Below are 57063 nucleotides of genomic sequence, written 5' to 3' on the forward strand. Positions count from 1 at the left end.
CGGGGGTTGGGCGCTGCTTGGGGAGGCTGCGGTGGACTGACCCTTGGCAGGTGCGGCTACTTTTTTCATGACCCGCCTCGCGGTACGCGACACCGACGGTTGTTGGGAGTTCCGACCACCCGCAACCGGGTACTCCTCAAGTTTAGCCCCGCCGTGGACGCCGGGCAAGGAGGCGCGCAGGAGGCGCGCGGTTGCGGGTGCGAACACCTCTGGCGCAGGGAATGCTTGCCGCACCGTTGTCGTTGTCGTTGTCGTAATCGTAATCGGAAAAGCGATGAAATTTGGCGTGCGAGAGAATCTGGGGCGCTACGATAACTCGACAACGACAACGACAACGACAACGACAACGACAACGACAACGACAACGACTGTGTTGTGTCTATTCCTGACTCGTTAACAAGCACTGCGCCTGGATCAGGTCCTGGGCGATTGGACCCTCGGTTCCTCCTGAGGAAAAACGCTCGCCCACTGGATCACGAGGCCCGGCAGGGTGGCGACTGGGGTCTCGCCCAGGGCCGGGCGGACATCGGGTTTACCGTAGCGCCCGTCCGCCAGGCGGTAGATGAAGAGCACCTGATCCGTCGGGTGCACCAGCCAGTATTCGCCGACCCCGTGCCGCTCGTAGAGGTCGCGCTTAGGCCGCTGGTCCTTCGCGGCGGTGCGGGGTGAAAGGACCTCGATGATCCAGTCCGGCGCACCGCGGCAACCCTTGTCATCGAGCTTGCGCGGGTCGCAGATGACCGCCAGATCCGGCTGGACGACATTCTTGATCGCGTCGTCCGGCTCGTCGGCCTCGGGCAGACGCACGTCGAAAGGGGCCACATAGGGGCGGCACGGTTGACCGAGCAGGAAGTTGGCGACTTGGCGGCCGAGTTCCAACACCACGTCCTGATGAACCCGGGCCGGCGCCGGGCACATGTCGTAAGCCTGCCCGTCGATCAGTTCCCACCGCTCGCCGTCCGGCCAGCCGCGGTAATCGGCATAGGTGAATGATTCGGTAGCCTGGTTCACTTGGACGGCCGTGCCGGTTGCCATGGTTGACTCCTCTGTAGCGGCCCCCTTGTGGGGGAGGGTTGGGGTGGGGGGTTGCAAGGCTAGCCGCTGCCGCGATCGGCCTTGGTCATCATTGCGGCCATCCCGCCGGCGCCTTTCGTCGCGGCCGGGGGCCGCTCCTACCCCGCGTAGGAGCGGCCCCCCGGCCGCGACGGGCCGGTGCGAGTGCCGGCGTCATTGAACAGGAGAACAGCACGCCTTCAGGAGTTCCTCCATGGCGGCGGCAGGCAGCGGCCGGCTGTACAGATAACCCTGCATCTCATCGCAGTGGCGCTCGCGCAGGAAGGCCAATTGTCCATCGGTCTCCACGCCCTCGGCGATGACCTTGAGATTCAGCGCGTGGGCCAGCCCGATGATGGCGGTGACGATCTTGTCGTCATCGTCGTCGGGTATATCCCGGATGAACGACTGATCGATCTTCAGCTTGTCGATGGCGAAACGCTTGAGATAGGCAAGTGACGAATAGCCGGTGCCGAAGTCGTCGATGGCGAGCGTCGTGCCGATCTCTTTCAAGGCCCGCAGACTCGCGATGGTATACTCGGCATCCTGCATGATCAGGCTCTCGGTCAGTTCCAGTTCCAGCCACCGTGCGGCCAGCCCGCTTGCCTGCAAGGCGCCGCGGACGGTTTCCGGCAGATTGCTCTGCCGGAACTGGAGCGCGGACAGATTGACCGCGACCACCGCCGGCGGGAGCCCTTGGCGCTGCCATTGCGCATTTTGCCGGCAGGCCTCGTGCAGTACCCATTCGCCGATCGCAACGATCAAGCCGGTCTCCTCCGCCAGCGGGATAAAGGCCCCCGGCGCGATCGGCCCCAATTGCGCGCTGTTCCAGCGCAGCAGGGCCTCCATGCCGATGATGCGCCCGCTGCCGATGGCCACTTGCGGTTGATAATGCAGCACGAATTCATTGAGCGACAAGGCACGGCGCAGCGCGCTTTCGATCTCCCGTTCGCGTGCCATACTGACATTCATACTCTCGCAGAAGAAGGCGAAGCGGTCACGCCCGGCCTTTTTGGCGCTGTACATGGCGGCATCGGCATTCTTCAGCAGGGTTTCGTAATCCACCCCATCGCCGGGATACAGACTGATGCCGATGCTGGAGGTGACGGTCAGGGTATGCCCCGCCACCTGCAGCGGTTCGTCCAGCACGGCGATCAGCCGGCGCGCTGCGGCATGGACGTCAGGGGGCTCGATGACCTCGTGCAGGACGCAGACGAATTCGTCGCCGCCTAGCCGCGCCAGGCAATCCACCTCACGCATGGTTGCCCGCAGGCGTTGCGCCACGGTCTCCAGGATCACGTCGCCCGCGGCATGGCCCAGCGAATCATTGACGACCTTGAAGCGGTCCAGATCGATGAACAGCAGGGCCAACTGTTCCTTGTTCCGTGCGGCCAGCGCGATCAATTGTTCCACCCGTTGTTCGAGCAGGCGGCGATTGGCCAACCGGGTCAAGGGGTCGTAATGGGCAAGGAACTCGATCTGCTGCATCGCCGCCTTGATCTCCGAGATATCGGAAAAGATGGCGATATAGTTGAGCACCTGACCCTGGGTGTCGCGTACCACGGTAATCGACAGCCATTCCGGGTACGCCTCGCCATTCTTGCGGCGGTTCCAGATCTCGCCTTGCCAGTGTCCGGTGCCCAGCAGACAGTCCCATAATTGCTGATAGAACGCCTGATCATGCCGATCGGACTTCAGCAGTCTTGGGTTTTTGCCGATCACCTCGTTCTGACTGTAACCGGTGAGCTTGGAGAAGGCGCGATTGACGGACAGGATGAGGTTATCCGGATCGGTGATGACGATTGCCTCGCCGCTGCTCTCGAACACCCGTGCGGCCAACTGCAAGGCGTGCTCCGCACGTTCGGACAGGTCGCGCGCCACCGCCCGGGTCTCGACTGCCCGCCCGTCGGCCGCGGCGACCGAGATCGCACTATGGGAGGGTCGGAACAGCAGCGGGTAGCGCTCATCCACCTCGCGCAGCGCCGCCTCCGCGCGGATCAGGCGTGCACACTTGCGCAGTGCCGCGGCGAGGATGTCCAGATTCAGCGGCTTGGTGACGTATTTGTCGACGCCAAGGTCGATCGCCTTTTGAAAGTAGCTGGTCTCCTCGAAGGCGGTGGTAATGATGATCGGGATCGTCGGGCTCATCGCGCGGATGCGTTCGGCCATTTCAAACCCATTCATTACCGGCATCCGGATGTCGGTGATCACCAGATCCGGCTGGTATTGGGTAAAGGCGTCGAGCCCCGCCTGACCATTCGCCGCCAGGTGTACCGTCGCCACCCGCCGACGCAGAAACACGGCCAGTTCCTCACGGATCTCGTCCTCGTCTTCCACATACAGGACCGACAGGCTCCGCAGCTGGGCCTGATCGTCTTGCTCGCCATGACTATTCATTACTGATCCTGCGGCGCCAGCGGCGTCGTTACGGTGAATTGCGCCCCGGCCTCCAGATTGCACGCGGAAAGCCGTCCGCCCATCCGCTTCTCGATGATCATTTTGGACATGTACAGGCCGATCCCCGTGCCATCCGGTTTGGTGGAAAAATAGGGTTCGCACAGCCGCGCCAGCGCCGCTTCGGTAATCCCGCCGCCATTATCGGTGACCCTGACCCGCGCCTGATCGCCGTCGCGATCCACCCGCACGAGGATCTGTCCGCCGTTGGGGGGGCGGGCGAGGATGGCGTCCTTGGCATTGCTGAGCAGGTTCATGATCACCTGTGAATATTCGTTCAGGCGGCCGGTGATGCGCGCCGCCTCGCGGACGTCCGTCACGACGGCGATGCCGTGCGTCTTGAGGCTCGCTGCCATCAGGGCCAGGGCTGCGCCGACGGGTTGGCTCACGTCGAAGGTCTCGGGTGGCGTGTCGGGGCGGAAGAAGTCGCGGAAATCGCTGATGGTGGTCGACATCTTGTCGATCAGACGGTGGGCATCGGCGATCTTTTGCGCCAGGTACTGCGGCGTCAACTCCTGATGTTGTTCGGCATCCTGGAGGTTGCCCAGCACCAGGGCCAGGGCGCTTAAGGGTTGGCGCCATTGATGGGCGATGTTGCCGAGCATCTCGCCCATTGCCGCGAGGCGCGCTTGATGCAGGAGCTGATGATCCTGTTCGCGCACCCGCGCCAGTTGCTCGTTCAACTCCTGGGTCCGGATCTGCACCAGGGCTTCGAGTTGATGGCGATGTTGGTCGAGTTCCAGCTCAGCTTCTTTGCGCCCGGTGATGTCCTGGAAAGTCCCGGAGACCGCAATGATTCGGCCGCCCTCCCGGACGGCCCGACCCAGCGTGTGGACCCACCGGCGATGGCCCTTGGCGGTGAGGATCTCCAGTTGCAGGTCATAGGGCTCACCCAGGTCGATGGCACGCCGCACCGCCTCGATGATGATCGGGCGCGACTCGGGGGTATAGAAGGCGATGCCTTGCTCCACCGTTGGCAGACAGGCCTGGTCCAGTTCGTGGATGTCGTAGATGGTCTCTGTCCAAGTCTGCTGACCTGTTTCCACGTTGAATTCCCAACCGCCAACCCGGGCCATTCGGCCCATTTCGCTCAACAAGTCGCGGTTCTTTTGCAGCCATTCCTGGCTCTCCTTCAGGGCGCGCTCGGCCCGCACGCGCTTGGTCACGTCGAAGAAGGTCACCACGATCTGCTCGAGCTGCCCCTGGTCGTCGCGCAGCGGATGGGCCGCGCATTGCACCCAGGTCGGATCATCGCGGTCGGCCCGCAGTATCCCCAGGATCAGATTCTGCAGCGGCGCGCCGGACGCCGCGACGCGCGCGACCGGGTATTCCTCCGGCGGCACCGGGGTGCCGTCTTCCCGGATGAAACGCCAGGCTGGAGCGACCGCCGCGAGTCCTTGCATCTGCTGGGCATCCAGACCGAGGAGTTGCGATGCCATGGGATTGGAAAAGCGGACGCGGGTGTCGGGTGTGTGTACCACCACCGCGGCGCTCAGGTTGTCCACCAGGCCCCGGTAATCGCGCTCGCGCTCGCGCAGGGCGGCTTGGGTCTCCAGGCGTTCGATGGCATCGGCCGCGGTATCGGCGACCGTCCGCAGCGTGTCGACCACCCAGGCCGCGTCCGATCGGCGGCGCGTATCCGCCAGCGCCAGGGTTCCCAACATCCGGGTCCCGAGCGCCATCGGCACGCACACGAAGGTGACGACACCGAGCGCCCGCAAGGCCGCGAAGGCATACTCGGGCCGCGTGTCGGCGGCGGTCTCGACCAGCGCCTCGCCGCTGGTGGCGACCTGGCCGGACAGCGTCTCCCCGATCGGACCGCGCAAGCGGCCGTCGGCCGCGGCGGGGATGCCCAGGGCGCCGACAAAGACCATGTCACCGCGCACCGCGTCATAGGTCTCCACGGCGACAATCGGGTAGCCGAGCCGGGTCGACAGGAGCGCCGGGAGCGCCTGGCGGAACCCGTGGGCCGAAACAGACGAAACCGCCAAGCACGCCACGGCGCTGACCGTGTCGCGCACCAGCGTGCCCCGCACCCGCTCCGTGATGTCGGTCATGGCCCCTTGGTAGGCGACGATGGCGCCGGCGGTGTCCCGCACGGCGCTCACGTCGGCTGAGATCCAGACCGGCTGTCCGTCCCGCCGCCGGGCCTCGATCTCGAAGCCCAGGGCCCGCCCGCGCTCGGCAAGCAATCCGGCGAGGATCTGCCGCTCCCGGGGGTTGGCATAGACCTGGGCGGCGATGTCGGTGATCTCTGCAATCAACTGTTGCGGGCTTGCGTAGCCGAGGATGCGGGCGAAGGCGGCATTGACCTCCAGGTAGCGCCCCTGGGGGGTCGACCGATAAAGCCCCACCGGGGATGACTCGAACAGGGCCCGATAGCGGCCTTCCGCCTCGCCCGGTTCCTGTTGCGCCTGGCGGCGGGCGGCCCGCTCCGCGGCCAGTCGCCGCGCGTGCAGGCGCGCCCGCAAGAACGCGCCGACCAGCGCGGCGAGCAGCACGCTGATCACGATCTTCTGCGCGATCTCGGCCCCGATTGTGGCGAGCTGCTGCCGGTTCTCGGACTCGACCTGCGCGTGGGTATGCACGCTGCCCAGTGTGGTCAGTGCCAATCCAACGGCCAGCGTGACCCAGACGGGCCAGGACGGGCGCAAGCGGGCGAGGAGATCGCGCACGGTACGAGCCTGGTTCAACCGATGGTGCCCCCTGCGATTGAGGTGGAGTCAAGACGATCGCCGCTGAGTCATTGTAATCCTAACGGGCGCGCGACTGACGCGACTGCCGTTCTGGGAAGGCGATCGTCAGGGGTTTCCCGGTTGACGGCGATTGCCTGATGCGCGCAAACGGGTCCTCCAGGAGCTGCGGCCGGGCTTGTACGTGGACGCTCAGTGCCCCGGGGATCTCGGCTCAAGCCCAGCGGGTCCCCCGGTCTGGCAGGTGCCCGTGGTCGGGATCTCCGATTTCCGAACAGGCTGGGGCTTTTGGGTCTATCCTTATAAAGATGCCGACGGCACGAACAATTTCTGAAATGGGCCGACAGGTATCACGGTTGTCGATCAGCATTCTTGATCGAGAGCCAGTGGGTCATCAGTAAAATAAAAAAAGGGTTGTGACGCCAAGTCGGCTTCCCGTGAGGCCGGTATTCGCGGACGTGGTCGCGCACAGACTGGTGGCAGGGTGCCAGAGGCGTGGCGGCCACGGGGCGGTGCCGGAGGTTCGGTCCTTGCGGTGCGGTCCAGTCAAACTCACAACGAGGAGGATGATCCATGCAAACCCTAGACGGCTACCGCACCATCCATTCGCACCTGCGCGAGATGGTCGATGACCTGAGCGGGCTCCTCACCGAGGAACACCTGCGCATCAGCTCCAACGCCAGGACCGCGTATGAGCAGTTATGCGACCTGGGTGAGGAGGTGAGCAGGCACCTGACCGAAGAGGATCGCAACGTCTTCCCCGCCCTGCTGATGCATGAGGACCCCAAGGTCAAGTCCATTGCCTGGGGATTCATCAGCGGGGAGGGGTTCATGCGCAAGACCTTCGAGGATTACTACCGGCGCTGGCTGAAGCACTGCGATTTCAACTTCGCCGGTGAATTTCTGGCCGAAACCCGGGACATGTTCACCCTGGTCGCGCAACGCCTTGAACGAGAGGAGCGGGTCCTCCTGCCCAAGATGGTCGAGATCGGCATGCTGCGCGAGGCGCGTCAGTCATTCGTGTCGGGTGCCGTGAGGGCCCATTGAAGGCGCATTGCCGGCGAAGCGTGACTAAAGCTGATTGAGCGCATCCAGCAATTCCCCCGGCTCGGCATCGTCGAGCCGGGCGAAGAGGTGGGCAGTCCGGGCCTCCAGGGCCTGGAGGTCGGTGTCGAGGATGATCTCCTTGATGCCGAGCAGTGCCCCCGGCTGCATGCTGAAGTGGCGCAGTCCCAGGCCGAGCAGGAGCCGGGTGAAGCGCGGGTCCCCGGCCATCTCGCCGCACATGGCGACCGGGGTGTCGAGGTCGCGGCCGGCGGCGATGGTGGTGCGGATCAGTAGCAGGATGGCCGGGTGGGTGGGGTCGAACAGGTAGCTGACGCCGTCGTCGAGGCGGTCGATGGCCAGCGTGTACTGGATCAGGTCGTTGGTGCCGATGGACAGGAAGTCCATGCGGCGGGCCAGGGAGCGGGCCGCCAGGGCGGCGGCGGGAACCTCGACCATGGCCCCGATGGGTAAGCGTGGGTCGAAGGCCAGCCCCTCGCCGGTCAGGTCCTCCTTGAGTTGGGCGATGATGGCGAGCACCGCCTCCACCTCCTGCACGTTGGTGACCATGGGCAGCATCAGCCGGATCGGCCCCAGGGCGCTGGCGCGCAGGATCGCGCGCAATTGGGGCCGGAAGAGGGCGGGCTCCTTCAGGCAGAGGCGGATACCGCGTAGGCCGAGCGCCGGGTTGCCGGCTCCGGGGCCGGGCGTTCCAAGTGCCTCGCTGCGCTTGTCGAGACCCAGATCCAGGGTGCGGATGGTCAGGGGCAGCCCCGCCAAGGCCGCGACGATGGTGGTGTAGGTCGCGAGGTGTTCCTCTTCGTCCGGGAGCTCATCCCGGTTCATGTAGAGGAACTCGGTGCGGTAGAGCCCGACCCCAACCGCGCCGTTGAGGCGTGCGGTTGCGGCGTCCTCGGGCAACTCCAGGTTGGCGAGCAGGCCGATGGCGGTGCCGTCGCGGGTCACCGCCGGCCGGTCGACCAGGGTGCGCAGGTGTTGCCGCCGCAGGGCGATGGCGCCGAGTCGTTCGCGGTAATAGGCGAGGGTCCCGGGGTCCGGGTCGGCCAGCACGGTGCCGGTCTCCCCATCGACGATCAGGGGCTCGCCGGGGCGCACATAGCGCGTGACGTTGTGGACCCCGACGACCGCGGGTACCGACAGGCTGCGGGCCAGGATCGCGGTGTGGGACACGGGGCCGCCGAACTCGGTGACGAAGGCGGCGGCGCCGCGATGACGCAGGACGATGGCGTCGGCCGGCATCAGGTCGCGGGCGACCACGACACAACCCTCCAGGTCCCGGGCGCCGGGGTCGAAGGGCAACTGGGCGCCTTGCAGGAAGGTCATGATCTGGTGGACGACGTGCTCGACATCGTCACGGCGGGTGCGCAGATAGGGGTCGTCCATGGCATCGAAGACGCCGACCAGGGTGTCGCGCTGCTGCTGCAGCGCCCATTCGGCGCAGTAGAGTTGGTCACGGATGATCTTGCGCACCTCATCGACCAGGGCCACGTCCTCCAGCATCAGCAGGTGGGCATCGATGAACTCTGCGATATTGAGCGGGGTGGCGCGCGGGACCTGGGCGCGGATGGTCTTGAGCGCCCGCCGGGCCGCGGCGACTGCGCAATTGAGCCGATCCAGTTCGCCCGCCACCTGCGCCGGCGTGATCGGGGTCTGGGGCACACTGGTGAGTCCATGGCCGGTGAGGTAAGCAGGTCCGATGGCGACCGACTGGCTCGCCGCGACCCCGATCCCTTGGAAGGCAATGGTCACTCGTCCTCTCCAAAGCGGCTGCCGATCAGGTCCTCGATCGCCGCCATCGCGTCCGCCTCGTCGTCGCCGCTGGCCTCCACGATGATCCAGGTGCCGCGGCTCGCCGCGAGCATCATGATGCCCATGATGCTTTTGCAGTTTACCCGCTGGCCGCGTCGCTCGACTTCGATGAAGCTCCCGAAGCGGGTGGCGCAGTTGACCAGCTTGGCCGCCGCCCGGGCGTGCAGCCCGAGTTTGTTGATGATCTCAAGGTCCCGGCGCAGCATCGGCGTCAATCCTCCGCGCCCGGTCCAGGGCAGATGCGGACGCCGTCGCGGCCCCCGGCCAGGGCCTTCTCGGTCACGACGTCCAACTCCAGCGCGGCATAGTTGAGGGCGCGCACGACCATGGGCAGATTGACCCCGGCCAGCACCCGCAGGTGCCGCCGCCGCGCGAGCAGCGCGCCGGCGACACGCGCCGGGGTGGCGCCGTAGATATCGGTGAGGACCAGGACCCCGTCGCCGGCATCGAGCCGCCCGGCCATTTGTTCGGCCTGCGCCAGCATCAGGTCGCAGGGGGCGTCGTTCTCGACCTCGAGGGCTTCCACCCGCGTCGGGCAGGTGCCGAAGATCCCGGCGGCGACCCGTAACAGGTCGGCACCCAGGGGGTGGTGGGTGATCAGCAGCAGTCCGACGCTCACGGCAGTTCCCGGTGCCGGACCATGACCTTGTGTCCGCTGCGCTCGAAGTGCCCGCGCAGGGCCTCCACCAGATAGACGGAGCGGTGTTGGCCGCCGGTGCAGCCGATGGCGATGGTCAGGTAAAAGCGGCCATCGGTCTCGAACAGCGGGATCCAGCGGTCGAAATAGGCGGCGATGTCGTTGCGCATGGCGATCACGTCCGGGCTTGACTCGAGGAACTCCACGACCGGGCGCGCGAGCCCGGTCAAGGGCTTGAGCTCCGATTGCCAATGGGGGTTGGGCAGGCAGCGCACGTCGAACAGGAAGTCGGTGTCCTGGGGCAGACCGTGCTTGAAGCCGAAGGATTGCAGGAGAATCGAGGCCTTGGGTGAGGCATCGCCGGCGAGGCGCACCCGGACCAGATCGCGTAATTCATGGACGTTGGTCAGGGTGGTATCGATGCGGATATCGGCGACCTGGCGAATCGGCTCCAACAACTGCCGCTCCAGTTTGATCGCCTCGGCGAGCGGTCGCTCCTGGCGTGTCAGCGGGTGGCGGCGGCGCGTCTCGCTGAAGCGGCGAATCAGGGTATCGGTGTGGGCATCAAGGAATACCACCTGGCACTCGACGCCGCGGGCCTGGGCGGCAAGGATCAGGTCAGGCAGGTTTTTCAGCTCCTCGGGGTTGCTGCGCGCGTCCACGCCGACGGCGGTGTTGCTGAAGACCTCGTCGACGGCGTCCTTGAGCCCCAGGGCCAGGTCCTTGAGCAGGAACAGCGGCAGGTTGTCGATGCTGTAGAACCCCAGGTCCTCCAGGGTGCGCAAGGCGACACTCTTGCCGGAGCCGGAGAGGCCGCTGACGATGACGAGTCTCATGGTGAGGTCCACGGGTTGGTGGGTATGGTGGGATGCCTGGTCAGGCCCCGCCGTCGGTGGGCCCCGGGCGGGGCCCACCGGGCGACGGCGCGGTGGCGACCGGTGTGCCGCCCGAACGCACCTCGGGTGGGTCGGGGCGGTCATTGCTCAGCGCGCGCGCCTGACGGTCGATGAAGTCGACCCCGGCATCATAGCCGCGAATGCGCAGGATCTGGTGGCGTACCGCGGCCTCCACAATGATGGACAGGTTGCGCCCCGGGGCCACGGGCATGGTGATCCGGGGCACGGCCACCCCCAGGATGGTGCTGGCGGACAGGCTCCCCGCAAGCCGGTCGATGCGGTCGAGTTGAGTCTGATCAAGCGGTTTCAAGTCGATGATCAAATTCAGTGTCTTGCGTCGGACCACGGCCCCCTCGCCGAACATGGCCCGGATATTGAGAATCCCAAGGCCGGGCACTGGTTCAGTTTAATTCCTGTTTACAAGACATTGAAATATATGTAATATATCTAGTTCGGCGCGGGTTTCCGTCACTTTTTGAATAAGTGAGAACTTCTTGAACGGACAATGGACATGCCCTCATTGCAATTCACAGAATTGTCGGCATCACAAGACGTATCAAACCGGTCATAACGGTACGCGTTTGCTGTGGCGATGTCAAAGTTGCAATAGGCTCTTTTCCGAGACCAAAGCCACCCTTATCGAGGGGCTCAGGAAACCGACCAGCTTCATCATTCAAGTGCTCAAAACGCGCACTGAGGGGATCGGCTTGAACGCCGCCTGCCGGGCCTTCGCGATTGCGAAGAATACGTTGCTCCTATGGGAGCGTCGCCTGGCCGATTGCAAGGATGTGCTGGTCATATATGCCCTGACGCACACCTTTATTGAGCAACTGATCGAAGGTGATGAGCTTTATACGAAAGTGAATAGGAATGTCCCCCCGGAGGATTGTGAAGGCTGGACGATCGTACTGATGGAAAGGGCAAGTCGATTTATCTGGGCGCTTCAGTGCGGGAAAAAGGATCGCAGCCTATTTTCATATGCCATACAAATACTTAGAGATGTCATCCTGCGTACTGGCGATGTCACTCTAGTCACCGACGGGGAACGTCGGTATGGCAATCTCCTGTTTGAAATTTGCCACGAAGTATTGCGAACCGGAAAACGCGGCCGCCCACCGAAAGTGCTTCGTCGCGGTGTGAAGGTGCGCCTTAAGAATAAAGGGAAAGGAACTGATAGAACGGGGCACTCGCGTCCCAAATACGAAACCCCTCATCCGGAGCATCCAGAAACCGATCAAGATGTGACGCCAGCCGATATTCATGCTAATCATTTGGAAGCATCGAACGCTTCATTTCGGCGAAAGAATTCTGCTTATCGCCGCCGAACGAATACGTACGCGAAGAGCATTTCTGGTTTGCAAAGAACATTGGATATGTTGTGGATTGTCCATAACTTTATTCGCAGCCACTTCACGACAAAACAGGTTCCTGCGGTGGCTCTGGGGATTCTCCAGCAGGGACTCTCGTGGGATGAGGTCCTTAGAGTTCGACAGCCCAGGTTATAAAAATACTACAAAAACATAAGGATAAGGAAGAACCAAACTGAACCAGTGCCAGGCCGCGGACCTCCAGGAAATCGAGCAGGGCATCCGGGCAGGTGCCTTCCAGTTTCTCCGGTGCGACGCGGGCGAACTGGGGTGCGTCGTCGGCGATCAGGCGGTGTCCGCGGCTGATCAGATCGAGCGCCAACTCGCTCTTGCCGACCGCCGGGTCCCCGGCCAGCAGCACGCCCATCCCCAAGACCTCAATGAAGACGCCGTGGATGGTCTTGCGTTCCGCCAAGGCGTGGGTCAGATAGTAGCGCAGTTGATTGATCAACTCTTCGTCCGAGACGGGGGACCCGATCAGGGGGGTGCCGGTGCGTTCGGCCCAGTCCCAGAACAGTGGTTCGGGCTCGATCCCGTCGCAGAAGATCACCGCGGTGGGCCGGTCGGTGAAGAGCTTTTCGATGGTCTCGGCGAAGGCGGTGGCGCCGAGACCGGCCAGGTACACGAGTTCCGCGCGACCGATAACCTGCAGCCGGTTCGGGTGGATGCAGTTGAGCGACCCGACCAGGGCCTGGCCGGACAGGGTCGGGTCGTCCCCGCGCAGCGGGCGGCGGGTGCCGGGCTCAGGGGTGAGCCAGCGCAGCCGGGTGCGGGGCCCGGTGTGCCGGATGAGTGACTGGAGGCTGTCGGCCATGATGGGGCGCCGTGCGCTAGGCGACGCCGAAGACGCGCAGGACGGCGGCGGCGGACCCCGCCTGCCGCAACTGCTGGCGCACCGCGGGATCGTTGAAGCGGCCGGCCAACTCGGCCAGGAGTTGCAGGTGCTCCTCGGTGGCGGTCTCGGGCACCAGCAGCGCAAAGGCCAGATCGACAGGCTCCCCGTCGGCCGCGTCGTAATCGACCCCGCGGGCGAGGGAGACGAAGGCGCCCAGGGACTGGGTGGCCTCCTTGACGCGGGCGTGGGGCAGGGCGATGCCGTGCCCGAGCCCGGTACTGCCGAGCCGCTCGCGCTCCAGGAGACGCTCGAAGATCAGGTCCGGTTTCAACTGCGGATGGTCCGTGGCCAGGAGGCGGGCCAGGGTCTCGAGCAGACGCTTTTTGCTCGCGATCTCAAGACCGCGGCCAATGCGGTGTTCGTTGATGAAGTCGGGCGGTAACATCGGCTACCGCTCCTGGCCGCGGACGCAATGCCGGACGGCGCGGCAGGTACCGCGGCGCGGGTCGCGCAAGTGGGTGCGGGTCATGTCGGCTGACTCCTCTTGGTCGTGCGGGACGCACGCGCCCGTCACACTGGTTCGGATGGCCCCGGGTCGCAACGAAAGACACCTCGAACGGGTGTCCGAGGTGTCCGTGCGTGCCGGCCCGGGTGCGACCCTGTGGTTTATCGGGGTTCGCCCTTACTCGGTCTCGCCGGGCTTGGTGCCGGTGACGGCCACCGGGCGGTGGCTGGCCTTCTTCTCCTTGTGGCGCAGGATCTGGCGGTCCAGCTTGTCGATCAGGGTGTCGATGGCGGCATACATGTCCTCATGGACCGAGTCGGCGAACAGCTTACCGCCGTTCACATGCAGGGTGGCCTCGGCGCGCTGGGCCAATTTCTCCACCGTCAGGATGACGTGGGCGTTGATGACGTGGTCGAAATGGCGAGCCAGGCGCTCGAACTTGTTATCGACGTACCCCTTGAGGGCCTCGGTCACGTCGATATGGTGACCCGTCAGGTTGATATGCATGGTCTGGTCTTCTCCTCTGGTTTCAAACCGCCTGTCAAGCCAGGCGTTTGCGTTCGTTCGAGGGTGGGATGCCCATCGCCTCGCGGTATTTCGCGACGGTGCGTCGCGCAACATTGATGCCCTGATCGGCCAACTCGTCGGCGATCCGACTATCGCTCAAGGGCTTGCGGGCCGATTCATTGGTGATCATCTTGCGGATCAGGGCGCGGATGGCCGTGGATGAACACTCGCCCCCGGCCGCCGTGTTCACGTGGGACGAGAAAAAAAACTTGAACTCGAAGGTCCCGCGCGGGGTGTGCATGTATTTCTGGGTGGTGACCCGCGAGATGGTGGACTCGTGCAGGTCCAGCGCCTCGGAGACGTCGCGCAGGATCAGCGGCTTCATGGCCTCCTCACCGCGTTCGAGAAATTCCTGCTGCAATTCCACGATCTTGGCGGCGACGCGCAGGACCGTGTCGTTGCGGCTGACCAGGCTCTTGATGAACCAGCGGGCCTCTTGCAGGTGACTTTTCAAGGCAATGCTGTCCGCACTCTGGTCGCTGCGCCGGATGAGCCGCGCATAGTCGGCGTTCACTCTTAGTTTAGGCGTAGTTTCCGGATTCAGCTCGACCTGCCACACACCTTCCACACGCCGCACGAAGATGTCGGGTACAACGTACTCCGACGCGGTCTCCGCGATCAAGGTGCCGGGGCGGGGATTCAGGTGCCGGATCACCTCCAGGGCGGCGTGGATCGCCGCTTCCGGGGCGCCCAGCAGGCGTGCCAGGGCCGCCACGTCGTTGCGGGGCAGAAAGTCGAACCCGTCCGCGCAGATCGCGATGGCCAGCGCCTGCGGCGTGGTCTGGCCGGGGGCCGTCGGCGCGCCCTGGGGTAACTGGCGCAGTTGCAGCAACAGACACTCGCGCAGATCGCGGGCGCCGACCCCCGCCGGGTCGAATGACTGGACCCGGTGGATGATGGTGGTGACCTCCTCGGGGGCGATCGTCGGGTCGCCCAGGGTGCTCAGCAGTTCCTCGCAGTCCGTGCGCAGGTAGCCGTTGCCGTCGATGGCGTCGATCACCGCGAGCGCGATCACCTCGTCGCGCGCACTGAGCCGGGCCAGATTGAGCTGCCAGATCAGGTGGTCATGCAGGGTCTCCGGGCGGCTCTGCTGGGAGAAGGGGTCGAAGTCGTTGTCGTCGCTGCCCTGGCTGCCGCTCGGGAGATAGTTTTCGTAGACATCGTCCCAGTGGGTGTCCACCGGGAGCTCGTCCGGCATCTCGCTGGACTCGCCCTGAACCTCGCGTTCGATCGTCTGTTCCTGGACGGTGGCCGTCGGCTCCGGCGTGGCGTCCTGAACCAGGCGGGCGTCGGCGGCGTCGGCGGCCTGGAAGCGGTCGGCCTCATCGCCCTCCTCGAGCATGAAATTGCTGTCCAGGACCTCTTGGATCTCCTGTTGGAGCTCCAGGTTGGATAGCTGAAGGAGCTTGATCGCCTGCTGCAACTGGGGCGTCATCGACAGATGCTGACCAAGTCGAAGCTGGATGGACTGCTTCATCGCGGGGGCTGCGTGTGGGGTGGACCGATCGAGTCTAGCAAGTTGAGTGCCTGTTTTGATTCTAGCCTATTCGGGCGCCATGGCGGAATGGTCTGGGGCGCTCACATGGAGAAATCGGTGCCGAGGTAGACCTCGCGCACCTGCTGGTCGGCGAGCAGTTGCGTGGGAGTGCCGGCGGCGATCATGCTGCCGTCACTGATGATGTAGCCGCGATCGCAGATGTCGAGGGTCTCGCGGACGTTGTGGTCGGTGATCAGGACGCCGATGTTGCGCTCGCGCAGGTGCGCGACGATGGCCTTGATGTCGCCGACCGCGATCGGGTCGACCCCGGCGAAGGGTTCATCGAGGAGCATCACCACCGGGTCCACGGCGAGTGCGCGGGCGATCTCCAGGCGGCGGCGTTCGCCGCCGGACAGGCTGAGTGCGAGTGAGGCGGCGACATGGCTGATCCCCAGTTCCTGGAGCAGTTGTTCGCAACGCTCGCGCTGCTGGTTGCGGTTCAGGTCGCGGCGGGTCTGAAGGATCGCCAGGATGTTGTCGCGTGCGCAGAGTTTACGGAAGACCGAGGGCTCCTGCGCCAGGTAGCTCAGTCCCGCCCGGGCGCGGGCGTGCATCGGCAGTTGCGTGAGGTCGCGGCCGTTCAACTCGATGCGTCCGTGGTCACTCGGGATCAGCCCGACGATCAGATAGAAACAGGTGGTCTTGCCGGCACCGTTGGGGCCGAGCAGGCCGACCACCTCGCCCGCGTTCACCTCGACACTCACGTCCCGCAGGACCTGGCGGTTGCGGTAGCGCTTCTTCAGGTGGGTGGCGCAGAGGGTGCTCACGCGCCGCCCTGCTTGCCGGGCGGGGGTGCCTTGGGGGTGGGTACCGGGGGCGCCGGGGGTGCCGCGGCGGTGCCGGGCGCCGGCGGCTTGCCGTCCTTCTTGGCCTGCGGCGTCATTTGGATCTTCACCCGGCTGTCGCCTCCCGCCTGCACCCGTGCATGGGCCCGATCATAGACGATCCGCTCGCTGGCGATGCGGTCCGTGCCCTGGATCACCAGCGCCTCGCCGGTCAGGATCAGCTCGTCGCGGTCCGCGTCGTAGTCCATGCGCTTGGCAAAGGCCTGCATCTCGCCCTGCTCGCCGTCCAGTTGCTGTTTGTAACTGGCCGGTTCGCCCCGGGCGATGATGTACTTGATCTGGCGGTCGCTGCGGTGGTGGACCGTGACCTGGTCGGCCAGCAGGCGCATGGTCCCCTGGTCGACCTGGACCTGGCCCAGATAAAGGCTGGTGCTCTTGCCCTCGTCGACCTCGACGCGGTCGGCCTCGATCAGCATGGGCTGCGCCGCGTCGCTCTGCAGCGCGACGGCGCTGCGGGTCGTCAGGCCCAGACCCAGGGTCAAGAGCGCGGCGGCCAGGACGGGCAAGGCCCGGGGCGCGGTGGTGGCGATCATCGGTCTGGCGTTCATGGGGCGGCTGAACCAGCATTCCCCTTCTCGGTTGGGGTGGGAGCGACAAAGATGTGGGCGCGCCCGGGAAACTCAGCCCGGGACGGGTGGGCGTACCACAGGCGCACGCCGGCGGCGGTCAGCCAGTCGTTGTCGCTCGCGAGTCTCACCGGCTGATCGCCCTGGGCGTATTCACGCTTGGGCCAGAGCCGCAACTGCGAGGTTGCGAGTCGTAACGAGCGGTTCGGACCGGCACCGGCCCGCTCGATCCGGACCTCGTCGCGCAGGTCGATCTCCTCGCCCTTGGACAGCAGGAAACCCTGTTTGGATTCCACCTTCCAGGGCGGTCCGCCCTCGCGGTCGAGCAGGGTCAGGCGCGGCTGGTCGAGTTCGGCCAGGTCCTCGGCAACATACTGGCGCAGTTGGTCGGCCACCAGATGCCGCTGCGGGCGTCCGTCGGTGTTGGTCTCGATGGCGTCGAGGTCCCAGACCATGTGGTCAGGGGCACGCTCGCGTACGCGCGCGGCCGGTTCCTCGCTCAGACTGCGCAGCAGCCACCAGGCCCCGCCTGCGAGGATGGCGAAGACCATCGCCAGGCGCCCCTGTCGCGTCGTCCACACGCTTTGTCACCTCGCTGTGCATCGGGTTGCGTTCAGGCGCCCTGAAGGTAGCCGCGGTTGATCGGCTCCAGGGTGCCCTGGGCCGTCATCACCAGCTCACAGACCTCACGCGCCGCGCCCCGTCCGCCGGGGGCACTGGTGCACCAGTGGGCGTGTTGGCGAACCAGGGGATGGGCATCCCCGACGGCGATCGCCAGTCCCACCCGGCGCATGACCGGCAGGTCGATGACATCATCGCCCACGTAGGCGATCACCGCGTCCGTGAGCCCCAAGGCCCGCTTGAGCTCCTCATAGGCCGGCAGTTTGTCGCGCTGACCCTGGTAGACGTGGGCCACTCCCAGGCCCTCCATGCGGATACGCACCGCCTCGGAACGGCGCCCGGAGATCACGGCAAGCCTCACGCCGGTTTCTTGCAGCAGCACCATGCCGTGACCGTCGCGCGCGTTGAATGCCTTGTATTCCAGGCCGTCGTCGCCCAGGTACAGGCTGCCGTCGGTCAAGACCCCGTCCACGTCGAAGATCACCAGCCGAATCTGCGCCGCCCGTTCCAGAATATCTTGCATGATCCATTAACCAAAAAAGGGCCACTTGGCCGAAACCGAACGCAACTCGAGTGGCAACTGACCGCTGACGACCGACGACTGACGCCCGACGCCCGACGCCCGACGCCCGACGCCCGACGCCCGACGCCCAACGCCCAACGACCGACATCTACACCACCCCTGCCCGCAGCAGATCGTGCATGTTCAGGGCACCGATCGGGCGGCCCTCGTCGTCGATGACCAGGAGTCCGTTGATCGAGCGGGACTCCATCAGCCCCAGGGCGGCGGCGGCCAGGGACGAAGCGGCGGCGGTGATACCGCCGCGGGTCATGACCGTGTCGATGATCGTGTGGTGGACATCGAGGCCCTGGTCCAGGGCGCGGCGCAGGTCGCCGTCGGTGAAGACGCCGGCCAAGACCCCCTGCCCATCGACGACCGCGGTCATCCCCAGCCCCTTATGCGACATCTCCTCCAGGGCCGCCATGAGCGTGCTCCCCAGGGCGACCCGCGGGACCCGGTCACCGCGGTGCATGATGTCTCCCACATGCAGCAGGAGGCGCCGCCCCAGGGTGCCGGCGGGGTGCGAGCGGGCGAAATCCAGGGCGGTGAAACCCCGGCTCTCCAGCAAGGCGACCGCCAGGGCGTCGCCCATGGCCAGGGTCGCCGTGGTGCTGGAGGTCGGCGCCAGACCGAGCGGGCAGGCCTCGCGGGTGACGCTCACGTCCAGGTTCACGTCGGCCTCCCGGGCCAGGGTCGAGTCGGGGCGCCCGGTCAGGGTGATCAGGGGCACACCCAGGCGCTTGATGGTCGGCAATATGGTCAGCAACTCCGCGGTTTCTCCTGAGTTCGACAGCGCCAGGACCGTGTCGCGCGGGGTGATCATCCCCAAATCCCCGTGGCTCGCCTCCCCGGGGTGGATAAAGAACGCCGGACTGCCGGTGCTGGCCAGGGTCGCGGCGATCTTGCCGCCGATGTGCCCGGACTTGCCCATGCCCATCACCACGATGCGGCCCTCGCAGGCGAGCAGGTAGCGGCACGCCGCGACGAAGTCCGCCGCGATGCGTTCGCTCAAGGCGCCGACCGCGGCCGCCTCGGTCTCGATCACCGCCCGCCCCAGGTCACGGATCCGGGCCTCCTGGCCGGGGGCCAGATCATGCTTGCGGGCGCCGAGTCGGCGTGGTTCGGTCATCGACAATTCTCGGGCGACGGGGTGGTCGGTCGGCGCCATCTTAGGCCCGCCGCAACCTTACACCAAGAGCCGGGTGAAAGCTCGGTCCGGCGCGGTGGCCCCCTCGTACGCCTTTCATGGTCCGGGGTGGCTGATGTTCCCTCCCGGGCCGTTGGCCGGGCCTATCTGCTCCCGGGTGGCGACCTGGCGGGTATCCTCATGGCGACTGGAAATTCCGGCGCTCCTCCAGCCCTGAAGCATAACCGCGCCACCCCAGTCACGGCGCGGGCTGGCGGGGGTTAGAGAAAGTTAATGTTCGCACAAGGGGGTAGACACCGCGCGGCGACTCTGGCAGGATTAATGGCAGGGTAATCGGTCTGCCGTTCCGCCGGGGGGTGGCGATGGGTGCGATGAGTCCAGGACCGTGGGTGCACTGTGGTCGCGTCTTCAGCGTCGAGGAGATCGCCGGTATCCGCCAGACGGTGGCGTGGCTGCCGCGGTTGGGGCGGCGCGAGTTGGCGGCGACGCTGTGCGAGCATTTGCAGTGGTATACCGTGACGGGGGCGGCGAAGGTTCACGCCTGTCGGGAGTTTCTGGAACGTCTGGAGGCGGCCGGGTTGGTGGCGCTGCCCCCGTTGCAGGTCGCGCGGCGTCCCCGCCCGGTCCCCCCGGCGCCGGTGGTGGCGGCGCCGATGCCGATTCACGGCCCCTTGGCCGCGCTCGGCCCGGTGCGCCTGGCGCCGGTGCGCGCCGACGCCGCGGCGGTGGCGCAATGGAATGCGGCGGTCGCGCGTTGGCACCCCTTGGGCTACAAGGGTGCCTTCGGCTACCGGCTGCGCTACTTCATCACCGCGGGCGAGCAGCACCTGGGCTGCCTCCTGCTGGCGGGCGCGGCGCGCGCGCTGGCGGTGCGTGACCACTGGATCGGGTGGGACGCCCAGACGCGCCGGGCCAACCAGGTGCGGGTGCTCAACAACAGCCGCTTTCTGATCTTTCCCCACGTCCAGGTGCCGCACCTGGCCAGCCATGTGCTGGGACAACTGGCGCGGCGGGTGCGCGCCGATTGGCTCGAACACTGGGGGTTTGCGCCGCTGTTGCTGGAGACCTTCGTCGACCCGCGCCACTACGCCGGCACCTGTTACCGTGCCGCCGGGTGGGAACTGCTGGGGGAGACCAGCGGGAGCGGGCTGGCGCGACCGGGCCGGACCTATCACAGCGCCCCGCGCCAAGTCTGGGTCAAGCCCTTGAGTGCACAGTGGCGCGAGCGCTTGTGCGCCGCGTCCGGGGGGACGACGCCATGAGCAAACCCTGCCGCCGCCTGTCACGCGCGGCCATCAAGGAGCAACGCGCGCACAAGAAACAGCAGGAACAGGCGCTACGCCAACAGCAGCGCCAGGACGGACTGATCCCCCGCGTACCCGCGCCGTTACCCAATCGCTGCTCGGCGTACGCCACGCTCGCCGAGGAACAGCAGGCCCGCGAGGCGGCGGTCAGCGGCCAGGTGCGCGTCCTGCGCCGGGAACTGCCCGCGTTGCTCGCCGCCCTGGGACAGATTCCCGAGCCCCGCAACCCCAAGAAGTGTCGGCATCGGCTCACCGTGCTGCTGCTCTACGGGCTGCTGATGTTCGTCTTTCAGTTCGCCTCCCGGCGCGCGGTCAACCGCGAACTGACGCACCCCCAGTTCGAGGCCAACCTACGGCTCCTGTTCCCCGAACTGGAGACCCTCCCGCACGCCGACACCCTGTTTCGGCTGCTGCGCGACATCGACGTGACCCACCTCGAACAGGCGCACATCGACCTGGTACGCCGCCTGATCCGCGCCAAGACCTTCCGCCGCTACCTGATCAACCACGCCTATCCCATCGCCATCGACGGCTCCCAGAAATTCACCCGTGACCACCTCTGGGATGAGAATCTCCTGGAACGTCAGGTCGGGGCCGAGGACGCGCGCCACACCCAGTACTTCGTCTACGTCCTGGAGGCCAGTCTGGCCTTTCACAACGGGCTGGTGATCCCCTTGCTGAGCGAATTCCTCGAATATGCCAAGGGCGATACCAAGGCCGACAAACAAGACTGCGAACGGCGCGCCTTCACGCGGCTCAGCGCCCGGATCAAGACGCTGTTCCCGCGCCTGCCGATCTTGCTGTTGCTCGACGGTCTCTATGCCGACGGACCGGTGATGCAGTGCTGCCATCAGTACCACTGGCAGTTCATGATCGTGTTCAAGGACAAGGACTTGCCTACGGTCTGGGAGGAATTCCACGCGCTGCACGCGGTGCAGCCAGCGGGTTGTCAGCGCGACTGGGGGGAGCGCCACCAGCGCTTTTCCTGGGTCAACGCGATCGACTATGCCTTCTCAAACAACACGCGCCGCCACCTCAGTCTGCATGTGGTGGTCTGTGAGGAGACCTGGGAGACGATCGATGAACAAGGCGCGCGCCTGACCAAGACCGCGCGCCATGCCTGGCTCTCCAGCCAACCACTCAGCCGCGCTAATGCGCATGAGCGCTGCAACCTAGGGGCCCGTTACCGCTGGGGCATCGAGGCCGGCTTCCTGGTGGAGAAACATCAGGGTTACCACTACGAGCACGCCTTTGCCCTGAACTGGAACGCCATGAAGGGCTATCACTACCTGATGCGCCTGGCGCACCTGTTCAACACCCTGGCACGCTTTGCCCGCCATCTGCGCGAGCTTTATCGCACCCTGGGCGTGCGTGGCGCCATCGCCTTCATCCGCGCGTCCTGTGCCGGCCCCTGGCTCGACCCCGCGCGGATGCGCCGCCTGCTCGCCCAGCCGCTGCAGCTTCAGCTCGAATAACCGCCGCCGGGAACGGCGCCCGACCCCGGCACGCCGGCGACCACCGGTGCTGGCAACCGCTGGCCTGGCGAGCGTGACGCATGCCCGAGTACCGGTCCGACAACCCTCCCGGCACCTGCCAAACCTTCTGCCGCAACCCCCGGTCAGGGCCAACGCACCCCGCAGCGGCCAACGCCAGCGCCCAACGGCGCCGACGCCGCCCAATGTCAGCCGGCGGCAGGGTTATGCTTCAGGGCTGGCGCTCCTCAGTGTTGGTTGACGGGCGCTGCTAAGGTCTGGATAATCACTCGTTTTATTTACAAACTTAGCAGCAGGCGGAACCGGTCACCATGGGACGGGGAGGAGACGAGCAGCCCCCTGACGGGGCACCGAGCGACGACGGGTCCCGTGATGCGGCCACTGCGCCTGCCGGTTCCGAATCCACCCGGCTCGCCCCGGTGTCGGCCCCGGTGTCGGCCGGGGGCGATTGCCTGGTGCGGATTCGCGGCCTGAGCTTCTCTCACGGGCCACGGGTGATCTTCGACCGGGTGGACCTCGACATTCCACGCGGTGCCGTGACCGCCGTGATGGGCCCGAGCGGGACCGGCAAGACCACCTTGCTGAAGCTCATCAGCGGTCAGTTGCGGCCGGACGCGGGGTCCATCGAGGTCGACGGGGAGCCGGTTCAGGCGCTGGGGCGCGCCGCGCTCTACAACCTGCGCCGCCGTATGGGGATGCTGTTTCAGAGCGGCGCCTTACTGACGGATCTCAGCGTCTTCGACAACGTGGCCTATCCGTTGCGTGAGCACACGGACCTGAAGCCGGCGATCGTCCGTAAGCTGGTCCTGCTGAAGCTGGAGGCGGTTGGCCTGCGCGGTGCCCGCGACCTGATGCCAAGCGAGCTGTCGGGCGGGATGGCCCGGCGCGTGGCCCTGGCCCGCGCGATCGCCCTGGACCCGATGATGATCCTCTATGACGAGCCCTTCACCGGCCAGGACCCGATTTCCATGGGGGTGTTGGTGACTCTGATCCGCCAGCTCAACGACGCGAGTCGCATGACCAGCATCGTGGTTTCCCATGACGTGCGTGAGACCGCGAGCATCGCCGACTTCATCTATGTCATCGCCGGCGGGCGGGTGATGGCCCAGGGGACGCCGGCCATGATCGCCGCGGAGCGCTCGGCCTGGGTGCGCCAGTTCATGGACGGGTTGGCGGACGGGCCTGTCCACTTCCACTATCCGGCGCCCGCCCTGGCGGCCGACCTGCTGACCCGGGGGTTGGGCTAGATGGGCCGGCGCGCCCGCGCGTTCGCGGACGGGCTCCTGAACCCGCTGGCCCGGCTCGGTCAACGGGGGCTCAAGGCCCTGGCCGGGCTGGGGCGGGCGAGCCTGCTCCTCGTGGGTATCCTGGCGGGTTCCGCGCCCCTGCTGCGGCGCCCGCGCCTGCTGCTTGCCCAGGTCTACAATGTCGGGGTCCTGTCCGTGCTGATCGTGGCGGTGTCCGGCTTCTTCGTCGGCATGGTGCTGGGGTTGCAGGGTTTCTATGTCCTGTCGCAGTTCGGGGCCAAAGAGAGCCTGGGGGTGATGGTCGCCGCCTCTCTGGTGCGTGAACTGGGGCCGGTGGTCACGGCGCTCCTGGTGGCCGGGCGGGCCGGCTCGGCCCTGACCGCCGAGATCGGGCTGATGAAGGCGACGGAACAACTCGCGGGGCTGGAGCTGATGGCGGTGGACCCGGTGCACCGCATCCTGACCCCGCGTTTCTACGGCGGCCTGATCTCGATGCCGCTCCTGGCCGCCCTGTTCAGCGCGGTGGGGGTGCTTGGCGGTTATTTCGTCGGGGTCGGACTCCTCGGGGTCGATGACGGCGCCTTTTTCGGTCAGATGCAGGCCAAGATCGACTTCCGTGAGGATCTCGTCAACGGCGTGATCAAAAGCCTGGTGTTCGGCCTGGTGGTCGCCTGGATCAGCCTGTTCCAGGGGTATGATGCAACCCCCACCTCCGAGGGCGTGAGCCGCGCCACCACCCGGGCGGTGGTCCATTCGGCCCTGGCGGTGCTGGCGATCGATTTCGTCCTGACGGCCCTGATGTTCGGTAATTGATGTTCGGTAATTGATGTTCTGGGAACTGGAGTCATGGCCAAGCAACACACGATCGAGGTCTGGGTCGGCGCCTTCATGGCGGTGGGGTTCATCGCCCTGTTCTTTCTGGCCATGCAGGTCAGCAATCTGAGCGCCAATGCCGCCGCCGACGGCTATCGGGTGAGCGCGCGCTTCACCAACGCGGGCAGCCTCAAGGCGCGGGCCCCGGTCAACATGGCGGGGGTGCGGGTCGGGCGGGTGGAGGAGGTGCGTCTGGACAAGAACACCTATGAGGCGGTGGTCATCATGCGCATCGACAAGGGGGTGGACAGCATTCCGACCGACACCTTTGCGAACATCTTCACGGCCGGTCTGCTCGGCGAGCAGTATGTCGGCCTGCAACCCGGCGGGAGTCAGGACTATCTGCGCGACGGGGATGAGATCACCCAGACCCAGTCGGCCCTGATCCTGGAACAGTTGATCGGTCAATTTCTATTCAAGAAGGCAGAGGAGGGCGGCAAATGATGACGCGACGTTACTTACTGTTACTCGTGACCCTGTGCCCACTGCTGTGGGGGGCGGCCGTGCCGGCGTCGCCGGACGACGCCACGGCGCTGGTGAAGCGTACCGCGGAGAAGATGCTGAGCACCCTGGAGGCGCGCCGCGCCGAGGTGAACAAGAACCCCGCCATCATCTTCGGCATGGTCGATGAGATCCTGGCGCCCCACTTCGATTTCCAGAAGATCACCCAGGGCGCCCTGGGTCCGCAATGGCGCGCGGCCACCCCGGCCCAGCAGAAGGCCCTGTCGGACGGGTTCAAGCAGGTGCTGGTGCGCACCTATGCGCGCTCGCTGCTCAATTACTCCGGCCAGGAGATCCGTTATCTGCCGGTGCGGCCGGGCGCCCGGGACAACACCGTCACCGTCTCCACCGAGGTGCGGGCGGCCGGTGCGAACCCGGTGCCGATCGACTACCGCATGTACGATAACGGCGCGGGCTGGAAGGTCTACGACGTAATCGTCAACAACGCGAGCCTGGTCAGCAATTACCGCAGCAGTTTCGCCACGGAGATCCGCGAGAAGGGTATCGACGGGCTGATCACCAAGCTCGGCGCGATGAACCGCAAGGGCCAGGATTGAAGGCGCGCCTGATCGCGACGGGGCAGCGCGATGCACGGGTCGAAGGGCCGCTGGACTTCGACACTGTGGGTCCGCTGTTGGCGGCGGGTGAGGCGCTGCTGCGGCGCCCCGGTGCGCTGCGGATCGATCTGGGCGGCGTGAGCGCCGCCAACAGCGCCGGCCTGGCCCTGCTGCTGGAGTGGATGGATATCGCCCGCTCCCGCCGGATCACGCTGAGTTATCTGCATCTGCCCGAGTCACTGCGGCGCATTGCCGCCTTTTCCAACCTCGAGGCCCTGCTGCCAGTAGAAGAAGTACGTTAGTACGTTAGTACGGAAGTACGGGAAGAGGGCACTCGCATACATTGCAGCGCCAGCTACGCCGAAGACCTGCTCCCGTACTAACGTACTAACGTACTTCCGTACTTTCTTTTAGAGGTCCTGATGGATAAATTGCTCATCACCGGCGGCACCCCGTTGCACGGGGAGGTGCGCGCCTCCGGCGCCAAGAATGCCGCGCTGCCGATCCTGGCCGCGACGCTGCTCGCCGAGGGGCCGGTGACGCTGACCAACGTGCCGCGGCTGCGCGACATCCGCACCACGCTGGAACTGCTCCGGCGCCTGGGCGCCCACCTGACCCAGGACGCGGATGGGGTGGTGCGGGCCGAACCGCGCCGGCTTACCAGCTTCGCCGCCCCCTATGAGTTGGTGAAGACGATGCGCGCCTCGATCCTGGTGCTCGGGCCCCTGGTCGCCCGCTACGGTCAGGCGGACGTGTCCCTGCCCGGCGGCTGCGCCATCGGCGCCCGGCCGGTCAATCTGCATATCGACGGACTCAAGGCGATGGGCGCCGAGATCACGGTGGAGGGCGGTTACATCCGTGCCCGTGCCGACCGGCTTCACGGTGCCCGGCTGATGTTGGAGACGGTCACCGTCACCGGCACCGAGAACCTCCTGATGGCCGCCGTCCTGGCCCGGGGCGAGACGCTGATCGAGAACGCCGCCCGGGAGCCCGAGGTGGCGGACCTGGCGGACTTCCTGAACGCCCTGGGCGCCCGCATCGAGGGTGCCGGCACCGACCGCATCCAGATCCAGGGCGTCGATCGGCTGGGCGGGGCCGAGTTCGCCGTCATGCCGGACCGCATCGAGACCGGGACCTTCCTGGTCGCCGCCGCCATCACCGGCGGGCGGGTGCGGGTCCTGCAGACGCGTCCGGACTGCCTGGAGGCCGTGCTCCAGAAGCTCAAGGAGTGCGGCGCTCACGTCGAAACCGGGCCCGACTGGATCGAGGCGGACATGCGCGGCCAGCGGCCCCGGGCAGTGGACATCCACACCGCCCCCCACCCCGCCTTCCCCACCGACATGCAGGCGCAGTTCTGCGCCCTGAACAGCATCGCCGACGGGGTGGGGGTGGTGGCCGAGACGGTGTTCGAGAACCGCTTCATGCATGTGCCGGAACTCCAGCGGATGGGCGCCGATATCCGCATCGACGGCCACCTGGCCATCTGCCGCGGGGTCCCAGGTCTGACCGCCGCCCCCGTGATGGCGACGGACCTGCGCGCCTCCGCCGGACTGGTACTGGCGGGGCTGGCGGCGGCGGGTGAGACCCTGGTGGACCGCATCTACCACCTGGATCGCGGCTACGACAACATCGAGGCCAAGCTCGCCGGGCTCGGTGCGGTGATTCGCCGTACCGCCGGGGGCGCGGGTGGGGACGCGAGCCCATCATGAGCACGACTGCCGCCGCTCAGGGCCAGCCGGTCGCATCCCTGGCACTGGACGCACCCCTGACCATCGCCCTGTCCAAGGGGCGGATCTTCGACCAGACCTTGCCGCTGCTGGCCCAGGCCGGCATCCGCCCGCTGGAAGACCCCGAGACCAGCCGCAAGCTGATCCTTGAGACCAGCAACCCACAGGTCAAACTGGTCATCATCCGCGCCAGTGATGTGCCCACCTATTGCGAATATGGTGCGGCCGACCTGGGCGTGGCGGGCAAGGACGTGCTGTTGGAGCATGGGGGCGAGGGGCTCTATGAGCCGCTCGATCTGCGGATTGCGTGCTGCCGCCTCATGGTGGCCGGCCCTTTGCTGCCCCCGACACCGCGCTCCGGGCGCCTGCGCATCGCCACCAAGTATGTGAAAAGCGCCGAGCGCTATTACGCCGCCAAGGGCCAGCAGGTCGAGATCATCAAGCTCTACGGCTCCATGGAACTGGCGCCCCTGGTGGGCCTGGCCGATCTGATCGTGGACCTCGTCGAAAGCGGCAATACGCTCAAGGCCAATGGCCTGGTCCCCCTGGAGCACATCGCCGACATCAGCTCCCGTTTGGTCGTCAACAAGGCCGCCTGGAAGATGAAGCACGCGGCCGTCTCGGCCTTGCTCGGCGTCTTGCGGCGGGCGGTGGCCGGGAGAGAATAGTACGGGAGTACGGGAGGTCGCTGGTCCGCACAGCGGACCCTACGGGCACGGGGGCGTAGGGTCCGCTCTCAATCCTCGAAGCGCCCCACGCCCGGGATATTGACCTGATGCTCGTTGAAGTCCCCCTGGTCCGCGCCCGGGTGGCAGGCGGCGCAGGCGCTGAAGCTCTTGACCTGCGGATTGTCCTTCACGTAGCGGATGGGGACCTCGTCGTGCTTGCGTTTGAAATAGGTGGTCTGGGTGATACGCGGCAGCCCGTCGCCGGTGATCTTTCCGGCCGCGAAGGAGCGGGCGCGTTTGCCGTCGCTGCGGTCCGCTGCATTGGCGTCGAGGTAGGCGAGGAGTTCGTCCTTGAGTGCCGGGTCCAGGCTCGCATCGTCACCGAAGTGCTGGTCCAGGGTGTTCATGATGCGGCCCCAGGCCGCCGCGGGCAGGAGCCCGGGTTGATAGGCGAAGTGGCAGCCGCCGCATTCGGTACGGTAGCCTTCATTGGTCACGGGGGCCAGGTCGCCGCGGGTGCGCGAGCCCTGCGTCGGCGCCCGGCCGCCGCGGTCGTCGTCGTGTTCACTCCAGGCCAGTCCGCTCGCCCCCAGGGCGATCAGGGCCGCGCCCATGACGGTGATGAATGCTGCTCTCATTGGGTATCTCTCCGAGTGATCGTGGGATGGGCCGCCGACCGGCGCGGGGGGGGGCGATGGGGTCGGACCCGGCGGGCGTTCGGCGGCTGCGTGTCTAAAGCGATTGAATATACTTTACGAAATCGCCCTTCTCCTGGGGCCTGCAGTCGCGCCCGAGGGTCCAGCGGCAGTTGCGGCCGAGCCATTTCTCGACCTTGGCGGGGTCGGTAAGGCGCTTGGGGTTGCTCGAGACGGCCAGGGGTTCGATGGGCTTGCCGGTGGCGGCGTGCTTGCCGGACTTGGTGGGGTCGGTGCCGTGGCAGGTGGCGCAACTGCGCGACTCCCCCTCGACCTGGTGTTTCGCCGTCCACGCCTGGGCACCGGCGGCGGCGCTGAAGGGGCCGGCCCCCTGACCCTGGTAGGTGGCAAGCAGATCGTCGCCCGGGGCCGCCGCGGCGCTGTCCGCCAGGGCGCCGACGCCGATGGCAAGGGCGAGAACCAGATGTCTGCTGAAGTTTGCGTTCATAGTTGGGTGTCATTCCTCTTCGTTTCGTTTGTAGCCGTCGATCATGCCGCGCACCAGGTTCTCGCGGTGTTGCAGGCTGCTGAGCGCCACCCCGAGCAGGTGCAGCGGGACCAGGGCCAGGGTCGCCCAGGCGAGAAATTCGTGGATCTCCTTGAAGTCATGCGCGGTCGCGGCGGAGACCCCCAGCAGGTAGGGCGCAAGCGGTCCGGAGAGTTCGCCGGCGCCCAGCACCATAAGGCCGGTCACCGCGGTGAGGCCAAAGCCCGTCATCAGGGCCACCGCCATGGCCGCGCCGGCCGGGTTGTGGCCCAGGAACCGGCGCGGGTGACCGCGCAGGACCTCACCCAGGTAGGCCAGGGTGGCGCGGGGGCCGCGTACGAATGACGACCAGCGGGCATGGCGGGGGCCGATCAGCCCCCAGATGAGACGCATGCCGATCAGGGTGAGCACCGTGTAGCCGGCGAAGGTGTGCAGGCCGAGCAGTTCGTCCTCGGTGAGGAAGCAGATCAGCACGGCGCCGCCAAGCCCCCAATGGAACAGGCGCACCAAGGGGTCCCAGACGCGGACCTGGGCGGGCGGTGACGCGGCGGCGGGTCGCATCGCACCCGGGTCCGCGGTGATGGGGTTCGGATGGTTCATGGTTCGGGTGACTCCCCGGTTAGGATCTCGAGAGTGCTGTTGGTGCCGTTATCGTTGTCGTTGTCGATTGCGTTTGACTTGTTCTTGACCCGTTCCTTATGCGTGATGATGAGGGGCTCAGTCTGCGGGGCGACCCATGAACACCCCCTGAGCGGGCCTGTCAGCGGTTTGTCAGCATGGATTGGCCTAGAATCGGTGCCTATGGACAGACTCAGCAAAGGCGCGGTGTTGGCGATGGCCCTGGCCCTGGCGGCCGGGCCCGGTAGTGCCCATGAGGGTAGCCGCCACGGCGGCCGGGACTGGGAGGACGCCGGTCACAGTTACGACCGCGCCCGCCGGGCCAGCGAGCGCGGTGAGATCCTGAGTCTGACCGAGATCTACCGCCGCGCCGCCGCGCGGTTCCCCGGCCGGGTGCTGGAGGCGGAACTGGAACTGGAATCGGACCAGGGCCCGGAGCAGAAGCCCGGGCACTGGGTCTATGAACTGAAGATCCTGGCCCCCGGGGGGCGCCTGCTCAAGGTGCATCTGGACGCCCATTCGGGCGCGATTCTGGATCAGGAGGAGGATGACTGATGCGCATTCTGGTGGTGGAGGATGATCCGCGGACGCTCGACACCCTGACCCGCGCCCTGGAGGCCGCGGGCTACCTGGTGGAGCACACGGACGACGGGGAAGACGCCTGGTTTCGCGGTGACACCGAGCCCTACGCGGCGGTGCTCCTGGACCTGGGGCTCAAGGGCATGGACGGGCTCGCGGTGCTCAAGCGCTGGCGCGCGGCCGGGCGGGACCTGCCGGTGCTGATCCTCACCGCCCGGGGTGACTGGAGCGAGCGGGTGGAGGGAATCGACGCCGGGGCGGACGATTACCTGCCCAAACCCTTCCGGGTGGAGGAGGTCCTGGCCCGCCTGCGGGCCCTCCTGCGGCGCGCCGGGGGTCAGTCCTCACCGGTCCTCGCGGCCGGCCCCTTGGCGCTCGATACCCGCCAGATGCGGGTGACCCTGGACGGCATCCCGGTCCATCTGTCGCCCCAGGAGTATCGACTCTTGAGCGTGCTGCTGCACCACAAGGGGTCCGTGGTCTCCCAGGGTGAACTGGCCGATCAGATCTACAGCGACGGGATCGAGCGCGATACCAACGGCGTGGAGGTCCTGATCGGGCGCCTGCGCCGCAAGCTCGGGGCCGACCTGATCGAGACCCGGCGCGGCTTCGGGTATCTCATCGACGACCCCGCAGTCCCTTGACCCGGAGAGAAGATTGGCCGCAAATGAACGCGAATGAACGCAAATTAAAGAGAATGAGGAAGGCGGTGGCGTGCGCGAAGCGTCGAGCTCCCCGGAGAACGGCTTGAGCACAGGGCGCCGGCGTACTCGGGTGGCCAGCCGCTCCGGACCAGGGGCGGCGGAAGCACTCCCGGACACGACGCATCATCGCAGTGTTCTCTTATTTGCGTCTATTTGCGTTCATTTGCGGCCAAGAATTTCTTCCTGATGACCCGCCGCTCGCTGCGCTTTCGCCTGCTGCTGGCCGCCGCCCTGTCGATCGGGCTGGCGCTGCTGGTCGCCGGGGTGGGGCTCACGGCGCTCTTCGAGCGTCATGTGCAGCGGCGCGTGGAGGTGGCGCTCGACAATACCCTGGGCCTGATCCTGGGCCATGTCGAGACGGCGCCGGACGGGCGTATCCGCTTCGACCTGCCCCTGGCCGACCCGCGCTTTCAGACCCCTTTGAGCGGGCTCTACTGGCAACTCGAGGACCAGGTGCGGCCCACGCTGCTGCGTTCGCGCTCCCTCTGGGACGCGGTGCTGGACCTGCCCGCGGACGTGCTGCCGGACGGGACCCTGCACCGTCATCTGCTGGCGGGGCCCGCCGGCCAGTCGCTCCTGGTGCTGGAGCGTGCCGTGGTCTACCGCGCCGGGTCCGAAGACCGTCGGTTGCGGGTGGCGGTGGGTCTGGATCGGCGCGAAGTCGCCGCGGCGCGCGCGGCCTTTGCGGTGGACGTGCTGCCCTATCTGGTCCTGCTGGGCGCGGTCCTGATGCTGGCGGCCTGGGTCCAGGTCCGCGTCGGGCTCGCCCCCCTGGACGCCGTGCGCCTGGGCGTGCGCGCGATCCGCGCCGGGCAGGTCCGGCGCCTGCCCACCGATTACCCGGACGAGGTCCTGCCCCTGGCGGAGGAGGTGAACACCCTGCTCGAGGCCCAGGACCAGGCCATCGAGCGCGCGCGCGCCTGGACCGCCGACTTGGCCCACGGGCTCAAGACCCTGCTGGTGGTGCTGGCCGCGGACGCGCAGCGGCTGCGCGCGGCGGGCCACCTGGAACTGGCCGAAGACCTCGACACCCTGGCCCAGACCATGCGTCGGCGGGTCGACCGGGAACTGATCCGGGCGCGGGTGCGGGCGCGGGCGGGGGCCCTGACCGGGGTCGGGCCCGGGAGCGGGAGCAGGGGCGAGCCGGGCACCGGCCCCGCATCCGGCCCGATCCGGGGACCGGCCGGGGCCGGGGCCGACCTGGCGGCGACCCTGGCGCGGGTGATCCGCGCCCTGGAGCGGACCCCCAAGGGGTCCCACCTGGACTGGGATCTCGATTGTCCGGCCGCGGCCCCGGTGCCCATCCTCCTGGAGGACCTGACCGAACTGCTGGGCAACTGTCTGGAGAACGCCTCCAACTGGGCCGCCAGCCGGGTCGGCATCCGCGTCACGCTGGGGGAGCGGGTCTTGGTGCAGATCGAGGACGACGGCCCCGGGGTCCCGGACGAGTGGCTCGCCGACCTGGGTCAGCGGGGCCTGCGGCTCGACGAGCGCACCCCGGGCTTCGGCCTGGGACTCGCCATCGCCCACGACATCTGCGACGCCTACGGCGCCGGGATCCGCTTCGCCCGTGCTGCCCTGGGCGGGCTCGCGGTCACGCTGGACCTGCCCCCGGTGCGCCCCGCCGTGCGGCCCCGGGTCCGGTCCGCGCGGTTGCCCCGCGGGCCGGGGCCGGACTGACCCCGGCCGCCACGGGCGCCACGGGCGCGCCGACCGGCACGCGCGGTACAATGCCCGCCGCCGTGTTGCTTCAACCGCACTTTCCGGGAGTTGTGTCCATGTCAGCCTTTCCATTGAGCTATCGCGTCCAGGGCGAAGACGACTACATGCTGGAGATCACCATCAATGATGCCGGCGCCTTCGTCGTCAACAGCGGCGACCACACCAGCCACGAGCCCCGTCACGGCACCCTCAGCCGCGATCAGCGCGAGCAACTGCTCGCGGCCCTGGAGGGCCTGGGGGAGCCACGGGAACACCCGGCACCCGCGGGCGCGGCGGATTTCACCGCGCAGTTGATCCTGGGTGAGGGTGCGCAGGCCCGGCGCTACCGGTATTGGGAGGGCGCCCTGGAGGAGGACCCGGCCCTGCAGGCGGCGGTCAGGGAGTTGGAACTCATCTGACCTCGGGGCCGCCACCCCGAGGGCGGCGGCAGGCGCAGCGCTGGGCGCCGGGGCCGAGCCGCCGCCGCGCCCGAAACCGGGGGCCGGTCCGTAGGTGTAAACTGCGCGCATCCTGTTTGCCCCCGGTCCGTTGCGATGCCCAGTCCTTCCCCTACCGCACCCAAAACCGCCGCGACCGGGTTGCTCGTGGCCCTGCGTCTGGCCACCGCGGCCACCCACCAGGCGGTGGAACTGCTGCCCGGCATGGTCCGGCTGACCGGACCGGACCCGAGCCCCGCGGATTATCGCCGCTACCTGCGCCTCATGGCGCGGGTCTACGGGACCCTGGAGCCGTCTCTCTATGCCGCCTTGAGCGCCCCGCGGGCGCCGGGCGCCGGCGCGGCGGATCAGCGCTCGCCGAGGCTGGCGGCCGAGCGGATCAGCGCGCTGGGTCTGCGCCCCAAGTTCCCGGCCCTGTGCGCCGACCTCGCCGTGCACGGCCTCGCGCCGCCGGCCGTCGCCCCGGACCTGCTATCCCCGCCGGACCTGAACACCACCCTGGGCGGCATCTATGTCCTGGAGGGTTCGACCCTGGGCGGCCGGGTGGTCGCCCGGCGCCTGCGCAAACACCTGGGTGACCCCCTGCCCGGCGCGACCTTTCTGGATTTCCACGGCGACCAGGCAGCCGCCCACTGGAAGCGGTTGGGGCTCGTCTTGGATGGTCTGGCCGCAGACGGCCTGATTGACCCCGATGGCGTGATCGCGGGCGCCTGTGCCGTATTTCAGGAGGTCTACACCATGCTCGCGACCTTTGACGAGGATCCGCCGGCACCCTGAGCGGGGTAGCCGTCGAGTTGCTCCAGGCCCTCGGCCAGCGGGTCCGGGGCGCCATCGCGCCAGACCTTGAGTTCCATCCCGAGCCTCAGGGGGCCATAGCGCAGATACAGATCCATGCGCCCGGCGCCGATGGTCTTGGGGCCGAACCGGACCTTCGGTAGCGTGTCACACTGCCCTTGCCGATCAAGGGGTGGGAGACCGAACAGGGCGCCGACGCAGGGTTTCAGGAGGTTTACAATGCCCTGGTGACCATTGACCCCGATAACACCCTATCTTGAACGACGCCCACGAGACTGAGCCCCAGAGCGCCGCGGACATCCCTGCTGCCGCGGACCAAAAACCCCATTACATCGCCGGCATCGGCGCCTCCGCCGGCGGTCTGGAGGCCCTGACCCTGTTGGTCGGGGCCCTGCCGGCGGGGCTCAACTGTACCTTCGCCATCGTCCAGCACCTCTCGCCCCACTACCGCAGCATGATGGTGGAACTGATCGGGCGCGAGACCAGCATGCAGGTCAAGGCCGTGGAGGATGGGGAGGTACCGCGGCCCGGCCTGATCTACATCGCCCCGCCCAAGTGGAACCTGCTCCTGCGCAACGGGGTCTTTGCCCTGGTGGAGCCGCGCCCGGACGTGGCACCCAAGCCCTCGGTGAATCTGTTCCTCAAGTCGCTCGCCGATGAGAAGGGTGAATATGCCATCGGGGTGGTCCTCTCCGGGACCGGCAGCGACGGGGCCGTGGGCATCCGTGCCATCAAGGCCAACGGCGGCATCACCTTTGCCCAGTCGCCGGACACGGCCAAGTACTCGAGTATGCCCCAGGCCGCCATCAACACCGTGGCGGTGGACTATGTGTTGCCGCCCCAGGGCATTGCGCACGAGATCGCCCAGTTCGTCCAGCATGCACCACCCTCCCACCTGGCGCTGCCGGACCTGACCGACAGCCAGCGCTTCGGCCGCCTGCTGCTGGAGGTCAGGCGCTTCACCAAGATCGACTTCAGCGGCTACAAGGAGTCCACCCTGTGGCGCCGGGTGCGCCGCCGCATGGCCACCAACCGGGTCGAGACCCTGGAGGAATACCTGGATCTGGCGGTGGCGCGTCCGGAGGAATTGGAGAGCCTGGCCAAGGACATCCTGATCTCGGTGACCTCCTTCTTTCGCGATTCCGAGGCCTTTGCCCGGCTGGAGGGCTATCTCAAGGCGATCCTGGAGGAAAAGCCGCGCGGCTCGGAACTGCGGGTCTGGGTGCCGGGCTGCGCCACCGGCGAGGAGGCTTATACCATCGCCATCATCCTGGCGGAGCTGCTGGGCGAGGGGCTGCGGCACCTCAACATCCAGATCTTCGCCACCGATATCGATGTGGACGCGCTCAACATGGCGCGCCGCGCCACCTTCCCGGCGGCGGCCCTGGGCGAACTCTCCGCCGAGTTAATGGCGCGCTATTTCAACCCGATCGGCGACCAGTACGAGATCGTCAAGGAGGTGCGTGAGCTGGTGGTGTTCGCCCGCCAGGACCTGGTGCTGGACCCGCCCTTCCTGCGCCTGGATCTGATCTCCTGTCGCAACCTGTTGATCTATTTCTCCTCCGAGTTGCAGGCCAAGGTCTTGTCGGTGATGAACTACGCGCTCGCCGACCATGGGCTCTTGTTCCTCGGGCGCTCCGAGAACATCTCCCAGCAGGAGACCCTGTTCGAGCCGGTGGACCCCAAGGCGCGGCTCTTTCGCCCGCGCGGGCGCGGGGCGCGCGAGCATGTGGCGCGCGCCCTGCATACCAGGCTGGGGGCGATCAGCGGCAAGCAGTTGGTGGAGCCGCGGGTTACGGTCAACGCCATCTTCACCCAACTCGCCTTCGAGTCCTATCTGCCGCCCTCGGTCCTCCTGGACGCGCGGCTCTATGTCATTCACACCTTCGGGGATCTCAAGACCTATATCCAACTCCCGGAGGGGGCTCCGCAGTTGGAGTTTCCCAACATGCTCGACCAGGATCTGCGCATGGAACTCCTGACGCTGGTGCATTATTCGCGTACCAAGCGCAAGCCGACCAAGGGCCGGCGGCGCCGGGTTGCCCCCGGCAAGGCCGGGCTGGTGCGGCTCGCGGTCTTTCCCCACCGGCCCCATGAGCCCGAGGAGATGTTCCTGGTCAGCTTCGAGCCGGGCGAGGCCGTCCGGCGTGCGCGCTCCGGGGGCAGCACCACGGCAGTCGGCGATCGGGTGTTGGAGGACGAACTGGTCGCCACCCGCGAGCACCTGCAGACCGTGATCGAGGAGCTGGAGACCAGCAACGAGGAGATGCAGGCCTTAAACGAGGAGGTCCAGGCCGCCAACGAGGAACTCCAGGCGAGCAACGAGGAGCTCGAGGCGTCCAACGAGGAACTCCAGGCCAGCAACGAGGAACTGGTGACAGTCAACGAGGAACTGCTGGTCAAGTCCGCGGAACTCTCGATTCTGAACTCGGACTTCGAGAGCGTACAGAACAGCGTGGACTTCCCGCTCCTGGTGCTCGACACCCAGCTCCAGGTGACGCGCTTCAACAGCGCCGCCCAGCGGGTGCTGGGCCTGACGCCGGCGAGTCGCGGCCGGCCCTTCGGCAACCTGCGCCTGACGGGTGCCTTCGCCGGGCTCCCGGCGGTGGCCGAGCAGGTGCTGCACGACGGTGAGCCCCTGAACCGCCCGATCTCGGAGGGCGCCACCGACTACCGGCTGCACATCGTTACCTACACCGACCATCTGGGCGCCCCGCGCGGGGTGGTGCTGGGGATGGCGGACCAGAGCGAGACGGCGCGCGCCGAACGCCAGGCGCGTGAGCTGCAGGGGCGCCTCCTGGAGGTGATGGACAATGCCACCTCGCTGTTCGCGGTCAAGGACGCGGCCGGCCGCTACGAGTTCGCCAACACCCGTTTCTTGAGCTTCTTCGGGCTGACGCTGGAGGCGGTGCGCGGGCGCACCGATTACCAGTTATTCGACAATGCGCTGTCGGATCGGCTGCGCGAGGGCGATTTCGAGGTGCTGCGCCGCCGCATCCCGGTGGACCGGGATGAAACCGTGACCCGCGGCGAGCGGGTCAATTACCTGCGGGTGACCCGTTTCCCGCTGATGGATGCGGACGGCAACGTGACCGCCGTCTGCACCCAGGCGGCGGATATCAGCCAACAGCGCGCCGCCCAGGAGGCCCTGCGGCTCGCCGCCAACGTCTTCGACTACGCCGGCGAGGGCATCTGTGTCACCGACGCCCAGGGCATCCTGGTCTCGGTCAACGACTCCTTTACCCGCATCACGGGCTTCGCGCGTGAGGAGGTCCTGGGCCTGGAATGCTCCATCCTCAAGTCCGGCCGTCACGCGCCCGACTTCTACCAGGCCATGTGGTCGGAACTGACCGAGCGCGGCAAGTGGCAGGGGGAGGTCTGGAACCGGCGCAAGGACGGCACCCTGATCCCCGAGTGGCTGACCATCAGCGCGGTGCGCGACGAGCAGGGGGCGGTGAGCAACTATGTCGGCATCTTCAGCGACATCAGCGCCATCAAGGCGTCGCATGAACGCATCGAACACCTGGCGACCCACGATGAGCTGACCGGGCTGCCCAACCGCAACCTGTTCAATGACCGCGTGAAACACGCCATCGCCCGGGCCGCCCACCGCGCCGAGCGGCTGTTCGTGCTGTTCGTGGACCTGGACAATTTCAAGGTCATCAACGACAACCTGGGCCATGCCGCGGGCGACGAGCTGCTGCGCGAGGCGGCCCTGCGCATCGCCGAATGCCTGCGCGCGGAGGACACGGTCGCCCGTCTGGGGGGCGATGAGTTCATCCTGCTGCTCGAGGATGCCGATCCGGAACTGGTCGCCGCCCTGGGCAAGCGCATACTCGATTTCCTGTCCGCCTCCTTCCGCGTACAGGGGCGCGATGTCTTCGTCACCGCCAGCATCGGTATCAGCAGCTTCCCCGACGACGGGCAGGACAGCGAGACCCTGCTCAAGAACGCCGATACCGCCATGTACAAGGCCAAGGATCGCGGCAAGAATCAGTTCCAGTTCTTCTCGGTGGAGATGAAACTCCACGGCGAGCAGCGCATGGCGATCGAGACCGGCATCCGCCTCGCCCTCCAGGAGGACCAGTTCAGCCTGCTGTTCCAGCCGGAGGTGGAACTGGCCAGCGGGCGCATCGTCAGCGCCGAGGCCCTGATCCGCTGGACCTCGGGTCCCTTGGGGGAGGTGTCGCCGGCCCGCTTCATCCCGGTGGCGGAACAGAGCGGACTGATCGTCAAAGTCACTGAGTGGGTCATGCGGCGCACCTGCGAGACCCTGCGTGCCTGGATCGACGCGGGGCTGGTCCCGGTCCCGGTGTTCGTCAATATCTCGCCCTTGCACTTTCGCACTGCCGATCTGGTGGCCTGCCTCACGACCCAGACGCAGATCCACGCGCTGAGCCCCCACCTGATCGGGATCGAACTCACCGAGGGCGCCCTCATGGACGGCAGCGAAGCCACCACCGGCGTCCTGCATGCCCTGCGCGCCCTGGGGGTGCGGGTCTATGTGGACGACTTCGGCACCGGCTATTCGTCATTGACCTATCTCAAGCGCTACCCCATCGACGGTCTCAAGATCGATCGCAGCTTCGTCGATGGGATCGCCGATGACCCCGACGACCAGGCGATCGCCACCGCGGTCATCGGGGTGGCCCGCGCCCTGGGGGTCGACGTCGTGGCCGAGGGGGTGGAGACCGAAGAGCAACGCGCCGAGCTGATCGCGCGCGGCTGTACCCTGGCGCAGGGGTATCTGATGCATCGGCCGATGACCGCGCAGGCCCTCGCCGCCCTTCTGGAAGTGATTTCCGAACCAGCAAATTAACTCCAAGGTGACGAATGCGCGTAGCCGACGCGGTGACCGGCTATGCTGTGCGCCCGCGCCGCATTGACGGGACTCCGCCCGCGCCGGGGTGGATGCGCAGCGCCGGGCGACCCGCCGGGCGGCCGGTTGACCGGTCGTCCGATCCGCGGCCGTTCTTGCCCTTACCCGATGTACCGCTCTCGCTCTGCACTCAAGCGCCCCCCGTGCTCCGGGGCCAAGTTCCAACTCGATCAGCGCGAACATAGCCCACCGGTCCTGTGCGAGCCTTGGATGCAATAATCTGCCGCCGCAGGACGGTGGTGCGTGGGTCATCGACGCTCAACCCGCGGGTAAGCGGATGTTGCAGCATCCGTCCCATCATCGCGGGTTGCCGCTCATACGAACTTGATGCGGCGGGCGGCGAAGGCCACCATGCGCAGCAGGAGCCAGCCATGGCGCCAGCGCGAGATATTGGTCTCGCCGTAGCGGCGCGCCCGGTAGCGGATCGGCACCTCCATGATCTTGAGGTTGAGCCGCGCCGCGCCGAACAGCAGATCGAAATCCCCGAACGGGTCGAAATCCCCGAAATAGGCGCGGTTGCGGGCGATGCGCTCGTAGTCGTCCCGCCACAGCACCTTGGTGCCGCACAGGGTGTCGCGGAGGGGCTGTCCCAGGAGCCAACTGAAGGCCCAGGAGAAGGATTTGTTGGCAACCAGATTGGCAAGTTGCATCGCCTCGTCCGCCATGGGGTAAACCAGCCGCACCCCATTGACGAATTCCGCTTGTCCGCCGACCATGAGTACATAGAAGCGTGGCAGGTCCTCCGGCGGGACCGTGATATCGGCATCCAGGATCATCAGGATGTCCCCGGTCGCGGCAGCGAATCCGGTGCGTACCGCGTCGCCCTTGCCCTTGCCGGGCTGTTTGAGCAGCTTGCAGCGCCGCTCCGGGTGGCGCGTAATAGCCCGGGTGATCGCCTCGAAGGTGTCGTCCGTGGAATTGCCCTCGACAAAGATGATCTCGGTGCCGCCGCCCATATCGGGGATACGGACCAGCAACTCTTCGATATGTCCGGATTCGTTGCGCGCCGCGACCACCACCGAGACGCTGGGGTGGGCGGGTCGCGCCTTGCTCAAGGGGCGGGCGACCATGAAATTGGCCAGATCGAGAAAGCGCAACGGCGCAATCCTGGCGAGATAACGATTGACCCAATCGGAGACGCCCGGCACGCGCAATGGCGCCAGCACTTCCGCCCAGGCGCGCAATGGCTGATAGTCCGTGATCTCCAGCAGGTTCTCCATATCGTGGCGGGTCAGCCAGTTCTGGGGGAGATTCGGCGTCGCAATTCCCAGCCATTGCGCCAACCGCAGTGGTCCGCTCCATAAATAGCTGTGGAAATTGAATATCAGTCGGGTATGAGCGGCGCAATAGCGATGAACCTCCTTAAGCATCGTCTGGACGTCCCAGAGGTCGTTGACGAGATCGGAGAGGATCACATAATCGAAGGTTTGCGGCTCGAGAATCAGCGCGTGGGCATCCGCGAGGACGAAATGCAGCGCCGGATGGGCGGTCCGCGCGCCGTCCAGAATCTCCGGGGAGAAGTCGACGCCCACCCCCACCGCTGGCTTGACCGCCGCCAGTAGATCGCCGCCGCCACAGCCTATTTCGAGCACCTGCGCGCCCTCCGGAATCAGGTGCCGGTAGATGGCGCACAAGCTCGCCCGGTAATAGCCCCCCCAAGACTTGGAATCGCGGGTAGCCAGACCCCAAAATGTTCGACGAATCTCGCGGTACTCTGCGGCCTCGGCCGTGAATCGCTGCAACACTGTCACGTATCCTCCAATGGGGCAATAATTTTCCGCTTGGGATCAGGCTGGACCGAATGACTGCGGAGTATCGGCATCATTCCGAAAGATGCTGTTCAATCATATGGACAGGGGCGTGAAATACGGGCGCGGTCTGAGTGGGCGTTCCGGCCTAAGGACAGGGGGGTTGGAACTGGGTGAGGAAGAGCACGTCGGCGTAGCCACCTTTCTGCCGCCAGCCTTCGGCCTCGGTCGCCAAGTCTCGGATCGGTTCCGCCCCGCTGCGGCCAAGTCGAAAGGGTTGGTACCCGAATGTCTCCAGGTATGCAGCGACAGCGCCGACGCAGCTCCCATTCTCTTTCAGCCGTCGCTCGTCCATCTCTACGAACAGGGCCGGGTGTCCGCGGCGCAATATCTCGGCAGCACCGAGCAGGACCCGATGTTCGGCCCCCTGCACGTCGATCTTGATCAGGGATACCACTGGCCAGCCGCGCTCGCCGATCAGGGTGTCGAGTGCAGCCGCCCGCACCGGGACCCCGCTTGCGGCCAAATGGTGATCGCCCGGATGATCTGGATTCACAGCAAGAAAGAGGGTTCCGTCTCGCTCTGCGGCGGCCAGGTGCAGAACTTCGACGCGATTCTGAAACCCTCGTCGGCGAACCAACTCGTGCAACCGCCGGATATTATGCTCCTCCGGCTCGATGGCAAGAACGCGGCCCCCGGCGTCGCCGACCCAGCGGGCGAAGCGGTGGGTGAAAAAACCGATGTTGGCGCCGACATCGATGACCAGGGTGCCGGGGTGGATGAAGGTCGCCAGGCGGTCCACTGGACCGGCCTCGAAGGATTTGTAGGCGAGATAGGACCATTCAAAGAGCCGACGCCCGGGCCCGGTGGAGAGGATGCCGGTATCTCGGATGCGCGCGTAAATCCACAAAAGAGAATTCTGAATACCGCTGTTCATGGCTGAGTCTCCAACTCGGCCGCGACCCGCAGTTTGAGGTACGGTTGATCAAACAGCCGTCTGACCTCAAGTTCGTCACCGCAAAATGCCATAAGTTTCCCATCGTAATGCGACAGATCGTCGTCAACGTATCCAAAATAGGGCTTGGGGAATGCCTGGCGACTTATCGACGACTGAGGCACCCAAACAAAACTCCGGCCTGAAAATGACACTGGCAGGTCACTGTACAACTCTGCCAACCAGGGCCACAGCGATCCATTTGCCAAATCGTCCCGAACCACGGTCCCGTGGAAAGAAGTGGTTGATGGACGCGCGCCGACGATGTTGAGCGTTACGTTGCCACCGCGATTGATCCTGGTGACGACCGTCTTTTCGCCTTCCCCGCACCCGTTGAACACGGCTGATGGCTGTGCCCCAAGGCGGGCCAGCGGGCTGAACGGAAGGAGCAGTATCCCAAGGGCCAGCAACGCGCTGCTCACGTCGAAGGCAGTGCGCGTATCCATGGGTAAGGCGGGGTTGCGCCCCGAAATGGGATCAGGTGTCCTGAATGCGCGTATCCATGCTGTGGCAGCCACGCCGGCGTGAACGAATGCCCCGATCCCAATCGCGACCTGAATCGCATCCACGGCTGCGGTGGCGGCAAAGACCCTGAACCCGCCGTCGGACATCAAGACTGGTGCTGATGCTGCTATACCGAGAGACAGCAGTGCCAGCAGCAGATATAGTGGGTTACGGAGCCGTAACAAGATGGGTAGCCAAGCCAGCCACCAGAAGAATTTTGCGACCGGTGCTGCGGGCCCCAGCACTTGAAAGCCAAAACTCCCGTCGGCGATATAGACCCGAAAGTTCTTGGCGAGGCCGGTCAAAAAGAGCATGGGTTCGGTAGTCAAATTCTGCCAGGCCAAGGCGTAGATGACGTGAGATCGCGCCGTGCCGGAAGCGATTGCGAGAATCTCTGGATGGTCAACCTTCACCTGTTCCCAACCCAGACCACCAACCGACAGACCGTAAAAAGTGTAAGAGAAGTTGCTTTGCGAGGAGGTCATGTCGCCGCCGACGAAAAGCAACAGCCCCGCCTGGAGGGCGAAGCCAGCCAGAATGGCGATTGCAGTGCCTGCGGCCCACAACCAGACGCGGCCGCCACTCAACCAGGCGGCGATTCCGGCCCATAACACCAGGGCCGGCAGAACCAAGAGGGCGCCAGCCCGAGCGTTCAGGGCCACCGACAGCAATGCGCTGCCTGCCAGTACCCAGGGCAGTGATCGCTCCTCGGCCGCGATTATCAGCAAGGCGAGCGCCAGACATCCGAAAATCAAGCCGGCATTCTCGGTCATCGTGGTCGCAAAGGCGTAGTTCATCGCGTAGGCGAGTAACAGGCTGACGCTTGCGAGGGCGGCGACGCCTGGGATATGCGCCGAGATCCGCCGCACCAGAACGAAAATCGCGCCCGCAATAAATGCGGCTTGAAGCAGAAGGACATAAAAAAGTTGCCGTCCGCCGAGCATGTTGATCCCGGCCAAGAATGCTGGATAGGCTGCGCGTCGTTGGCACCACTCTGCAAGGTTGCCGGTGTCGAGGAGCGCGTTGGCGCATGCCAAATAGCCGGACGCGTCGCTGAATGGCAGCCAGCCAGCCACCGCATAGGAGACGCTGTGCCCGGTGGTCCATATCCACATGAGATAGCCGCATGAATAAAGGAGTATGGCGAGCGCCACCGCTGATGCCAGCCGCGGTCGTCGTACGAGGTCCACCGGGGTAAAGAGCAGGTTGGCGCCGGCCCTTAAGGTCCTGCATATGTTGGAAATTGCGACATCACCCGCGCAGTGACGCGTCAGGCTAAACCCGAAGTAGAGCCAAGCCAGGCACCCCAGGCCGTAAGCGAGTAGGGAGGGGCTCAGCGGCACGGACACCTGATAGCGTCGGCCATTGGTACGCGGGTCGCTGCACTCGGCGGCCGAAAACCAGAGTTCTTTCCCCCAATAGGAATAACCAGCCGATCCGGACTTGGCAATCGCTTTGTGGGCGGCGTGCGCGTTCGCCACCGGCTGCCCGTCCTCCCACAGCAGCAACCGTGAGTTGCTGTTGCCGGGTGAGTCTCCGGCGAATTCGACCAACGGCCAGCCCAACGGGTGCTTTTCGATCGCAGCGATATAGGCACAACCTTTGTCATGACGTATATCGGACGTCGCGAGGTTATAGGATCTTACCGGTCCGTAAACCCCCCAGATCCATGCCTTCAGCAACAGCGCGCCAATCAGTAGCCACGCAATCAGGAGGGCCGGGCCAAGCATGGGGTGACCGGTGATGTCCCGGTACGAGGAAAGGCGGTGTGGCACGCATCGCTCCTGAGGGCGCGAATGGGAGTGGGGGAACCCGAGTCGCAACCGGCTGCAGGAACCGCGGGGCCGGGGCGGTGCCGATGACATGTGCCACCAACACAGCGGGCGCCATGCGACAACGCGCTGCCGCCCTCGCAAGGCGGAGTCGCTCGGCCCGCTTGGGGTAAGATAGCAACCACTTGGGCGATCGGTCAAACGCAGCAGTGCCCGATACGCCGCGTAACGGCGCAGAGAGCGCTTTGGAGCCCGCTCACGCCGGTCCCGGCCGGGAGCCGGGGATGGGCTGCCCTTATCTACCCGACGGCAGTCGCAACCAGGCGCTGTAATCAGCGCGGAGGCAAACCCCCGATGACCGATGAAACCGACGACAGCCCCTGGTCCACCTGCGAGCAGGAGCGGCTCGAGCGGATCGGTGCCATCCAGCCCTACGGGGTACTGTTGGGCGGCGAGTTGGGTGACGACCAGATCTGCTTTGCGAGCGCCGATGCCGCCGGGTGGCTGGGTCTGGGCGAGGGGCAAGTGCTCGGCCGGCGCTTGGGCGAGGTCGCGGCACTGAGCCTGGCCGACTTTCCCCCAACGCCCGGCAGTCGCCAATTGATCGCCGGGCTGGTCGAGTCGCCGCGCGGCTGGCTGGACGCGGTGCTGTGCCACACCGGTAGCGGCTGGCTGGCCGAGTTGGAACCGCCGGGTGCCGATGATCCGCCCACCCAAGTCGCCAACCCCCTGCTGCGCCGGTTGTTCCAGGCCCCGACGGCGGACGCCGAGTGGTCCGGCTATGCCGCGGCCCTGGCCGATGCGGTGCGCCGCACCACCGGCTATGAGCGGGTGATGGTCTACCGCTTCCTGCCGGATGCGTGCGGGGAGGTGATCGCCGAGTCCACCGTGGATGAGCGTCCGCGCTATCTGGGCCTGCGTTTCCCGGCCGCCGACATCCCGCGCATCGCCCGCGACTTGTATCGACAGAACAGCCACCGCCAGATCCCCGACATCCAGGCCGTCCCGGTCCCGCTCGAGGTCCTGCCCGGGACCGATCCGGATCTGAGCCGCTCGGACCTGCGGGCCGTCTCCCCGGTGCATCTGCGCTATCTGGCCAACATGGGGGTCGCGGCCTCCCTGTCGTTCTCGATCCTGGTGGGCGGCAACCTGTGGGGACTGGTCGCCTGTCACCACCGCCGGCCCCGCTTCCTGTCCGTGACGGTGCGCGCGCAGTGCGTGGAGTTGACCCAGGCCTATGCGTTGGGGATCAGCGCCTTCCTCGCCCACCAGCGGCTGCGCCGGGTCAGTGGTCTGGACGCGGACCTGGAGGGCCTGGTGGACCTGGTCCTGGACGCGACGCAGCGGCGACACCCCACGGCCGCCTTGGAACGGGGACTATTGGACCTGTTCCAGGCCGGCGGGGCAGCCCTGGTGGATGCCCAGGGGATCAGTGCCTTCGGTCAGGTGCCGACGCAAGGCGAGATCCGCGCCATCGATGACTGGTTCATCGGGCAGCCCGGGGATGAGGTGCTCGCCACCGATCGGCTGGCGGCCGAGTCCGGCCTGATCCTGGACCTGGAGCGCGCCGCCGGGGTCCTGGCGGTGCGTGCTCGCCCCCGCCGGGCGGGCGGGCCGGACCGGCGCTGCTACTGGTTTCGCCCGGAACAGGCGCGCACCGTGCGGTGGGCCGGGGACCCGAACAAGGACGCCGGTGCGGACCCCGCGACTGCGGCGCTCAACCCGCGCCGCTCCTTCGACCTGTGGGTGGAGACCACCCGCGGCCTCTGCGCCCCCTGGGACGACCTGGACCTGATGGCCGCCCGCAAGCTGCGCCTGCTGCTGCGACGCAGCGGGTTGCGGGCGGGGACCTGGCTCTAGCGGGCCGGGACAGCAGGTTGGCGCGCGCATGAACCCAGCACTGAGCGAACCAGAGGTGCCGCAGCCGGCGGCACCGAGTACGGCCGCGCCGCCGGTCGCCGCGCTCGGTGGGCCGCGGTGGTCCCCGCGGGGTGTCTTGCGGGTTCTCTGGTACCTCCTGTCCCGGGGCCTGGCGGCCCTGGCGCTGGGCAGCGCCCTGCTGGTCGGCGCCCTGCGCTGGATCGATCCGCCCGTGTCCTCCTTCATGGTGCGCCAGGCGCTGGTCGCCTGGCGGATCCATCGGGCACCGCCCTACTTTTACCACGCCTGGGTACCCTGGGGGCGCATCCCGCCGGTCCTGCCCCTGGCCGTCATCGCCGGCGAAGACCAGCGCTTCGCCTACCACCATGGATTCGACCCGGTGGAACTGCGCCAGGCCCTGGCCGCCTGGCGCCGCGGCGGGACCCTGCGGGGGGCCAGCACCATTACCCAGCAGACGGCCAAGAATCTCTTCCTGTGGTCGGGGCGCAGTTGGGTGCGTAAGGGGCTGGAGGCCTGGTTCGCCGCCCTGATGGAGGTGCTGTGGTCCAAACAGCGCATCCTGGAGGTCTATCTCAATATCGTCCAGTTCAGCCCCAGCACCTACGGGGTGGGGGCGGCCAGCGAGCGCTATTTTCACCGGGCGGTGGATGACATCACCTTGCGGGAGGCGGCCCTGCTCGCCGCCGTCCTGCCCGCCCCCGGCGCCTACCGCCTGGACCGCCCCTCGGCACGGCTGCAACGACGCGCCGATTGGATCGCCGATCAGACCCAGCGGATCGGCGGGCGACGCTATCTGGAGCGCCTGTGAGTCTGGCCCTCACCGCGCCTGCCGCTAGTTGGGGGCGACCGTCCGCACCCGATATTCACGCAAGACCCACCGTTCGCCCCCCCCGGTCCTCACCTTGTCGATTACGGCCGTGAACCGCGCCGTCTCTTGCACCTCCGCGCCCTGCCGGCTCCAGGTCTGCGGGGTGGCGTGCACATCGAGCGGGCCAACGCCGCCGGGTTGATAGATGATCCCTTCGGCCTGATAGTGCCCCGCCTCCCCGCGCGCCGTCAGGGTCCGGACCTGCGAAAAGGGCAGGGCCTCCCCATCGGCCAAGGGCACCGAATAGGGTGCACCCCGGTGGGCACCCAGGGTTCGGCCGAAATACTTCTCGGTGGTGCGGTCGACCGACTCCGCCGGCACCAGCACCGACAGTTTGTCCCGGCTCACCTTGAGTGTCTTGAACTTGTTGATGTAGTTATGCGCCAGGGCAAAACTCAGCAGGGCGTCGTCGGACAGGCTGCCCGGGGTGAAACTCTCCACCCGCGCCTCGGAGAAGTTACTGAAGAAGGTATCGAGTTCGCGTCTTTGCGCCGTATCGAGTTTCTCCGCCGCCGTCGCACCGGCGATGACGGCGAGGAACAGGGCCGCCGGCCGCGCGACGCCAATGGTCGACCGGGTATTCACTTGATGGTCACCGTGAGTTTATAGGACGCGCTACCGCGGGTGCCGCCGACCTCGATCAGATACTTGCCGGAGGCCGGCAAAGGGCCTTCCCACTTCATCGCATCCTCACCCTCGCCGGCACCCGCCAGCGTCGGTCCGGTGATCGTCGGCACGCCGTCATCCACAACCGATTTGTATCCCGGCTGATAAATCGTGAAGGCCGCATTCTCTTCCTTGGAACTGATACTGACCGTCATGGTCTGGCCGGCATTGGCGGTGATATCATAGCGATCCGTCTCGCCCCGCACGACGCTGGCGGCCAGGGTGGCGGAGGACTGCCCCTTGGGGAACTGGATGGCCTTGCGGACGCCCTCGGCATGCAGGCTGCCGAGACCAGCGAACAAGAGCGCGGCGCAGAGGAATGCACTGGGCTTCATCGACGACTCCGAATACTCGTTTAGCGATTGAGATATGGCAACAAGAGCATTGCTGACGGTGCTTACCCCCAGTCCCTGGGTCGGCCTCGGCCGGGCCGGTGACGCGGCGCAATTGGGGCCGCCCGGCTTCTGCGCAGACGGGCGCTGTTACGCCTTTGCGCAAGTCGGGGTGCTGGACGACTCCGGCCTCCCCGAGGCGGCGGGGGCCGCCGACACCGGCGGCGCCACTGTAAAGCACCGCGATGGTCCGGTCTTCGTGGTCCCGCACGGGGTAGTTCCGGCGACCGGCGCGCGCGGCGCGGGGCACCGACGACCGCGCGCCGCCGTGTCACCGGCCCGCCAGGTGCGTCACGGGCGCGATGGAACCGCTGGGCCACAATGAAAAATGGTCAAAAATTGCCAAGAATACTGGACAGACCAGGCCCATTTGTGGTCAGGTGCGGGCATCGGTCACGGTTGCCGCGGCGCCCCTGCCTCACGGCCATGTTGCGCCCCGACCGCCCCGCCCCGTCGCGCTGCGGGCCGGCGATCGACCTCACCCCCGGCCTTGGGCGGCTGAGGTTCCAATCCCTCTTATGACAGTCGAGAAATTCATCATCATACTGCGCCATTGATGTCCTGCTACGTCGGCATCTCTGCGCCGGGTTTGACTTATGACACGCATCCTGACGAGTCTGTTCCTGACACTGATGCTGGCGGCCTGTGGTGATTCCGGCGGCCCGGCCGTCAGCACCGCGGCGCAGGCGCCGGTCACCGGGGAGTCGCCGGTAAGCCCGCAACCCGCGTTCAAACGGGTTGCCCTGGTCATGAAGACATTGACCAATCCGTTCTTCATCGAGATGGAAAAAGGGGCACGCCGCGCCGAAAAGGAGTTGGGGGTCGACCTGCAGGTCAAGACCGCGGCCCAGGAAACGTCCATCGAGCAGCAGATACAGATCGTCGATGACATGATCGCGGCCAAGGTCGACGCCATCGTCATCGCCCCGGGGGATTCGCAACGCCTGGTGCCGGTGCTGAAGAAGGCCCTGGAGCGCGGCATCAAAGTGGTGAATCTCGATAACCGCCTCGATCCCGCGGCGGTCGCGCAGGCCGCTCTGGCGCCCATCCCATTCATCAGCGTCGACAATGAACAGGCGGCCTATCGTGCCGCGAAGTTCCTCGCCGCCGACGTGGCGCAGCCGACTGAGGCCGCCATCATTGAAGGCATCCGCAGTGCCGACAACGCCAGGCAACGCCTGGCGGGCGCCAAGCGGGCCTTCGCCGAACATCCTGCCATCACGCTCGTTGCCGCTGAAAGTGCGAACTGGAAGATCGATGAAGGCTATGCGGTGACCAAACAACTGTTCGCCAAACACCCAAACGTCAGGTTAATCTTTGCGGCCAACGACATGATGGGATTTGGGGTGCTCAAATACCTCCAGGACACCGGTAAGTCGGACGTCAAGGTGGGGAGCTACGACGCCCTGCCTGAGGCGCTGGAGGAGGTCAAGGCCGGGCGCTTGACAGTAACGGTCGACCAGCAGGCGGCGCAGCAGGGGTTCCAGGGTATCGCGCTCGCGCTGCGACTGCTCAACGGCGATGCCGTGGCTGAGGTCTTACTGATCGACACCCGGCTGGTCACGTCCGCAACCCTGAAATAGGGCACAGCCCGGTTGGCGCAGATCACCGTGCGACGCCCCCGGTTGCGGATCAGTATCACCGCCCGCCTGCTGAGCTACCTGCTGCTGGCGGGTATTGTGCCGCTGCTGCTGCTCGGGGTGTCGGCGTTCGATATTTCGCGTCGCATCATCATCGCGCAGGCCGGTGAGTTTCACCTGCAGCAGATGACCGATCTGCGCGCCTATTTCGGGCTCTATGCCGAGCAGATCGAAAGCCTGGCGGCGAACATCGCCGGCAACGAGGCGATCGGGGAGGCGCTACGGGCCGGCGGGGAGACTGACCAGACGCACCCCGACACCTTCTCCATACTCACGACCCACGCGCAGATCGGCTATATCCTCAACAGCTATGTGCGCGTCAAGGGGCTCGTTTCGATCGATCTGTTCGCAACCGACGATCGGCACTTTCACGTCGGCGACACGCTCGACGTGCGCGATGTCGACACCGCGCGCGTGCAGGCGATGCTGGATGAAGCCCGCCACAGCGCGACCCCGGCCTATTGGCGGGGGATCGAAGACAACCTCAATCGCGCATCGACCAAGAAAAGCGTGCTGACGGTCACCCGGGGTGTGCGGTACTTCGTGCCGCAAACCGGTACCACGGACATGGTGGGATTGCTCGTTATCAATATCGATGCCCCGATCGTCATCAATTCATTTCTGAACGAGGTGAAGACCCCGGAGCATCTGCGTCTGATGTTGCTGGATCGCAATGGTCGCTTCGTCTACCACACTGACCCGCGATTAGTGGGGAAGGAGGCCGCCCCGGCCTTCAAGTCCCTGCTTCAAGCGGGCGCTCCCATCCAGGCGTTGCGGCTCGATGGCGAAGACGTCATCTTGAGTTCCGTATCGGAGCCACGAACCGGCGGGGCCCTCGTCGGCGCCCTGCCGCGCAGCGTCCTGACCGCACCGGTTGATGCATTGATTTATGCAGGCCTGCTGCTGCTCCTGATCGGCCTGGTCGTCATCGGCCTGCTGGCCTTGCGCTTCGCGCGCCTGGTCGTCGCGCCGGTGCGGGATGTCTCCAGGGGTTTCAGCCGCTTGCAGGAGCATCCGGAAACGATTCCCCCGGCGTTGCCGCTGCCGGACACCATCGACGAACTCGCCGACATGGTGGTCGGTTTCAATCGCCATCTCGACGTATTGGCGGCCCAACGGACCGCCGCGCAACAACTGCTTGAGGCACAGCAGGCGGCCGAGGCCGCAACCCGAGCCAAGAGCCGGTTTCTGGCGACGATGTCCCATGAGATCCGCACCCCGATGAACGGCATCCTGGGCATGGCCCAATTGCTCCTGATGCCGGACGCCAAGGAGGCGCAGCGCCGCGACTATGCCCGCACCATCCTCCATTCCGGGGAAGCCTTGCTGAACCTGTTGAACGATATCCTGGACCTGTCGCGCGTCGAAGCGGGCAAACTCGAACTGCAAGAGTCCGTCTTCGACCCGCGGCAGTTGCTCCAGGAGGTCGCCCTGTTGTTCCGCCAGTTGGTCGATGCAAAGGGCCTGACGCTCGACAGTGTATGGAGCGGACCGGCCGGTGTTCGCTATTGGGGCGATCCCCTGCGCCTGCGGCAGATGTTGACCAACCTCGTCAGCAACGCGGCCAAGTTCACGGCGCACGGCGCGATTCACATCGCCGGGTCGGAAATCGGGCGCACTGAGGAAGGCGTCGTCCTGGAGTTCGCGGTCAGCGACACCGGCATCGGGATTGCCCGGGACAAGCTGGAGCGCCTGTTCAAACCGTTCTCGCAAGTCGATGGTTCCATTACGCGCGAATACGGCGGCTCCGGCCTCGGGCTGTCCATCGTGACCAACCTGTCCCAGCTCATGGGCGGTGAAACCGGCATTGAAAGCGAGCCGGGCAAGGGCTCACGCGTCTGGTTCCGGGTCTGCCTGACAGTGGTTACGCCACCACCGCAGCCTAGCCCCGGGGAGGCGCGGCTGCCGACATTAGCCGCGGCGCCGCCGACGGCCCATCCGGGTGTCGCATCCGTCCTGGTGGTGGAGGACAACTTGATCAATCGTAAGGTGATCAATGGCATGCTCAGGAAGCACGGGGCCCATGTCGACAATGTCGAGAACGGCCTTGAAGCCGTCACCTTCATCACGGGCGGCGCCCGCCCGAGCATCGTGTTGATGGACTGTCAGATGCCGGTCATGGATGGCTTCCGGGCGACCGCGCAGATTCGCGCCTGGGAGCTTGAGCATGGTAAACCGCGGGTCCCGATCATCGCGCTGACCGCGGGGGCCTTCCAGGAGGATCGCGACCAATGCATTGCCGCAGGGATGGATGACTTTCTGGTCAAGCCGTTGCGCCTTGCGGATTTGGAGGCGATGTTGACAAAGTGGACCGGCGGGTGACCTGGTGACGTTGCTTACCCCACTGTATTCTTGGCGTCTTGGCGTGAGCAACTGCCGGATTTCGGATTTACGACAACGACAACGACAACGACAACGACAACGACAACGATGGTATTCGACTTGTTCTTGACTTGTTACTCAAATGGCCGCCGGGACCGAGATCGGTGCCGGCAGGGTCAGTACCAACCGGACCTCGTCGTTGCCGACTCGGTATTCGGGCTCGGCACCGGTAAGGGTGCGCATCGCGGGAATGATCTTGCGTCGCACCCCCATGCCGCGGGCGTCCACGTAGCCGTAATCCCGCAGGATGTCCACCAGCAGGGGATTGCGTGGGGAGCGTTGCCCGGCCTTCATTTTCTCGACAGTCATGTCGTTCGGCAGGGGGCCGGGGCTGGCAATCTCGACCCGATCGGAATAGACACACAGTTCCACGTCGCCGGCGCGGGTCCAATCGCGATGGGCGAAGGCATTGAGCAGGGCCTCGCGCAGGACGGTCAGCGGGATGCGCCAGGGACGCTCCCGGCGAATAGTCTCGTCCGATGGACCGGTCTCGCGGCTCAGGAAGGGGCGCAGGCGCTCCAGGGCCAGGTCGATCAGGCCGGGTTCGCGATACTCGCCGGGTTCACTGTTGTCGCCGCCGTCGATGGTCTCGACCAATTCCACCAGGGGTGCGTCGATAAGCTGATCCAGGAGCGCCTCGTAGTCCCGGTCTTCGCCCGCGAACACCATGAGGCGCAGTCCCGCCTGCCGCAGCCGCGCCCGTGGGTTCCTGCCGAACAGCAGCAGACCGGCGATGGATGCCGCCCGACCGGACAGCGGCGTTTCGGCCAGCAGACTCAGTCCGATCAAGCGGCGCTCCAATCCTGACGGTTCGGCCTGGAACTCTGCCGCGGGCTCGCCCAGCACCCGGATCAGATAGTCGACCAGTCGTCGATGGTCCAGGGAGTCGGGTCCGGTCCCGGACACCGGCAGGACCTCGGCATGGAACATCTGACTTTCCTGGAACAGTCTCGCCTGCTGCTCCCGGGTCGCGAGTCGGGAGGTATCCCCGACGCGGATATAGATGTCCTCGCGGTTGTTATTGCGAACCACATAAGGTTTGGTCATGCCCTGTTCCAGCGTGATCACCGCGACCCGCCCATCGCCGCCCAGGTCGATCTCCTCATAGAACGGAATAATGGCCGGGTGGACGTACCGACTCACCGTGTCCATCACCCAGGTCTGGACATTGGGTCGCTGCAGACCGCTGATCCGGCCGTCGTCTTCGACCCCCAGCAGGACATGCCCGCCGCGGAAGTTGGCGAAGGCGGCGATTTCCTTGGCGAGTGACTCGGGGCGGACGTCGTCGCGCTTGAATTCGACGCCGGAGCTTTCGCCGTTGGCGATGAGTTGATACAGCTCGGTCTTCAACATCGGTGTCAGTATCCGTATTTGGCCCGGCGCATCTCAAAGGCGGCCTGGCCGCCCTCGAGGATCTCGCTCACCGCATCGCGCACCCGCGACTGATCGATCGCGCCGGATTCCTGCGGATCGATCTCGGCATGATCCTGGTCGGCACGCAGGGTCCCGATCCATTCCGCGTCACCGAAGACCGGAATATTGGCATTATGGGTGGCGAAGAGGAATTGACGGTGCTGCTTGGCGGCCCGCAGCGTCGTTACAATACGGTCGGCGATAAAGGCATTGTCCAGGTGGTCCTCGGGCTGGTCCACGATCAAGGGCTCGTCGCTGTCGAGCAGCAGCAGGTGCAGAATAGCGGTGCACTTCTGACCGGTGGACAGGTCACTGAGCCGACGATAGCGCTCCCCTTGGTGGGCGACGTTGAGATGGATCTCCACCCGCGGGGGCAGTTCCAGTTCCTCCAGCGCCCAGCGCTGGACCGGCGGCAGGCCGGCCAACTGCTCGGCCAGGCCGCGACCGAGGCCGTCCGCGCCGTACAGGGCGAGAACGGCATCCGCCCCCTGGGTCAGGGCCGCGGACAGGGCGGCGATGGAAAGGGTATCGACCCGGTCGAGCCATTCGATCTTCTTGGGACCAACGCCGGGCAGGGCCTGGAGAAAATCGCCCAGGGCCTCGCGATTGCCCCAATTGCGCACCTCGATCCGGAGCTTGCCCTGCAGTTCCTTCTGGTTCAGACGCTTGGCGGCCCGCGCCAACTCGTCGAAGCGCTGCGCCTGCCAGTCACGCCACTCGGATAACAACTGACGGCGCTCGTCCTCGAGACTGCGCACCGCGGCCTCGAAACCAGCGAGCCGCGCCTGTAGCGGCGCGATCGACTCGATGCGTCGGACGAGGTCCATGTACTCGCGGCCGATCGCCTCCCCGGGCTTACCGGAGAGACCGGGGAGGTCGGCGGCGGCCCGCGCCAGTTCGGTCTCGACCTGCGCAACCCCTGATCGCCACGCCGCCTGCTCCTGCTCAAGGCCGCTCGTCAGGGTCGCCAGGGCGGCAGTGATCGCGGTCAGATGCGGGTCCAGATCGGCCGCGCAGGTCGCGATCCGTTCGCGCATGGCGGTGAGCCGCACCCCATGGGGCAGGCCGTCCAGGGCCTTGTCGCTCAGGTAGGTCAGGTCCCAGGCACTGACCGACTCGACCAGGTCCCCGGCGCGCTGGGCGACCTCCCCAAGTTCCTCATCCACCCGCCCGACCAGACCCTTCTCGCGACTGAGCGCGCGCACCGCCGCCAGTTTCTCGTCCAGGTGCAGTTCCTGGTAGCGCGACTCCTGCTCGCGCAGCTTCGGCAATTGCGCGACGGCGGACCTGGCCTGATCCAGGTCCTCGCTCGCCTTGACCAGTTCCCCCCGGTTGCGCGCCAGGGCCGCGCCCAGTTCGGCCCGACGGGGCCCTTCGCAGTCGCCCAGCGGCAGGAAGCGGGCGAGCAGGTTGGTCTTGGACGCCTCATCGGTCGCAATCTTGAGGATCTCATTCTGCCCGTAGATCCCCAGGCGGGGCAGCAGGTCGGCAGGCGTCAGGCAGGACAGGCTGCCGTCCTCATTGCGAACCTCCGCCGGCTCGCCATAGCGTCGGCGCACGAATAAGCGCCGCCCGAGTTGGGTCTGGGAACGCACCGCCAGCGTCACGGCGCCACCGTCGCGCAGATTCTCCTTCAGGATCTCCCGGTGGGTCTTGCGCGCCTCCTCGGTCAGCGGCTGCTGATCCAGGGCATAGCGCAGGGCCTCGATCAGGGTGGACTTGCCCGTGCCCCGACCGCCGATGATGGCGTTGAGATTGTCCGCCAGGTGCAGCCGCAGGCCATCCAGATAGCCGTTATCGATGGCGATGGCCTCGATCTGCGCGTGGGGGCGCTCCGGAGCCTCCAGACGGATGCGGGAATCGGGGTCGAGGAAGGCCTGACGCAGGGCCTCGATCGACGGCTCGGCCATCTTGATCAGACAGGTAGAGGCGACTTTCTCCAGGTCGCCGGGATTCGCCACGTCCCCGGCGCGGATGAAGGCCAAGCGGCGCGTGCGCCGGTAGTTCGGGTCCTGGTTCAGGGCGATGCGCCGCAGGTCGATCTCCTTCAGGTCCTCTGGTGGCCCGGGTAGGTGTCCGGCCAGCACCCAGCGGTCCTCCTGCCAGATGGCCGGGAGCTTGGCCTTGAGCAGTCCGTTGTCTTGGGACATGTGCGGCGCGTACCAGATGCCCCCTTGCTCCTGGATCACCCGCTTCGCGATCCCGATGCAGGTCTGCGTCGAGGGTTCCCCCGGTTGTCTGACATCGACCCCGAGTCCACCGCGCAAATGGGTCAGCTCATCGCCCGAGGTGCCGGGCGGGTAGAGGCAGACCATGTGAAAGCCCTCAGCGCAGGTCAGCTCGAATCCGGGGAAGACCGTGACGCCGGCGGCCGTCAGTTCGTCCGTCAAGGCCGGGTAGGCGCCGATCCCATCATGATCAGCCAGACCGACCACCTGCACGCCCAGCCGGGCACAGGTTTCCGCCAGGTCGGCGTTGAACTCCGCCTCAGTCCGGCCATGATGCTGCTGCCGCCAGCGCTCGGCATAGGCCCAGGTGTTGACCTGCAGGGCGCAGCGCCGGAAGACGGCGCCCGCTGAACGGCTGAGGGCTTCGGTGATGGGGGACATGGTTTGAGATCAGAGCGTTTCAGGATGGAGTCAGGGCTACTGGTCGGGGCAGTGCTGCTCGACGAGACGTTCCGCGATCCAGCGCGTGCAACACAGAGTTCCAGGGTCCTCGCCCGGAGCGAAGAGCCCGGTGTCGGAGAGCAGACTCCAGTTAGCGACGTCCCCCCTCTCGCTTCGCCACGGGTCAGCCCTGGGGTCGGGAAGTACCGCCGCCGTGATACGGTCTTGGAGGCCCTGAGTACGCCCCAATTCCGATGCGAGGCGACTGACCAAGTCCGTACTAACCACCCCGGGAGCGGGCGCGATACCTGTCTTTGGATCGAAGAATCGATCGGCAAGCTCTCGATCCAGCGCGTCCAGTGTGCTGTAGGTCAGGGCGGCGCCCGACGCGTCGTAGGTGTTCAACCAAACCTGGGTTAACCAGGGGTGCCCAGCACAACATGACCAGAGGCGGTCGACCACCTGGTTACGCTCGTGGCCTGCGAGACCTAACCGCCACTCCACGAGCCGCACCAGAGCCCCCTGCGGGATGTTTCCCGCACGCGGAACCGCGGTATTGAACAGGATCGATCCTGACCTGCCTAGAAGGGCCCCGCTAGGGTTCTGCACCCGCCCTGGATCGAATGCGCACAGCAGGTTAATAAAGCGATAGTTCGGATCACGCGCCTTGGCGTTCCTCAGGCTGTGTAGTGCAATGAACAGGGCATCCTGGGACTCGCGGCTCAGGTTCTCGATGCCGTCGAAGAAGAGCGAGGCACAGCGGTTGTCCGCTTGGCGGTAGCGCAACAGGTTCTCGCCGACCCAGGGCACGAAGCCCCGCCAGTCCCGCAGGGGGCTGAGGTTTGCGTCCGGCAAGGCGTCCCGCGCCTGCTGATCCAGCCAGGCAAACAGGTCCGCGGGAGTCATCTTCTGGAAGATATCGCGACCCTCGGGTGGCGATAGCTCGAAGTAGAGTAGCGGGGGGCCTTCCGACTTCAGCCGGGCGGCGAGCCAGCGCGCCGCCGTGGACTTGCCGGTCTTGCGCCCACCCCGAATGCCGAGTGTGAAGGGGCGGATGGCGAGTTGCTGCTCCAAATCCTCCTCGCACTGGCGCTTACAAAAGGCCGGATGACCGGCAGGCAGGTATGCATCGACCGGTACCGGACCCAATGCCTCATTCCCACCGGCCGATACACCGGCCAGAAACCGATCCAGGGCATCTAACTCCTCGGCATAGGTCGCCAACACTGCTGCTGGCACCAGCCCCGGCTTCTTGATCTGCTTCAGCAGAATCTGTCCGACGATTCGCGCTCGGTCATCGCTGAGCGCTCTTTTTCCGTTCAGCCAGTTATTAAGCTGGCCCCGGTTGATGCCTGCCTCCTCCGCCAACTCCCGGCTGGTCAGCCGACCCGATGCCTTGATCAGGCGGGCGATGGAGTGTTGCCAGTTGTCACTCCGGGCGATACCCGCACCAGTGATAACCAGCGGGGCGGGCTCCCGTGCGTCTGATCGCAGCAAGCCCAGTTCCGTTATTGGGGAGCCCACTGCGCCGTTCGGCGCTTGCATTGACGAATTTGATAAAGGCTGACGGGCGACAGTCCGGGAACACTCCCGGACCCAGTCCAACAGGCTCTCATATAGTTGCGCGGATCGATCCTTGGGCTTGCAAATGCTGATGTGATCCTCCTGCAGGGGCACCGCTACCTCACCCGGCAGGTTAGGCTCGGCGCTTGTCTGATCGACTACGACGATGCCCTTCGGTAGCGTGAT

General features: G+C 66.2%; 51 protein-coding genes and 1 pseudogene (2 of these 52 running past the window's edge). 22 read left to right on the plus strand and 30 right to left on the minus strand.

Annotated features, from left to right (window positions below):
• The 4 genes from THSYN_RS01990 to THSYN_RS02005 form a co-directional block, all read right to left on the minus strand.
• On the minus strand, positions 1-69 hold the start of the coding sequence (locus tag THSYN_RS01990; RefSeq protein ID WP_100917660.1) for a chemotaxis protein CheB. The gene continues 1866 nt to the left of window position 1, outside the view; the window shows 69 of its 1935 coding nt (coding positions 1-69); it begins with the start codon at positions 67-69; its stop codon lies off the left edge, out of view.
• Positions 70-414: 345 nt separating this feature from the next.
• Complete coding sequence (locus tag THSYN_RS01995) at positions 415-1035, minus strand: Uma2 family endonuclease (RefSeq protein WP_100917661.1); 621 nt, start codon at positions 1033-1035, stop codon at positions 415-417.
• A 192-nt stretch (positions 1036-1227) separates the two neighbouring features.
• Positions 1228-3450, minus strand: a complete 2223-nt coding sequence (locus THSYN_RS02000; protein WP_100917662.1) for an EAL domain-containing protein — start codon at positions 3448-3450, stop codon at positions 1228-1230.
• Positions 3450-6200 carry a PAS domain S-box protein gene (locus tag THSYN_RS02005; protein WP_100917663.1) on the minus strand — a complete coding sequence of 917 codons (2751 nt, stop codon included), beginning with the start codon at positions 6198-6200 and terminating at the stop codon, positions 3450-3452. The genes THSYN_RS02000 and THSYN_RS02005 overlap by 1 nt, the downstream gene beginning before the upstream one ends.
• Positions 6201-6773: 573 nt before the next feature.
• Between THSYN_RS02005 and THSYN_RS02010 the strand changes: the two genes are divergently transcribed.
• Positions 6774-7247, plus strand: a complete 474-nt coding sequence (locus THSYN_RS02010) for a hemerythrin domain-containing protein (protein WP_100917664.1) — start codon at positions 6774-6776, stop codon at positions 7245-7247.
• A gap of 24 nt (positions 7248-7271) precedes the next feature.
• Here THSYN_RS02010 and ptsP read toward each other — a convergent pair whose 3' ends face one another.
• The 5 genes and pseudogenes from ptsP to THSYN_RS02035 form a co-directional block, all read right to left on the minus strand.
• A complete protein-coding gene (ptsP, locus tag THSYN_RS02015) occupies positions 7272-9014 on the minus strand; it encodes a phosphoenolpyruvate--protein phosphotransferase (RefSeq protein ID WP_100917665.1) in 1743 nt (580 codons plus the stop codon).
• The gene (locus THSYN_RS02020; RefSeq protein ID WP_100917666.1) at positions 9011-9280 is read right to left on the minus strand and encodes an HPr family phosphocarrier protein; all 270 of its coding nucleotides are present in this window, start codon (positions 9278-9280) and stop codon (positions 9011-9013) included. The genes ptsP and THSYN_RS02020 overlap by 4 nt, the downstream gene beginning before the upstream one ends.
• Before the next feature lie 5 nt (positions 9281-9285).
• A complete protein-coding gene (locus THSYN_RS02025; protein WP_100917667.1) occupies positions 9286-9693 on the minus strand; it encodes a PTS sugar transporter subunit IIA in 408 nt (135 codons plus the stop codon).
• Positions 9690-10547, minus strand: coding sequence for an RNase adapter RapZ (gene rapZ, locus THSYN_RS02030; RefSeq protein WP_100922260.1), 858 nt, complete (start codon positions 10545-10547; stop codon positions 9690-9692). The genes THSYN_RS02025 and rapZ overlap by 4 nt, the downstream gene beginning before the upstream one ends.
• A 40-nt stretch (positions 10548-10587) precedes the next feature.
• Positions 10588-11004, minus strand: a pseudogene (locus tag THSYN_RS02035) (HPr(Ser) kinase/phosphatase); the annotation flags it as partial.
• A gap of 97 nt (positions 11005-11101) precedes the next feature.
• Here THSYN_RS02035 and THSYN_RS02040 point away from each other — a divergent pair.
• Entirely contained in the window at positions 11102-12112 is a 1011-nt protein-coding gene (locus tag THSYN_RS02040) for an IS1 family transposase (RefSeq protein ID WP_100917404.1), read from the plus strand.
• Here THSYN_RS02040 and THSYN_RS02045 read toward each other — a convergent pair.
• From THSYN_RS02045 to THSYN_RS02085, 9 genes are all read right to left on the minus strand, one after another.
• Complete coding sequence (locus tag THSYN_RS02045) at positions 12087-12788, minus strand: hypothetical protein (protein WP_100917668.1); 702 nt, start codon at positions 12786-12788, stop codon at positions 12087-12089. The two genes, THSYN_RS02040 and THSYN_RS02045, sit on opposite strands and share 26 nt — an antisense overlap.
• 16 nt (positions 12789-12804) lie before the next feature.
• Positions 12805-13254 (minus strand): PTS sugar transporter subunit IIA, encoded by a 450-nt coding sequence (locus THSYN_RS02050; protein ID WP_100917669.1) that lies wholly within the window; start codon positions 13252-13254, stop codon positions 12805-12807.
• Positions 13255-13491: 237 nt separating this feature from the next.
• Positions 13492-13821 carry a ribosome hibernation-promoting factor, HPF/YfiA family gene (hpf, locus tag THSYN_RS02055; protein WP_100917670.1) on the minus strand — a complete coding sequence of 110 codons (330 nt, stop codon included), beginning with the start codon at positions 13819-13821 and terminating at the stop codon, positions 13492-13494.
• A gap of 34 nt (positions 13822-13855) precedes the next feature.
• Positions 13856-15358 carry an RNA polymerase factor sigma-54 gene (locus THSYN_RS02060; protein WP_100917671.1) on the minus strand — a complete coding sequence of 501 codons (1503 nt, stop codon included), beginning with the start codon at positions 15356-15358 and terminating at the stop codon, positions 13856-13858.
• Between the two features lie 101 nt (positions 15359-15459).
• Positions 15460-16185 carry an LPS export ABC transporter ATP-binding protein gene (gene lptB, locus THSYN_RS02065; RefSeq protein ID WP_100917672.1) on the minus strand — a complete coding sequence of 242 codons (726 nt, stop codon included), beginning with the start codon at positions 16183-16185 and terminating at the stop codon, positions 15460-15462.
• Positions 16182-16811 carry a lipopolysaccharide transport periplasmic protein LptA gene (gene lptA, locus THSYN_RS02070; protein WP_236848772.1) on the minus strand — a complete coding sequence of 210 codons (630 nt, stop codon included), beginning with the start codon at positions 16809-16811 and terminating at the stop codon, positions 16182-16184. Before lptA ends, lptB begins: the two co-directional genes overlap by 4 nt.
• The gene (gene lptC / locus THSYN_RS02075; RefSeq protein ID WP_157817395.1) at positions 16808-17410 is read right to left on the minus strand and encodes an LPS export ABC transporter periplasmic protein LptC; all 603 of its coding nucleotides are present in this window, start codon (positions 17408-17410) and stop codon (positions 16808-16810) included. Before lptC ends, lptA begins: the two co-directional genes overlap by 4 nt.
• A gap of 32 nt (positions 17411-17442) precedes the next feature.
• Complete coding sequence (gene kdsC / locus THSYN_RS02080) at positions 17443-17973, minus strand: 3-deoxy-manno-octulosonate-8-phosphatase KdsC (protein ID WP_100917674.1); 531 nt, start codon at positions 17971-17973, stop codon at positions 17443-17445.
• Positions 17974-18121: 148 nt separating this feature from the next.
• Entirely contained in the window at positions 18122-19141 is a 1020-nt protein-coding gene (locus tag THSYN_RS02085; RefSeq protein ID WP_100917675.1) for a KpsF/GutQ family sugar-phosphate isomerase, read from the minus strand.
• 389 nt (positions 19142-19530) lie between these two features.
• Between THSYN_RS02085 and THSYN_RS02090 the strand changes: the two genes are divergently transcribed.
• The 9 genes from THSYN_RS02090 (at position 19531) to hisG (ending at position 27529) form a co-directional block, all read left to right on the plus strand.
• On the plus strand, positions 19531-20421 hold the full coding sequence (locus THSYN_RS02090) for a Druantia anti-phage system protein DruA (protein WP_157817396.1): 891 nt from the start codon (positions 19531-19533) through the stop codon (positions 20419-20421).
• Positions 20418-21938 carry a transposase family protein gene (locus tag THSYN_RS02095; RefSeq protein WP_157817397.1) on the plus strand — a complete coding sequence of 507 codons (1521 nt, stop codon included), beginning with the start codon at positions 20418-20420 and terminating at the stop codon, positions 21936-21938. Before THSYN_RS02090 ends, THSYN_RS02095 begins: the two co-directional genes overlap by 4 nt.
• 329 nt (positions 21939-22267) lie before the next feature.
• Complete coding sequence (locus THSYN_RS02100; protein WP_100917678.1) at positions 22268-23203, plus strand: ABC transporter ATP-binding protein; 936 nt, start codon at positions 22268-22270, stop codon at positions 23201-23203.
• Entirely contained in the window at positions 23204-24016 is an 813-nt protein-coding gene (gene mlaE, locus THSYN_RS02105; protein ID WP_100917679.1) for a lipid asymmetry maintenance ABC transporter permease subunit MlaE, read from the plus strand. It begins immediately after the preceding gene.
• Positions 24017-24049: 33 nt separating this feature from the next.
• Positions 24050-24520: an outer membrane lipid asymmetry maintenance protein MlaD gene (gene mlaD, locus THSYN_RS02110; RefSeq protein WP_100917680.1), complete on the plus strand. Its 471-nt coding sequence runs from the start codon at positions 24050-24052 to the stop codon at positions 24518-24520.
• The gene (locus THSYN_RS02115) at positions 24517-25134 is read left to right on the plus strand and encodes an MlaC/ttg2D family ABC transporter substrate-binding protein (RefSeq protein WP_100917681.1); all 618 of its coding nucleotides are present in this window, start codon (positions 24517-24519) and stop codon (positions 25132-25134) included. The genes mlaD and THSYN_RS02115 overlap by 4 nt, the downstream gene beginning before the upstream one ends.
• Entirely contained in the window at positions 25131-25436 is a 306-nt protein-coding gene (locus tag THSYN_RS02120; RefSeq protein WP_100917682.1) for an STAS domain-containing protein, read from the plus strand. Before THSYN_RS02115 ends, THSYN_RS02120 begins: the two co-directional genes overlap by 4 nt.
• 120 nt (positions 25437-25556) lie before the next feature.
• On the plus strand, positions 25557-26843 hold the full coding sequence (gene murA / locus THSYN_RS02125) for a UDP-N-acetylglucosamine 1-carboxyvinyltransferase (protein ID WP_100917683.1): 1287 nt from the start codon (positions 25557-25559) through the stop codon (positions 26841-26843).
• Positions 26840-27529 carry an ATP phosphoribosyltransferase gene (hisG, locus tag THSYN_RS02130; RefSeq protein ID WP_100917684.1) on the plus strand — a complete coding sequence of 230 codons (690 nt, stop codon included), beginning with the start codon at positions 26840-26842 and terminating at the stop codon, positions 27527-27529. Before murA ends, hisG begins: the two co-directional genes overlap by 4 nt.
• A 68-nt stretch (positions 27530-27597) precedes the next feature.
• On the opposite strand, the gene THSYN_RS02135 is transcribed toward hisG, so the two are convergent.
• The 3 genes from THSYN_RS02135 to THSYN_RS02145 all read right to left on the minus strand — a co-directional run bounded on the left by THSYN_RS02135 (position 27598) and on the right by THSYN_RS02145 (position 29311).
• Entirely contained in the window at positions 27598-28167 is a 570-nt protein-coding gene (locus THSYN_RS02135; protein ID WP_100917685.1) for a diheme cytochrome c, read from the minus strand.
• A 94-nt stretch (positions 28168-28261) separates the two neighbouring features.
• Complete coding sequence (locus tag THSYN_RS02140) at positions 28262-28672, minus strand: DUF1924 domain-containing protein (protein WP_100917686.1); 411 nt, start codon at positions 28670-28672, stop codon at positions 28262-28264.
• Positions 28673-28681: 9 nt separating this feature from the next.
• Positions 28682-29311 carry a cytochrome b/b6 domain-containing protein gene (locus tag THSYN_RS02145; RefSeq protein WP_100917687.1) on the minus strand — a complete coding sequence of 210 codons (630 nt, stop codon included), beginning with the start codon at positions 29309-29311 and terminating at the stop codon, positions 28682-28684.
• A 201-nt stretch (positions 29312-29512) separates the two neighbouring features.
• On the opposite strand from THSYN_RS02145, the gene THSYN_RS33335 reads away from it, so the two are divergent.
• The 5 genes from THSYN_RS33335 to THSYN_RS02170 all read left to right on the plus strand — a co-directional run bounded on the left by THSYN_RS33335 (position 29513) and on the right by THSYN_RS02170 (position 33548).
• Positions 29513-29884 (plus strand): PepSY domain-containing protein, encoded by a 372-nt coding sequence (locus tag THSYN_RS33335; RefSeq protein ID WP_157817398.1) that lies wholly within the window; start codon positions 29513-29515, stop codon positions 29882-29884.
• On the plus strand, positions 29884-30552 hold the full coding sequence (locus THSYN_RS02155; RefSeq protein ID WP_100917689.1) for a response regulator transcription factor: 669 nt from the start codon (positions 29884-29886) through the stop codon (positions 30550-30552). Before THSYN_RS33335 ends, THSYN_RS02155 begins: the two co-directional genes overlap by 1 nt.
• A gap of 246 nt (positions 30553-30798) precedes the next feature.
• Positions 30799-32292, plus strand: coding sequence for a sensor histidine kinase (locus tag THSYN_RS02160; RefSeq protein WP_100922262.1), 1494 nt, complete (start codon positions 30799-30801; stop codon positions 32290-32292).
• Between the two features lie 98 nt (positions 32293-32390).
• Entirely contained in the window at positions 32391-32732 is a 342-nt protein-coding gene (locus THSYN_RS02165; RefSeq protein ID WP_236848773.1) for a hypothetical protein, read from the plus strand.
• A 186-nt stretch (positions 32733-32918) separates the two neighbouring features.
• A complete protein-coding gene (locus THSYN_RS02170; protein ID WP_236848774.1) occupies positions 32919-33548 on the plus strand; it encodes a biliverdin-producing heme oxygenase in 630 nt (209 codons plus the stop codon).
• Here the strand turns inward: THSYN_RS02170 and THSYN_RS33340 are convergent.
• On the minus strand, positions 33503-33664 hold the full coding sequence (locus tag THSYN_RS33340; RefSeq protein WP_157817399.1) for a hypothetical protein: 162 nt from the start codon (positions 33662-33664) through the stop codon (positions 33503-33505). The genes THSYN_RS02170 and THSYN_RS33340 overlap by 46 nt on opposite strands.
• Before the next feature lie 158 nt (positions 33665-33822).
• On the opposite strand from THSYN_RS33340, the gene THSYN_RS02175 reads away from it, so the two are divergent.
• Positions 33823-38385 carry an EAL domain-containing protein gene (locus THSYN_RS02175; RefSeq protein WP_100917691.1) on the plus strand — a complete coding sequence of 1521 codons (4563 nt, stop codon included), beginning with the start codon at positions 33823-33825 and terminating at the stop codon, positions 38383-38385.
• Positions 38386-38759: 374 nt separating this feature from the next.
• Here THSYN_RS02175 and THSYN_RS02185 read toward each other — a convergent pair whose 3' ends face one another.
• The 3 genes from THSYN_RS02185 to THSYN_RS02195 form a co-directional block, all read right to left on the minus strand.
• Entirely contained in the window at positions 38760-40196 is a 1437-nt protein-coding gene (locus tag THSYN_RS02185; RefSeq protein WP_236848775.1) for a glycosyltransferase, read from the minus strand.
• Between the two features lie 145 nt (positions 40197-40341).
• Positions 40342-41130, minus strand: coding sequence for an FkbM family methyltransferase (locus tag THSYN_RS02190; protein WP_100917692.1), 789 nt, complete (start codon positions 41128-41130; stop codon positions 40342-40344).
• Positions 41127-43466: a hypothetical protein gene (locus tag THSYN_RS02195; RefSeq protein WP_157817400.1), complete on the minus strand. Its 2340-nt coding sequence runs from the start codon at positions 43464-43466 to the stop codon at positions 41127-41129. The genes THSYN_RS02190 and THSYN_RS02195 overlap by 4 nt, the downstream gene beginning before the upstream one ends.
• A 351-nt stretch (positions 43467-43817) precedes the next feature.
• On the opposite strand from THSYN_RS02195, the gene THSYN_RS02200 reads away from it, so the two are divergent.
• Both THSYN_RS02200 and mtgA read left to right on the plus strand, forming a co-directional pair.
• A complete protein-coding gene (locus THSYN_RS02200; RefSeq protein ID WP_100917694.1) occupies positions 43818-45323 on the plus strand; it encodes a GAF domain-containing protein in 1506 nt (501 codons plus the stop codon).
• Between the two features lie 28 nt (positions 45324-45351).
• The gene (mtgA, locus tag THSYN_RS02205) at positions 45352-46152 is read left to right on the plus strand and encodes a monofunctional biosynthetic peptidoglycan transglycosylase (RefSeq protein ID WP_100917695.1); all 801 of its coding nucleotides are present in this window, start codon (positions 45352-45354) and stop codon (positions 46150-46152) included.
• A gap of 24 nt (positions 46153-46176) precedes the next feature.
• Here the strand turns inward: mtgA and THSYN_RS02210 are convergent, their stop codons facing one another.
• Together THSYN_RS02210 and THSYN_RS02215 are read right to left on the minus strand one after the other, a co-directional pair.
• Positions 46177-46797: a hypothetical protein gene (locus tag THSYN_RS02210; protein ID WP_100917696.1), complete on the minus strand. Its 621-nt coding sequence runs from the start codon at positions 46795-46797 to the stop codon at positions 46177-46179.
• Positions 46794-47213, minus strand: coding sequence for a hypothetical protein (locus THSYN_RS02215; RefSeq protein WP_100917697.1), 420 nt, complete (start codon positions 47211-47213; stop codon positions 46794-46796). The genes THSYN_RS02210 and THSYN_RS02215 overlap by 4 nt, the downstream gene beginning before the upstream one ends.
• A gap of 34 nt (positions 47214-47247) precedes the next feature.
• On the opposite strand from THSYN_RS02215, the gene THSYN_RS02220 reads away from it, so the two are divergent.
• The 3 genes from THSYN_RS02220 to THSYN_RS02230 all read left to right on the plus strand — a co-directional run bounded on the left by THSYN_RS02220 (position 47248) and on the right by THSYN_RS02230 (position 51232).
• The gene (locus THSYN_RS02220) at positions 47248-47595 is read left to right on the plus strand and encodes a hypothetical protein (protein WP_157817401.1); all 348 of its coding nucleotides are present in this window, start codon (positions 47248-47250) and stop codon (positions 47593-47595) included.
• A gap of 271 nt (positions 47596-47866) precedes the next feature.
• Positions 47867-48853 (plus strand): substrate-binding domain-containing protein, encoded by a 987-nt coding sequence (locus THSYN_RS02225; RefSeq protein WP_100917699.1) that lies wholly within the window; start codon positions 47867-47869, stop codon positions 48851-48853.
• A 12-nt stretch (positions 48854-48865) separates the two neighbouring features.
• The gene (locus THSYN_RS02230) at positions 48866-51232 is read left to right on the plus strand and encodes a hybrid sensor histidine kinase/response regulator (protein WP_100917700.1); all 2367 of its coding nucleotides are present in this window, start codon (positions 48866-48868) and stop codon (positions 51230-51232) included.
• Positions 51233-51370: 138 nt separating this feature from the next.
• Here THSYN_RS02230 and THSYN_RS02235 read toward each other — a convergent pair whose 3' ends face one another.
• The 3 genes in view from THSYN_RS02235 to THSYN_RS02245 are tightly spaced (at most 36 nt apart) and all read right to left on the minus strand, a layout consistent with a single transcriptional unit that may run on beyond the window.
• Entirely contained in the window at positions 51371-52645 is a 1275-nt protein-coding gene (locus tag THSYN_RS02235; RefSeq protein WP_100917701.1) for an RNA-binding domain-containing protein, read from the minus strand.
• 5 nt (positions 52646-52650) lie between these two features.
• Positions 52651-55314, minus strand: a complete 2664-nt coding sequence (locus tag THSYN_RS02240) for a TrlF family AAA-like ATPase (RefSeq protein ID WP_100917702.1) — start codon at positions 55312-55314, stop codon at positions 52651-52653.
• 36 nt (positions 55315-55350) lie between these two features.
• Positions 55351-57063: the 3' portion of a helix-turn-helix domain-containing protein gene (locus tag THSYN_RS02245; protein WP_100917703.1), read on the minus strand. The gene runs 648 nt beyond the window's last position; 1713 of the gene's 2361 nt are visible here — the last part of the coding sequence; its start codon lies off the right edge, out of view — the gene reads right to left on this strand; its stop codon occupies positions 55351-55353.

The sequence above is a fragment of the Candidatus Thiodictyon syntrophicum genome, assembly GCF_002813775.1.
GTDB classification, from domain to species: Bacteria; Pseudomonadota; Gammaproteobacteria; order Chromatiales; family Chromatiaceae; genus Thiodictyon; species Thiodictyon syntrophicum.

What these genes read in the sequence shown, in the direction of transcription:
- rapZ (WP_100922260.1), bottom strand. Translation starts at nt 10,547, where the DNA reads ATGAGACTCGTCATCGTCAGCGGCCTCTCCGGCTCCGGCAAGAGTGTC.
- lptA (WP_236848772.1), bottom strand. Translation starts at nt 16,811, where the DNA reads ATGAACGCCAGACCGATGATCGCCACCACCGCGCCCCGGGCCTTGCCC.
- hpf (WP_100917670.1), bottom strand. Translation starts at nt 13,821, where the DNA reads ATGCATATCAACCTGACGGGTCACCATATCGACGTGACCGAGGCCCTC.
- THSYN_RS02000 (WP_100917662.1), bottom strand. Translation starts at nt 3,450, where the DNA reads ATGAATAGTCATGGCGAGCAAGACGATCAGGCCCAGCTGCGGAGCCTG.
- THSYN_RS02145 (WP_100917687.1), bottom strand. Translation starts at nt 29,311, where the DNA reads ATGAACCATCCGAACCCCATCACCGCGGACCCGGGTGCGATGCGACCC.
- THSYN_RS02060 (WP_100917671.1), bottom strand. Translation starts at nt 15,358, where the DNA reads ATGAAGCAGTCCATCCAGCTTCGACTTGGTCAGCATCTGTCGATGACG.
- THSYN_RS02140 (WP_100917686.1), bottom strand. Translation starts at nt 28,672, where the DNA reads ATGAACGCAAACTTCAGCAGACATCTGGTTCTCGCCCTTGCCATCGGC.
- THSYN_RS02085 (WP_100917675.1), bottom strand. Translation starts at nt 19,141, where the DNA reads ATGACCGAACCACGCCGACTCGGCGCCCGCAAGCATGATCTGGCCCCC.
- THSYN_RS02235 (WP_100917701.1), bottom strand. Translation starts at nt 52,645, where the DNA reads ATGTTGAAGACCGAGCTGTATCAACTCATCGCCAACGGCGAAAGCTCC.
- kdsC (WP_100917674.1), bottom strand. Translation starts at nt 17,973, where the DNA reads ATGCAAGATATTCTGGAACGGGCGGCGCAGATTCGGCTGGTGATCTTC.
- mlaE (WP_100917679.1), top strand. Translation starts at nt 23,204, where the DNA reads ATGGGCCGGCGCGCCCGCGCGTTCGCGGACGGGCTCCTGAACCCGCTG.
- THSYN_RS33340 (WP_157817399.1), bottom strand. Translation starts at nt 33,664, where the DNA reads ATGGATCTGTATCTGCGCTATGGCCCCCTGAGGCTCGGGATGGAACTC.
- THSYN_RS02135 (WP_100917685.1), bottom strand. Translation starts at nt 28,167, where the DNA reads ATGAGAGCAGCATTCATCACCGTCATGGGCGCGGCCCTGATCGCCCTG.
- THSYN_RS02115 (WP_100917681.1), top strand. Translation starts at nt 24,517, where the DNA reads ATGATGACGCGACGTTACTTACTGTTACTCGTGACCCTGTGCCCACTG.
- mtgA (WP_100917695.1), top strand. Translation starts at nt 45,352, where the DNA reads ATGAACCCAGCACTGAGCGAACCAGAGGTGCCGCAGCCGGCGGCACCG.
- THSYN_RS02100 (WP_100917678.1), top strand. Translation starts at nt 22,268, where the DNA reads ATGGGACGGGGAGGAGACGAGCAGCCCCCTGACGGGGCACCGAGCGAC.
- THSYN_RS02050 (WP_100917669.1), bottom strand. Translation starts at nt 13,254, where the DNA reads ATGTTACCGCCCGACTTCATCAACGAACACCGCATTGGCCGCGGTCTT.
- murA (WP_100917683.1), top strand. Translation starts at nt 25,557, where the DNA reads ATGGATAAATTGCTCATCACCGGCGGCACCCCGTTGCACGGGGAGGTG.
- THSYN_RS02010 (WP_100917664.1), top strand. Translation starts at nt 6,774, where the DNA reads ATGCAAACCCTAGACGGCTACCGCACCATCCATTCGCACCTGCGCGAG.
- THSYN_RS02020 (WP_100917666.1), bottom strand. Translation starts at nt 9,280, where the DNA reads ATGCTGCGCCGGGACCTTGAGATCATCAACAAACTCGGGCTGCACGCC.
- THSYN_RS02045 (WP_100917668.1), bottom strand. Translation starts at nt 12,788, where the DNA reads ATGGCCGACAGCCTCCAGTCACTCATCCGGCACACCGGGCCCCGCACC.
- THSYN_RS02190 (WP_100917692.1), bottom strand. Translation starts at nt 41,130, where the DNA reads ATGAACAGCGGTATTCAGAATTCTCTTTTGTGGATTTACGCGCGCATC.
- THSYN_RS02215 (WP_100917697.1), bottom strand. Translation starts at nt 47,213, where the DNA reads ATGAAGCCCAGTGCATTCCTCTGCGCCGCGCTCTTGTTCGCTGGTCTC.
- THSYN_RS01995 (WP_100917661.1), bottom strand. Translation starts at nt 1,035, where the DNA reads ATGGCAACCGGCACGGCCGTCCAAGTGAACCAGGCTACCGAATCATTC.
- THSYN_RS02220 (WP_157817401.1), top strand. Translation starts at nt 47,248, where the DNA reads ATGGCAACAAGAGCATTGCTGACGGTGCTTACCCCCAGTCCCTGGGTC.
- THSYN_RS33335 (WP_157817398.1), top strand. Translation starts at nt 29,513, where the DNA reads ATGGACAGACTCAGCAAAGGCGCGGTGTTGGCGATGGCCCTGGCCCTG.
- THSYN_RS02200 (WP_100917694.1), top strand. Translation starts at nt 43,818, where the DNA reads ATGACCGATGAAACCGACGACAGCCCCTGGTCCACCTGCGAGCAGGAG.
- THSYN_RS02225 (WP_100917699.1), top strand. Translation starts at nt 47,867, where the DNA reads ATGACACGCATCCTGACGAGTCTGTTCCTGACACTGATGCTGGCGGCC.
- THSYN_RS02165 (WP_236848773.1), top strand. Translation starts at nt 32,391, where the DNA reads ATGTCAGCCTTTCCATTGAGCTATCGCGTCCAGGGCGAAGACGACTAC.
- THSYN_RS02155 (WP_100917689.1), top strand. Translation starts at nt 29,884, where the DNA reads ATGCGCATTCTGGTGGTGGAGGATGATCCGCGGACGCTCGACACCCTG.
- THSYN_RS02160 (WP_100922262.1), top strand. Translation starts at nt 30,799, where the DNA reads ATGACCCGCCGCTCGCTGCGCTTTCGCCTGCTGCTGGCCGCCGCCCTG.
- mlaD (WP_100917680.1), top strand. Translation starts at nt 24,050, where the DNA reads ATGGCCAAGCAACACACGATCGAGGTCTGGGTCGGCGCCTTCATGGCG.
- hisG (WP_100917684.1), top strand. Translation starts at nt 26,840, where the DNA reads ATGAGCACGACTGCCGCCGCTCAGGGCCAGCCGGTCGCATCCCTGGCA.
- THSYN_RS02240 (WP_100917702.1), bottom strand. Translation starts at nt 55,314, where the DNA reads ATGTCCCCCATCACCGAAGCCCTCAGCCGTTCAGCGGGCGCCGTCTTC.
- THSYN_RS02095 (WP_157817397.1), top strand. Translation starts at nt 20,418, where the DNA reads ATGAGCAAACCCTGCCGCCGCCTGTCACGCGCGGCCATCAAGGAGCAA.
- THSYN_RS02090 (WP_157817396.1), top strand. Translation starts at nt 19,531, where the DNA reads ATGAGTCCAGGACCGTGGGTGCACTGTGGTCGCGTCTTCAGCGTCGAG.